The 57,671-nt window shown below is 43.4% G+C and carries 55 protein-coding genes and 1 riboswitch (2 of these 56 cut by a window edge); of the genes, 20 read left to right on the forward strand and 35 right to left on the reverse strand.

What is annotated here, in order from left to right; translation table 11 throughout:
- The 4 genes from QV280_RS06625 to QV280_RS06640 form a co-directional block, all read left to right on the forward strand.
- On the forward strand, nucleotides 1–1,173 hold the 3' portion of the coding sequence (locus QV280_RS06625) for a TolC family outer membrane protein (RefSeq protein ID WP_152819884.1). The gene continues 132 nt to the left of window position 1, outside the view; the window shows 1,173 of its 1,305 coding nt (coding positions 133–1,305); its start codon lies beyond the left edge, outside the window; it ends in the stop codon at nucleotides 1,171–1,173.
- A 1-nt stretch (nucleotide 1,174) separates the two neighbouring features.
- Entirely contained in the window at nucleotides 1,175–1,771 is a 597-nt protein-coding gene (locus tag QV280_RS06630; protein WP_023403098.1) for an OmpA family protein, read from the forward strand.
- A 132-nt stretch (nucleotides 1,772–1,903) separates the two neighbouring features.
- Nucleotides 1,904–2,254, forward strand: a complete 351-nt coding sequence (locus QV280_RS06635; protein WP_023403099.1) for a DUF2750 domain-containing protein — start codon at nucleotides 1,904–1,906, stop codon at nucleotides 2,252–2,254.
- 57 nt (nucleotides 2,255–2,311) lie between these two features.
- Nucleotides 2,312–3,115 carry a Cof-type HAD-IIB family hydrolase gene (locus QV280_RS06640; RefSeq protein ID WP_152819883.1) on the forward strand — a complete coding sequence of 268 codons (804 nt, stop codon included), beginning with the start codon at nucleotides 2,312–2,314 and terminating at the stop codon, nucleotides 3,113–3,115.
- 36 nt (nucleotides 3,116–3,151) lie between these two features.
- Here the strand turns inward: QV280_RS06640 and QV280_RS06645 are convergent, their stop codons facing one another.
- The 5 genes from QV280_RS06645 to QV280_RS06665 form a co-directional block, all read right to left on the reverse strand.
- A complete protein-coding gene (locus QV280_RS06645; protein WP_447026242.1) occupies nucleotides 3,152–3,367 on the reverse strand; it encodes a GNAT family N-acetyltransferase in 216 nt (71 codons plus the stop codon).
- A gap of 8 nt (nucleotides 3,368–3,375) precedes the next feature.
- Nucleotides 3,376–3,630 carry a hypothetical protein gene (locus QV280_RS06650; RefSeq protein ID WP_447026243.1) on the reverse strand — a complete coding sequence of 85 codons (255 nt, stop codon included), beginning with the start codon at nucleotides 3,628–3,630 and terminating at the stop codon, nucleotides 3,376–3,378.
- A complete protein-coding gene (locus tag QV280_RS06655; RefSeq protein WP_023403102.1) occupies nucleotides 3,614–4,240 on the reverse strand; it encodes a LysE family translocator in 627 nt (208 codons plus the stop codon). Before QV280_RS06655 ends, QV280_RS06650 begins: the two co-directional genes overlap by 17 nt.
- Nucleotides 4,241–4,327: 87 nt before the next feature.
- Nucleotides 4,328–5,038 carry a hypothetical protein gene (locus tag QV280_RS06660; protein WP_152819881.1) on the reverse strand — a complete coding sequence of 237 codons (711 nt, stop codon included), beginning with the start codon at nucleotides 5,036–5,038 and terminating at the stop codon, nucleotides 4,328–4,330.
- 11 nt (nucleotides 5,039–5,049) lie between these two features.
- Nucleotides 5,050–5,208, reverse strand: a complete 159-nt coding sequence (locus tag QV280_RS06665; RefSeq protein WP_023403104.1) for a hypothetical protein — start codon at nucleotides 5,206–5,208, stop codon at nucleotides 5,050–5,052.
- Nucleotides 5,209–5,491: 283 nt separating this feature from the next.
- A riboswitch (glycine riboswitch) is annotated at nucleotides 5,492–5,599 on the forward strand.
- Between the two features lie 86 nt (nucleotides 5,600–5,685).
- Between QV280_RS06665 and QV280_RS06670 the strand changes: the two genes are divergently transcribed.
- Nucleotides 5,686–7,071 carry an alanine/glycine:cation symporter family protein gene (locus QV280_RS06670; protein WP_152819880.1) on the forward strand — a complete coding sequence of 462 codons (1,386 nt, stop codon included), beginning with the start codon at nucleotides 5,686–5,688 and terminating at the stop codon, nucleotides 7,069–7,071.
- Between the two features lie 639 nt (nucleotides 7,072–7,710).
- Nucleotides 7,711–8,088 carry a hypothetical protein gene (locus tag QV280_RS06675; protein ID WP_447026244.1) on the forward strand — a complete coding sequence of 126 codons (378 nt, stop codon included), beginning with the start codon at nucleotides 7,711–7,713 and terminating at the stop codon, nucleotides 8,086–8,088.
- A 573-nt stretch (nucleotides 8,089–8,661) separates the two neighbouring features.
- Here the strand turns inward: QV280_RS06675 and QV280_RS06680 are convergent.
- The 3 genes from QV280_RS06680 to QV280_RS06690 are packed head-to-tail and all read right to left on the reverse strand — an operon-like array spanning nucleotide 8,662 to nucleotide 11,398.
- Nucleotides 8,662–9,444 carry an ABC transporter ATP-binding protein gene (locus QV280_RS06680; RefSeq protein ID WP_152819878.1) on the reverse strand — a complete coding sequence of 261 codons (783 nt, stop codon included), beginning with the start codon at nucleotides 9,442–9,444 and terminating at the stop codon, nucleotides 8,662–8,664.
- Complete coding sequence (locus QV280_RS06685) at nucleotides 9,441–10,490, reverse strand: FecCD family ABC transporter permease (protein WP_152819877.1); 1,050 nt, start codon at nucleotides 10,488–10,490, stop codon at nucleotides 9,441–9,443. Before QV280_RS06685 ends, QV280_RS06680 begins: the two co-directional genes overlap by 4 nt.
- Nucleotides 10,487–11,398 carry an ABC transporter substrate-binding protein gene (locus QV280_RS06690; RefSeq protein WP_253912508.1) on the reverse strand — a complete coding sequence of 304 codons (912 nt, stop codon included), beginning with the start codon at nucleotides 11,396–11,398 and terminating at the stop codon, nucleotides 10,487–10,489. The genes QV280_RS06685 and QV280_RS06690 overlap by 4 nt, the downstream gene beginning before the upstream one ends.
- Nucleotides 11,399–11,633: 235 nt before the next feature.
- Between QV280_RS06690 and QV280_RS06695 the strand changes: the two genes are divergently transcribed.
- Nucleotides 11,634–12,161 (forward strand): hypothetical protein, encoded by a 528-nt coding sequence (locus QV280_RS06695; protein ID WP_023403110.1) that lies wholly within the window; start codon nucleotides 11,634–11,636, stop codon nucleotides 12,159–12,161.
- Between the two features lie 28 nt (nucleotides 12,162–12,189).
- On the opposite strand, the gene QV280_RS06700 is transcribed toward QV280_RS06695, so the two are convergent.
- Nucleotides 12,190–12,819, reverse strand: coding sequence for a LysE family translocator (locus tag QV280_RS06700; protein WP_023403111.1), 630 nt, complete (start codon nucleotides 12,817–12,819; stop codon nucleotides 12,190–12,192).
- A gap of 81 nt (nucleotides 12,820–12,900) precedes the next feature.
- Between QV280_RS06700 and QV280_RS06705 the strand changes: the two genes are divergently transcribed.
- Nucleotides 12,901–14,382, forward strand: coding sequence for a carboxypeptidase M32 (locus QV280_RS06705; protein WP_152819876.1), 1,482 nt, complete (start codon nucleotides 12,901–12,903; stop codon nucleotides 14,380–14,382).
- Nucleotides 14,383–14,486: 104 nt separating this feature from the next.
- Here the strand turns inward: QV280_RS06705 and QV280_RS06710 are convergent, their stop codons facing one another.
- The 6 genes from QV280_RS06710 to QV280_RS06735 all read right to left on the reverse strand — a co-directional run bounded on the left by QV280_RS06710 (nucleotide 14,487) and on the right by QV280_RS06735 (nucleotide 23,873).
- Nucleotides 14,487–15,863, reverse strand: coding sequence for a hypothetical protein (locus tag QV280_RS06710; protein ID WP_152819875.1), 1,377 nt, complete (start codon nucleotides 15,861–15,863; stop codon nucleotides 14,487–14,489).
- A 119-nt stretch (nucleotides 15,864–15,982) separates the two neighbouring features.
- Nucleotides 15,983–16,828: a GGDEF domain-containing protein gene (locus tag QV280_RS06715; RefSeq protein WP_023403113.1), complete on the reverse strand. Its 846-nt coding sequence runs from the start codon at nucleotides 16,826–16,828 to the stop codon at nucleotides 15,983–15,985.
- A 297-nt stretch (nucleotides 16,829–17,125) separates the two neighbouring features.
- Entirely contained in the window at nucleotides 17,126–17,614 is a 489-nt protein-coding gene (locus QV280_RS06720) for a porin family protein (protein WP_152819874.1), read from the reverse strand.
- A gap of 74 nt (nucleotides 17,615–17,688) precedes the next feature.
- Nucleotides 17,689–21,594 carry an ATP-dependent RNA helicase HrpA gene (gene hrpA / locus QV280_RS06725; protein ID WP_152819873.1) on the reverse strand — a complete coding sequence of 1,302 codons (3,906 nt, stop codon included), beginning with the start codon at nucleotides 21,592–21,594 and terminating at the stop codon, nucleotides 17,689–17,691.
- Nucleotides 21,595–21,705: 111 nt separating this feature from the next.
- A complete protein-coding gene (locus QV280_RS06730) occupies nucleotides 21,706–23,022 on the reverse strand; it encodes a MipA/OmpV family protein (RefSeq protein ID WP_447026275.1) in 1,317 nt (438 codons plus the stop codon).
- A gap of 161 nt (nucleotides 23,023–23,183) precedes the next feature.
- Nucleotides 23,184–23,873: a sulfite exporter TauE/SafE family protein gene (locus QV280_RS06735; protein ID WP_152819970.1), complete on the reverse strand. Its 690-nt coding sequence runs from the start codon at nucleotides 23,871–23,873 to the stop codon at nucleotides 23,184–23,186.
- A gap of 138 nt (nucleotides 23,874–24,011) precedes the next feature.
- Between QV280_RS06735 and QV280_RS06740 the strand changes: the two genes are divergently transcribed.
- A complete protein-coding gene (locus QV280_RS06740; protein WP_152819871.1) occupies nucleotides 24,012–24,461 on the forward strand; it encodes a tellurite resistance TerB family protein in 450 nt (149 codons plus the stop codon).
- Between the two features lie 51 nt (nucleotides 24,462–24,512).
- Here the strand turns inward: QV280_RS06740 and QV280_RS06745 are convergent, their stop codons facing one another.
- Nucleotides 24,513–25,043: a 3'-5' exonuclease gene (locus QV280_RS06745; protein ID WP_023403119.1), complete on the reverse strand. Its 531-nt coding sequence runs from the start codon at nucleotides 25,041–25,043 to the stop codon at nucleotides 24,513–24,515.
- A gap of 151 nt (nucleotides 25,044–25,194) precedes the next feature.
- Between QV280_RS06745 and QV280_RS06750 the strand changes: the two genes are divergently transcribed.
- The 3 genes from QV280_RS06750 to QV280_RS06760 all read left to right on the forward strand — a co-directional run bounded on the left by QV280_RS06750 (nucleotide 25,195) and on the right by QV280_RS06760 (nucleotide 30,611).
- Entirely contained in the window at nucleotides 25,195–25,827 is a 633-nt protein-coding gene (locus tag QV280_RS06750) for a DUF2760 domain-containing protein (protein ID WP_023403120.1), read from the forward strand.
- On the forward strand, nucleotides 25,827–27,671 hold the full coding sequence (locus tag QV280_RS06755) for an Hsp70 family protein (RefSeq protein ID WP_023403121.1): 1,845 nt from the start codon (nucleotides 25,827–25,829) through the stop codon (nucleotides 27,669–27,671). Before QV280_RS06750 ends, QV280_RS06755 begins: the two co-directional genes overlap by 1 nt.
- A 69-nt stretch (nucleotides 27,672–27,740) precedes the next feature.
- On the forward strand, nucleotides 27,741–30,611 hold the full coding sequence (locus QV280_RS06760; RefSeq protein WP_152819870.1) for an Hsp70 family protein: 2,871 nt from the start codon (nucleotides 27,741–27,743) through the stop codon (nucleotides 30,609–30,611).
- A gap of 103 nt (nucleotides 30,612–30,714) precedes the next feature.
- On the opposite strand, the gene nadS is transcribed toward QV280_RS06760, so the two are convergent.
- Nucleotides 30,715–30,999 carry a NadS family protein gene (gene nadS / locus QV280_RS06765; protein ID WP_021712916.1) on the reverse strand — a complete coding sequence of 95 codons (285 nt, stop codon included), beginning with the start codon at nucleotides 30,997–30,999 and terminating at the stop codon, nucleotides 30,715–30,717.
- Nucleotides 31,000–31,278: 279 nt separating this feature from the next.
- On the opposite strand from nadS, the gene msrB reads away from it, so the two are divergent.
- Nucleotides 31,279–32,430, forward strand: coding sequence for a peptide-methionine (R)-S-oxide reductase MsrB (gene msrB, locus QV280_RS06770; RefSeq protein WP_152819869.1), 1,152 nt, complete (start codon nucleotides 31,279–31,281; stop codon nucleotides 32,428–32,430).
- Between the two features lie 108 nt (nucleotides 32,431–32,538).
- Here msrB and QV280_RS06775 read toward each other — a convergent pair whose 3' ends face one another.
- The 8 genes from QV280_RS06775 to QV280_RS06810 form a co-directional block, all read right to left on the reverse strand.
- Complete coding sequence (locus QV280_RS06775; protein ID WP_152819868.1) at nucleotides 32,539–33,012, reverse strand: DUF2947 domain-containing protein; 474 nt, start codon at nucleotides 33,010–33,012, stop codon at nucleotides 32,539–32,541.
- 1 nt (nucleotide 33,013) lies between these two features.
- Complete coding sequence (locus QV280_RS06780; protein ID WP_152819867.1) at nucleotides 33,014–33,604, reverse strand: HD domain-containing protein; 591 nt, start codon at nucleotides 33,602–33,604, stop codon at nucleotides 33,014–33,016.
- Entirely contained in the window at nucleotides 33,592–34,185 is a 594-nt protein-coding gene (rimJ, locus tag QV280_RS06785) for a ribosomal protein S5-alanine N-acetyltransferase (protein ID WP_023403127.1), read from the reverse strand. Before rimJ ends, QV280_RS06780 begins: the two co-directional genes overlap by 13 nt.
- 48 nt (nucleotides 34,186–34,233) lie before the next feature.
- A complete protein-coding gene (gene tyrR, locus QV280_RS06790) occupies nucleotides 34,234–35,778 on the reverse strand; it encodes a transcriptional regulator TyrR (protein WP_367869535.1) in 1,545 nt (514 codons plus the stop codon).
- Nucleotides 35,779–35,870: 92 nt separating this feature from the next.
- Nucleotides 35,871–37,034 carry a YcjF family protein gene (locus tag QV280_RS06795; protein WP_367869534.1) on the reverse strand — a complete coding sequence of 388 codons (1,164 nt, stop codon included), beginning with the start codon at nucleotides 37,032–37,034 and terminating at the stop codon, nucleotides 35,871–35,873.
- A gap of 4 nt (nucleotides 37,035–37,038) precedes the next feature.
- Nucleotides 37,039–38,439 carry a YcjX family GTP-binding protein gene (locus tag QV280_RS06800; protein WP_152819866.1) on the reverse strand — a complete coding sequence of 467 codons (1,401 nt, stop codon included), beginning with the start codon at nucleotides 38,437–38,439 and terminating at the stop codon, nucleotides 37,039–37,041.
- A 72-nt stretch (nucleotides 38,440–38,511) separates the two neighbouring features.
- Nucleotides 38,512–38,697: a hypothetical protein gene (locus QV280_RS06805; RefSeq protein WP_023403131.1), complete on the reverse strand. Its 186-nt coding sequence runs from the start codon at nucleotides 38,695–38,697 to the stop codon at nucleotides 38,512–38,514.
- A gap of 128 nt (nucleotides 38,698–38,825) precedes the next feature.
- Complete coding sequence (locus QV280_RS06810) at nucleotides 38,826–40,340, reverse strand: fumarate hydratase (RefSeq protein WP_023403132.1); 1,515 nt, start codon at nucleotides 40,338–40,340, stop codon at nucleotides 38,826–38,828.
- A 162-nt stretch (nucleotides 40,341–40,502) separates the two neighbouring features.
- Between QV280_RS06810 and pabB the strand changes: the two genes are divergently transcribed.
- The 4 genes from pabB to QV280_RS06830 all read left to right on the forward strand — a co-directional run bounded on the left by pabB (nucleotide 40,503) and on the right by QV280_RS06830 (nucleotide 45,398).
- A complete protein-coding gene (gene pabB, locus QV280_RS06815; RefSeq protein WP_152819865.1) occupies nucleotides 40,503–41,861 on the forward strand; it encodes an aminodeoxychorismate synthase component I in 1,359 nt (452 codons plus the stop codon).
- Nucleotides 41,862–41,891: 30 nt separating this feature from the next.
- Nucleotides 41,892–42,503: a CoA pyrophosphatase gene (locus QV280_RS06820; protein ID WP_152819864.1), complete on the forward strand. Its 612-nt coding sequence runs from the start codon at nucleotides 41,892–41,894 to the stop codon at nucleotides 42,501–42,503.
- Between the two features lie 116 nt (nucleotides 42,504–42,619).
- Nucleotides 42,620–44,020 (forward strand): asparagine--tRNA ligase, encoded by a 1,401-nt coding sequence (asnS, locus tag QV280_RS06825; protein WP_152819863.1) that lies wholly within the window; start codon nucleotides 42,620–42,622, stop codon nucleotides 44,018–44,020.
- Between the two features lie 187 nt (nucleotides 44,021–44,207).
- Entirely contained in the window at nucleotides 44,208–45,398 is a 1,191-nt protein-coding gene (locus QV280_RS06830) for an amino acid aminotransferase (RefSeq protein ID WP_152819862.1), read from the forward strand.
- A 71-nt stretch (nucleotides 45,399–45,469) separates the two neighbouring features.
- On the opposite strand, the gene QV280_RS06835 is transcribed toward QV280_RS06830, so the two are convergent.
- Nucleotides 45,470–46,009: a GNAT family N-acetyltransferase gene (locus QV280_RS06835; RefSeq protein WP_152819861.1), complete on the reverse strand. Its 540-nt coding sequence runs from the start codon at nucleotides 46,007–46,009 to the stop codon at nucleotides 45,470–45,472.
- Between the two features lie 71 nt (nucleotides 46,010–46,080).
- Entirely contained in the window at nucleotides 46,081–46,506 is a 426-nt protein-coding gene (locus QV280_RS06840) for a GNAT family N-acetyltransferase (RefSeq protein ID WP_367869533.1), read from the reverse strand.
- A 310-nt stretch (nucleotides 46,507–46,816) separates the two neighbouring features.
- Between QV280_RS06840 and QV280_RS06845 the strand changes: the two genes are divergently transcribed.
- Together QV280_RS06845 and QV280_RS06850 are read left to right on the forward strand one after the other, a co-directional pair.
- Entirely contained in the window at nucleotides 46,817–48,688 is a 1,872-nt protein-coding gene (locus tag QV280_RS06845; RefSeq protein ID WP_152819860.1) for a putative nucleotidyltransferase substrate binding domain-containing protein, read from the forward strand.
- 4 nt (nucleotides 48,689–48,692) lie between these two features.
- A complete protein-coding gene (locus tag QV280_RS06850; RefSeq protein WP_023403140.1) occupies nucleotides 48,693–49,427 on the forward strand; it encodes a 3'-5' exonuclease in 735 nt (244 codons plus the stop codon).
- A gap of 37 nt (nucleotides 49,428–49,464) precedes the next feature.
- Here the strand turns inward: QV280_RS06850 and yqfB are convergent, their stop codons facing one another.
- From yqfB to QV280_RS06875, 5 genes are all read right to left on the reverse strand, one after another.
- Nucleotides 49,465–49,764 carry a N(4)-acetylcytidine aminohydrolase gene (yqfB, locus tag QV280_RS06855; RefSeq protein ID WP_172972786.1) on the reverse strand — a complete coding sequence of 100 codons (300 nt, stop codon included), beginning with the start codon at nucleotides 49,762–49,764 and terminating at the stop codon, nucleotides 49,465–49,467.
- Between the two features lie 299 nt (nucleotides 49,765–50,063).
- Entirely contained in the window at nucleotides 50,064–51,635 is a 1,572-nt protein-coding gene (locus QV280_RS06860) for a BCCT family transporter (protein ID WP_152819859.1), read from the reverse strand.
- 109 nt (nucleotides 51,636–51,744) lie between these two features.
- Nucleotides 51,745–53,034 carry a TRAP transporter large permease gene (locus tag QV280_RS06865; RefSeq protein WP_152819858.1) on the reverse strand — a complete coding sequence of 430 codons (1,290 nt, stop codon included), beginning with the start codon at nucleotides 53,032–53,034 and terminating at the stop codon, nucleotides 51,745–51,747.
- Nucleotides 53,031–53,555 carry a TRAP transporter small permease subunit gene (locus tag QV280_RS06870; RefSeq protein ID WP_152819857.1) on the reverse strand — a complete coding sequence of 175 codons (525 nt, stop codon included), beginning with the start codon at nucleotides 53,553–53,555 and terminating at the stop codon, nucleotides 53,031–53,033. The genes QV280_RS06865 and QV280_RS06870 overlap by 4 nt, the downstream gene beginning before the upstream one ends.
- A 97-nt stretch (nucleotides 53,556–53,652) precedes the next feature.
- Nucleotides 53,653–54,741, reverse strand: coding sequence for a TRAP transporter substrate-binding protein (locus QV280_RS06875; RefSeq protein ID WP_172972781.1), 1,089 nt, complete (start codon nucleotides 54,739–54,741; stop codon nucleotides 53,653–53,655).
- Nucleotides 54,742–55,034: 293 nt separating this feature from the next.
- Here QV280_RS06875 and QV280_RS06880 point away from each other — a divergent pair, with 293 nt between their 5' ends.
- A complete protein-coding gene (locus QV280_RS06880; protein WP_152819855.1) occupies nucleotides 55,035–55,706 on the forward strand; it encodes a DUF2982 domain-containing protein in 672 nt (223 codons plus the stop codon).
- Nucleotides 55,707–55,882: 176 nt separating this feature from the next.
- Here QV280_RS06880 and QV280_RS06885 read toward each other — a convergent pair whose 3' ends face one another.
- From QV280_RS06885 to QV280_RS06895, 3 genes are all read right to left on the reverse strand, one after another.
- Nucleotides 55,883–56,533 carry an MBL fold metallo-hydrolase gene (locus tag QV280_RS06885; RefSeq protein WP_152819854.1) on the reverse strand — a complete coding sequence of 217 codons (651 nt, stop codon included), beginning with the start codon at nucleotides 56,531–56,533 and terminating at the stop codon, nucleotides 55,883–55,885.
- Between the two features lie 66 nt (nucleotides 56,534–56,599).
- Entirely contained in the window at nucleotides 56,600–57,082 is a 483-nt protein-coding gene (locus QV280_RS06890; RefSeq protein WP_152819967.1) for a DUF882 domain-containing protein, read from the reverse strand.
- 164 nt (nucleotides 57,083–57,246) lie between these two features.
- Nucleotides 57,247–57,671, reverse strand: partial view of a L,D-transpeptidase family protein gene (locus QV280_RS06895; protein WP_253912507.1) — the final stretch only. It continues 1,078 nt past the right edge of the window; only the last 425 of its 1,503 coding nucleotides appear in the window; its start codon lies off the right edge, out of view; the stop codon is at nucleotides 57,247–57,249.

Consider the following 57,671-nt stretch of genomic DNA (forward strand, 5'->3'; position numbering starts at 1 on the left):
TTCATGTCTTATTTGTATGAAAACAAAGCCGCTGTACGAGAATATTACCCGAAGGTTGATCTCACCGCTGGTATTGGTTGGGAAAACTATCAAAACGATCAAAGTAGAGACGACGATTACACCGCCGTAGATGCGTCTATTCGGTTAACTCAACTGTTGTGGGACGGTTCAAACACCCTACACAACATGGATAGAACCGCAGCAGAAGCTGAATCATTACGCTACAAAGTATTAAGCGATGCGTCGGACACGGCATTAGAGGTATCTAAAGTCTATTTAGATGCACTAAAAGCGTATGAAATTCTTGCACTTTCTGAAAGCAATCTTGCGACCCATAAGAAAATATTTAAAGACATTAAAAAACGTACCGAATCAGGAATCGGCTCCACTGCGGACTTATCGCAAGTCGAAGCCCGTATTGCTAAAGCACATGGCAACCTGCTCGCGGCGCAAAACAATTTATTTGATACGCACACTCAGTTTACTCGCTTAGTTGGACAATCTCCGCAAGGGTTAGTATTCCCTAGAGCGGATATCACACGCATTCCGTTAACCATCACCGATGCCATTGATATTGCATTAGTTAAACACCCTGTCATTAAAACCGCTAAAGTGGATGTAGACGCTGCTAAATTTCAATATAAACAATCAAATAGCCCTAACCTACCTACCTTTACTATAGACGCGGGTTACGATTATTTTGACGATGCAGAAGGTGTTGCCGGTCGCCGTGACGAAATGAATGCAACATTGAGAATGCGTTACAACTTGTTCAATGGTGGTGTTGATAGCGCAAATAAAGACCGAGCCGCTTATCAAATGAATAAGGCCAAAGATTTAAGAGACCGAGCCTATCGAAATGTAGAAGAAAGCCTTCGCCTATCTTGGAGCGCGCTAGATCTCACCCTGCAACAAAAAGAATTTTTAGCCGATCACGTCGATGCGGCATCCGATACGGTGGTTGCCTACGATAAACAATACAAAATTGGTAAGCGAACCCTACTGGATCTATTAAACACCGAAAATGAACTGTTTGAATCTCGTAAAGGCTATGTTGATGCGCTATATGCTGAGCAATATGCTAAATTCCGCGTACTAAACGCTACCGGTACTTTACTTGAATCCCTATTGGTCGACATTCCAGAACAGTGGAATACAGCGGTGGAGTACTAGAATGAAAAAATTAATTTTAGCTTCCGTCATCTCTTTCACTATGCTTGGATGCGCAAATGATACCGATGAATATATCGATACCCCATTGCCAGACCAACAAGCAGATCTACGTGATTTTGACCGTGATGGCGTGATAAATGCTCGAGATAAATGCCCAGGAACACCAGTCTCAGCGAGAGTCAATAACGATGGTTGTGAAGAACTTATCGAAGTATCACAAGAACAAAGCCTTAAAATTTTATTTGAAAACGATTCTGCCGAGATAAACCCTGTGTTTGCCGGGCAAATTGAAGGTATGGCTGAATTTTTAAAACAATATCCGGAAACTTCCATTGAAATTCAAGGGTTTGCCAGTAATCCTGGAGACAGAGAATACAACCTAAACTTGTCTCGCAATCGAGCGCTCTTTGTCCAAGATAAACTGATAGGATTTGGCGTCGAACCCAGTCGCGTAACCATCATCGGCTACGGTGAAGATGACGTCGAGGACAACAGTCCGACCGATGAAGCGCTAGAGCGACGAGTTGAAGCCACGGTTATTGGTTTTAAAGGTGACTTTGTTCGCGAATGGACAATATTTACTAAGCTTCCTAAGTAACCATTATCGAACAGTCGTTGAATATAAAGCTGAGTAAAAACTCAGCTTTTTTGTGTCTATCTTGCTAAAAAATGCCATGCAACCTCTAAGCGTGCTAAAATACCCGACATATCACACTGTTAGGAAAAAACAATGAGCCAATTAAACAACGATATTCAACAGAATCTAGACCTGTTCATCGAGCAGAGTAAAACAGAGAATCTTGTTTGGGGTCTTAAAAATGAAGATGGCTGGTTAGCCTGCGATTCAAGTGAGTTTGAAGAATGTGAAGTAATGCCATTTTGGTCTAATCGTGCTGATGCTGAGTATCATAATGTTGAAGAGTGGGCTGATTTTGAAGTCACTGAAATCCCTCTTGATATTTTTGTAGAAGATTGGCTAATCACCCTATCAGAAGATGGTGTATTAATCGGTACAAACTGGAATGCTGAGCTAGAAGGTAAAGAAGTAGAACCAGAAGCACTGGCTAAACTTTACCTATAATAATTCTATAACCCCTGCGATTGCTGCAGGGGTTTTCTTTTTTTACTGGGTCTAATAATGTACAAGCTAATTGCTATCGATATGGATGGCACCTTACTCAATACCGATAAAGTTATTTCAAACCGAAATAAACAAGCTATCTTGGACGCAAAAGCAAAAGGCGTAACTGTGGTCTTGGCTTCTGGACGCCCATTAGAAGGTATGCTTGATAGCCTACATCAACTGGAAATGGACAGTAATGAAGATTATGTGCTGTGTTATAACTCTGCAATTATTAGAAATGTAGGAACAGGCGAAGTTATTAGCGAACGCTTGATCTCAGGGGCTGATGCAAAACGCATTTACCAACTGGCTAAAGAGCGCAATTGTAACTGTCAGGCATTTAGTAAAGAACACGGATTAATTACCCCAAAAAACAGTTACTACACGCAGCATGAAGCTAATATTAACGGCTTAACGATAACAGAAATGGATTTTGATACCTTAGAAGATTCACACCCAATCATCAAAACCATGTTAATTGACCCCGTTGAAGTACTGCAACCGATAGCGGATACCCTTCCCGAAATCCTAAAACAAGATTATTCTGTGGTACGCAGTGCACCTTTCTTCTTAGAGTTTTGCAATCCATTAAGCAATAAAGGCACCGGCGTACAAACCCTTGCGCAACATTTGGGTATCAAACAAAGTGAAGTGATGTGTATCGGAGATGCGGGTAACGATCACGATATGCTGAAATACGCAGGTCTTGCGGTGGCAATGCAAAATGCCGATGATGAAACCAAATCACTCGCCGACCATATTACCGATAGTAATAACGAATCCGGAGTCGCGACTGCTATTGAGAAATTTGTACTCTAAGTAATTGATTCCGTTTTTAAATAAACAACTAATCAATTACACGATTGTTTTTGTCATACAGTGAATGTGCGTTTGAAAGCCATGCTTGCGGTACACACCAAGCGCACTTTCATTAAATCCCCACACCTCAGCGTTGACTCGCGTCACCCCATAATTCAAAAATTCAGTTTCTAAACGACTAAGAAGCGCGATTCCCCCACCAATCTGTCGATAACTATCATTAACAAACCAGTGGTCTATGCTTCCTACCATTTGTGATTTTAACAGTGGCGATTGCAATTGACACAACTGCCCTGTGATAAACCAACGATATGCTCTTCCACTTCTAACACGAAGATAAAACAGTCTAGTGTCGATAAATAACTGTCAAGCTCTGCGTCAAGCTCTTTGATACATGGCGGTTTTATCATTTCTTCACAGTGCAAATGATGCCACTCATATAATGCGCGCCACACATTTAATAAAGTGTCTTTATCTTCAAGCTGTGCTCGTCTTACTTTAAAAATATCCGACATTTTGCCACACTACTCGACAAGCTAGCGCAATTAACACTATGCCTGAAAGCTGATCAATGAGTTTGCCCTTGGCTTTTAATCTTTCAAATAGCATTGGGCTTGAGAGAATTAAAGCGATAAAGGTATACCACAAACCATCAACTAGCATAGGTGTGACAACCACTACTGCCTTTGAACCTAGGCTATTACCTTCGGCAACAAACTGGCTAAATAGAGCGATAAAAAACAATGCTATTTTAGGATTGAGCAAAGAAATTAATAGCCCTTCTTTGGCGGAATCCTTAATACTCATGGGTTTACCTGCTTCAAGAGTACTGGCAATGCCACCATTAGAGGTTAACGATTTCCATCCTAAATAAGCAAGATAAGCAGCGCCTAACAATGAAATAGAAACAAACAACAGCTCTGATTTATGCAATACAACCGCAAGACCAATTACCGTAATAAAAGCGTAAAATGCGATACCGCACGAGTGTGCCCAAGCAGCTGCTATTCCATTGAGCCTTCCCCCCGCTAACGTATGCTTACTAACAGTGGCAAGACTCGGGCCTGGAGACATAGCGCCAAGTAGGCAAATTAAAAACAAAGATAACCATAAGTGGAGGGACATAACATAGTGCTCGATATAAAACGCAATACACTATGTTAAGCTTTTTTTTAGCTAGGTAAAGTCAGATAAACAGATTTATTAAATCCTTTACTTCACCGCTGAATCTGCGCTATCCAATTGTGCCTGCTTTGCATTGATACTCTTGTCTAATGCTTTTATCCGATCGGAGGCTTTTTGTTTTCTGTCGCAGGAATCTGACTTTGCATCCCAGCTTTTGCCTTCGGTAAATACCTGACACTCTTTAGTCAGATTATTAAAAGTCACAATCAATTTTTCGCGCTGTACATTTAACTCATGCACTTCTTGTTGCAGCTTTAACTGACCTTGAAAATATTCCTTAGACTGTGTGAGGATGGCATTTTTCTTATCAATAGAGGCTTGTAATACTTGATTTTGTTTCTGTAGGTCGAGAGCCTGATTTTGTTGTTCTTTTAGCTGCGTTTTTAAATTTGCTACTTCAACACTTAATGTCTGGTTTTGTTTTTTCAGCTGTGTGTTGGTCTTTTTCGACGCGGCTACCGTTTGCTCAAGGGTACTTTGCTTCTGCTTTTCTATGTTGCTATCTTCTTTGAACGTCTGTAATTGTGATTTGATTTCATCATTTTCAGCAATCAAGGCCGCATGTTCCTCTGTTAATTGCTGCTGAACAACTTGCTTTCCCTTACTCACGTTTTCTGCGTGATGTGAAACAAACGCACCACCACCTAAGGCGCCTAATGCAAGGCAGAAAACCCCGGTAATAAAGTGTGTTTTTGTCAATCCAATCTGACGTACTCGTACAAGTTTACAATTCAACACAAACTACTCCACTAACGGATTAACTCAGATATCATCAAAACACCAGTATAGGTAGCAAACGCTCCCAACAATACAATGACAACCCATTTTTGTATTTTCTCATTCGTGTTATAGCGAACAAACAACAGCGCTAGAACACCCAAAACGACAATAGCAATTAAACGTGTCATGTTACTCTCTCACAACGTGATAAATATTAGAGTTAGGTAAAGTTTAACAGTTAAGTAATTGTTTTAGTTAATCTTGCCTAAAAGAAATTTGAATAAGTTTCTTGAATCTGTAAAAAATTGTGATACTTTACTCGCCTGTAAGTAATTTACTTACATACCTAGCGTTTTTACGCTAGTTCCGATGAAGACTGCAGGAGAGTGACGTTTTATTACGTCTACCGAAGAAGTAAATCTTTCAGGTTCTTGTTTATACGTTCTTGTTTAACAAGTGAGGACTGCAGTTGGAGGAATCTCTGGAGAGAGCCGTACTACTTTGATGTAGCAATCGGCCGCCGAAGGAGCAAGCCCAATTTTGGGTGAAACTCTCAGGCAAAAGGACAGAGGAGTGAAACTGCGTTTAACCATTTTACCGTTAATTTAGTTCTTTTGATCCGCGTTCACTCTTCTCCTTATATGTTGTTTATTAAGGGGAAAACCATGACACCAGCACAATCTTCGCTACAAACTATTTTACACTCCATCGACAGTTTCGTCTGGGGACCACCACTGCTTATCCTATTGGTTGGTACCGGCGTTTACTTCACTTTCAGCTTAGGTCTTATTCAGTTTAGACACCTTCCTACTGCCCTTAAAATGGTCTTTAGTAAGTCATCAAATACCGATTCCAAAGGTGATGTCACCGCATTCGCCGCATTATGTACTGCCCTATCTGCCACTATTGGTACGGGTAATATCGTAGGTGTGGCTACTGCGATTAAACTTGGTGGCCCAGGCGCACTCTTTTGGATGTGGCTGGCAGCACTATTTGGTATGGCAACAAAATATGCCGAATGTCTACTTGCCGTAAAATACCGCACCACAGATGATAAAGGTGGCATGTTGGGTGGTCCAATGTACTACCTGCGTGATGGCGTAAAATCACCGCTTTTAGCAACATTATTTGCCGTTTTCGCTTTAGGTGTTGCCCTGTTCGGTATCGGTACTTTCCCACAAGTTAACGCTATTTTAGATGCATCAGAGATGACGCTCGGCGCTGACCGTACTATGGCTGCAATCGTATTAACTGTCCTAGTGGCTATGGTCACTTTAGGTGGCATCAAGTCTATCTCTCGCGTTGCGGGTAAAGTGGTGCCGACCATGGCCGTTATCTACGTGGTAGCTTGTTTAGGTATTTTGATCAATAACGCTGACCAAGTATTATCGGCCATTGAGCTAGTAATTGTTTCTGCCTTTACACCAACAGCAGCAAGTGGCGGCTTCTTCGGCGCAAGTGTGATGCTTGCCATCCAATCAGGTATCGCGCGCGGCGTATTCTCTAACGAATCTGGTTTAGGTAGTGCTCCTATGGCAGCGGCCGCGGCAAAAACAGATTCATGCGCACGTCAGGGTTTGATTTCGATGACTGGTACCTTCTTTGATACCATCATTATCTGTACCATGACTGGCCTTGCCTTAATTATCACAGGTGCATGGCAAAGCGATCTTGCTGGCGCCATGATGACCACGCATGCTTTCGCGGTTGGTTTAAATGCCGATGTCCTCGGCCCGATTTTAGTATCCGTTGGCTTATTGTTCTTCGCCTTCACCACCATTTTAGGTTGGAACTACTACGGCGAACGTTGCGTGGTTTACCTTTTTGGTACTAAAGCAATCCTGCCTTACAAAGTGGTCTTTATCGCATTAGTCTTCTCTGGCGCCTTTATGAAGCTAGATATGATTTGGTTAATTGCCGATATCGTAAATGGCTTGATGGCAGTACCGAACTTAATTGGTCTTATCGCCCTACGTCAGGTGGTTATTGCAGAAACTAAGCTGTTTTTTGATAAGTCATTGTTGCTAAAACCTGCGACTCAACAATCGTAACGACGGTTATTGGCTTACGCTGATGTGGATCATTACTAATAAAAAAATGATCACTTTAGCGTAAGTCATTACGACTTCTGACAGTTATGATTTAACAAAATGCGTTGCTTTGACCCATGTAGATAGGGGATAAAAACATGATACAAAACTCCTACATTTAGACCATAATACTTTCACTGGATATTGCCCACCAGTGTCGAAGGTTGACTTAAAGCCAGGCCCATAATTAGTTATATTCAAACAGCTAAACCTAAAGACAGATATAGACAACGATATTCAAGTTACCGTCTAGCAAATATTTGGAATGTGAAACCCGATCATCTTGGTAATGTTAGATCCAATAAGTCAGCTGTTATAAAGTTACCTCAGCAACTTCAATCAAAATTTCTCAGTTGGCATCGTTTAATGGGGCGACTGTTACCATTGCGTTCAGAGACTAATTCGGAGTGAGTTACAGATTGAACTATCCTCGTTATAATCGTACTCCGCAGTATTTAAAGAAAACCGCAATGTATCTTCCCTCCCCTTAATATATACCATTCTCCCTAGAGTTAAATTCATAGTCCATCAAATAACGGAGTTTAAGGGGAACAAAGTTCCGCACTCTCGTCATCTTTATCGTTCTGGATACTTGTTAAAATGTTGCCATTCATTAAATCAAATGTTCAATTTCTCGTAGGTGGAATGATGAAACTATTAAAATTAACCCTCATATCGTCTATTTCTGTTGTCTTATTGGGTGGGTGTGGATTGATACCTAAATATAGCACCCCAGACTCTAAAGCAGTTCTAGGTGATTATGCCTTATGTTATAAAGCTCAGACTGTTCCTTGGTCGTGGAATAAAGATGCCTTGAATGAAGAGATTTTACATCGTAGAAGACAAGGTGTTCTGAATGAAGATGACTGTAGAAGTGCACAGAGAGATGTGATTTATAACGCTCATACGGAAAGAGAAGCAAGAAATTCAGCTACTCATATTTCAACTACTAACAAAACGAATGTGGTAGTCAAATAAATATTGGTGGCGCTTATTTTTTAATACAGACTATTAAATTTATTCCAGATAGTGTTGCCAGTGCGGTGCAGTAGTGTTCAAATGAAATAAAGGCTACTCACCGTCAGGTACAAAACTGATGGTGCTGATCAAAGATGAATAATCACTGGCGAAGTTACCTGCTTCACCTATGTATTAATACTATTTCTTAAACACTGTAAATTCCTGTACAGTAGAGGGTCTGAACTCTATACATTTTAATTAATGTACTTTTCAAGGTGTCCTTAAGCTCGACCTAGATAATAAACTGAACCATAGTCTAGCACCAGCGGTTAATGGACATAGTCTACTTCTTGCTTACATCTTTCATCGCTATATAAAGTATTAGAGAATGGTAAGCAAATTTGGGATATTTAAACCAGAATTAAGACTGAACTATTTTTGGAGACAAGAGTACTTTATTCCTACATCGCTTGACTTGATGATGTAGGCGAATATTCGGTTAATCACGACTTCCACAAAGCCCACAGGTTTGAATAAGCACCTTTCGCAGATTACCCCTTCACAATGATAGATTAACGAACACAGCAGATATTAATAAGAATCCCGCTTCACCGCCAAAATATTAGGGTTGCCGGTACTAGAGTTGATAGAAACCTTAACTTCATACGGGTAAATCTGTTGGATTTGCTGTTGGGTCAATATCGAACTTGGTACGCCATCGGCTATTAACTTTCCATGATGCATAAGCAGCAAACGATCGCAAAACTCTGCTGCTGTATTTAGGTTATGTAGTGCCACCAGCACCGTTTTTCCCTCTTGTGCCAAGCTGTATAGAATATTCATCAACTGGCCTTCATGACCAATATCTAAGCTAGCGCTAGGTTCATCTAATAAAATAACAGGCGCATCTTGCAACAAGATCCGCGCAAGGTGCACCAGTTGTTGCTCGCCGCCAGACAGTTCATCTACGCTTCTTTCTTCAAGGCGCTCTATGTTAAGTCGCTTTAGCACCTTTTTTATTTGGCTTTTCTTTTGCGCTTTATCTAACGCATGGTTATTCACTAAGCCTAACGCAATTAACTCACTGACTTTATAAGGAAACTCTACTCGATTGATCTGCGGCAGGTAGCTTAATAGCGCGGCGCGCTGATCGGCGGCCAGTTCCATTACCGGTTCACCAAACAAGCAAACTCGCCCTTCGGTTGGCGCCAGATAACCGCTGATGTGTTTTAGCACGCTAGATTTACCTGCACCATTGGGGCCAATAATGCCCACTAATGAGCCTTTCTCCAACTCAAAGCTAACGTTCTGCAATACTGAAGTTCCATTAAAAGAAACACTTAATTCAGCCACTTTTACCGGACACTTGTTCATAGCAATCGTCCCTGCTTTTGTACTCGAACCACTAGCCAAAGGAAATATACTCCGCCAACTATTGCGGTAATGATGCCCGCTTTGATCTCATACGGCGCAATGATGTAGCGCCCTATAAGATCGCAAATTAAGAGAAAGATTGCGCCAAACAGCGCCGAAAGCGGCAATAGACTAATGTGATTGGCGCCAGTTAACATACGCACCAAATGTGGCACCATTAAACCGATAAAACCAATCGGGCCAGCAATCGCTATCGACATGGCGGTAAGCAGTGATGCACATAGCAACAAGCTAAAACGACATCGCCCGACATTCATTCCTAAACCATGCGCCGCTTCGTCACCAATAGACAAGATGTTTAACCAATGTGCGCGTCGCAGCAACCAAAGTGACGCTAATACAATGACCGGCAGTGGCCAGATAATTTGCTCCCATATTCGACCATCTAAGCCGCCCATGGTCCAAAATACAAATTGGCTTACTTCATATTGACGGGCAAATAATAGTACCCCTAACGTAGCTCCGCCTAACAAAGACGATAAAGCCAGCCCCGCTAAAATTAAATACAGAGTTTGCCCGCTACCGGAATTACGCGCCAAAATAAACACAAACATGGCGCAAATTAATGCTCCAACACAGGCAATGATTGGCGTCCATAGCGGGTGAACAAGAGACAGTCCACTACTGATTGCGATAACCGCACCAAAACTACTTCCGGCACTTACGCCAAGCACATCTGGGCTTGCTAATGGGTTACGAAATAAGCCTTGGGTACACGCACCAGCAATGGCTAACGCACTGCCAGCGGCAATGGCAGCAATGACTCGTGGCAAACGAATATGCACAACGATGGCAGAAATTAGTGGATACTCTGAAGCTGCGCTTTGCGAACCTTGCGTGACTAACAGCTTTAGATAGGAAAACATATCCATCACTGACAGATTAACTGCGCCTAACGCCAGCGCCGCCCACATTGAAATAACAAGCGCAATACTTCCTACCAACGCGTACCAACGAAATTTCACATAGCTTGAATCTGCAATCATGGAGCGGGTGTACCTAAAACAGCCCTATTTACAAACAAAATAGTGTCCACAATATGCTGGCTATACGTACCACGTAAATATTGAGGGATAGGATAAACATTGCCTAACTTAACCGCTTGTACGTTTCTTAGCGCTGGGTCGGTTAAGACTTGGTGCATTAAATCGGTACTGCCCGCTTTATCGGTTTTAACAACACTCGGAACAAACAACACTTCGGGATCAAGAGCAACAATAAGCTCTTTAGACATAGGGGTTTGACCAAATTTATCGGCATCAAGATCGGCAACTACGTTTTCAAAACCTGCCTGATTAACAATCAGTTGCCAAGTAGAATGGCGAGTACTTGACGTGCCCCAATTATTGTAATCAAGCACTTTATATTTATGACTGGTGTAAACAAGACCTTCTTCTAGTTTACGCTCCATATCCACCACTATGGTTTTGGCTTTGTTGTCTTCGCCAACTATTTTGCCGATAAGTTTTATTAAATCTTCAATTTCAGCCAAAGTGCTAGGTACAGGTAAAATGAAGACGTTTATACCCGCAGAGCGCAGTTGATGAATACGTCCAGCATCACTCCACGTAGCGGCAAACACCAAGTCGGGGCGATTTGCTAAGATTTGTTCTACGTTTAAACCCAAACGAGGCACAGATGCAGGTACTTTACCTGCAATAACAGAAAAATGTTCATCATCCACAAGATTAGTGACTGAACTAAAACGTTGCGGAGGGATCATATCTAGCAACACTTCATCACTAAATAGAGATTTGGAAGATATTTTTTGAGGGGCTTTATCAAGAGTCAGGCTTTTACCGCTTGCATCTGTCACTGTGATTGGATATTGAGCCCATACAACAGCAGAATAAAGATACACAAGCACAGCGAAACCGCGCATAAAACTTCCCATTTAATTTTCCCTTTTATACTTTTTAATGCTCAAACTCATCAAAATGAAGGATGCAGACAATGAGTTTGACGATTCAATGATACTGAACGGCACAAATTTAACTAAAGAATATCGTGATTTTATCAAGTAACAATGATTAGATAATACATAAGCACATAGAGTAGCAATGTTTACCTTGTAACGCATTGAAACCTAGCTTGTTTTTATGAATAAATGCATTTTAGAAGGAAACATCATGAAATTCAGCGGTAATATTGACGAACTGGCCTACCCATTTATTTTTGAAGACAGCCCATTATGCGACTTTGAAATCCTTACCGATGAACTGTGTACCATTACAGGCCTAGCACTAACCAATATCGATAACCCAAAAGTGCGCCAATCTTTAGAAGAATTGCAGCCAAAAATCTTCCATCTTAATGGTTCAATTCGTGGCAAAAATGGCATATTTGAAAGTGATATTGAATCATTGGCCGCCGAATACCACGCGTTTAAAGACAGTGTCAGTGATGACAACAAGCGATTTGTATTGCCACGAGGTACAGGTCCGGTGATTCAACTACACCAATGTCGTAGCCTGTCTAAAAAAGTGGTTCGACAGTTGGTGTTGGTAGAGAAAGCAGGCAAAAAAGTACCTGAAACGCTACCAAGATTTGCCAACCTGTTGGTCAATTACTACTTTGCTCTTACTCGCGTACTCAACCAAGAAATGGGCATTGAAGAGCCGGAATACACCAGTATCAACTACAAAGCCAAAGCCTAGTTAGCTCGAGATAAGCTAACGCTTTAAATCACAAACACTCAAAAACCAATAATGCGCCAAGCGCAATTAAGACTAAGCTGCTACACATCTGTAAGCGGTAATTCACTTTACCGCTCGATAACCACAGCTTAGCTTTATCTAGCATACTCGCCAAACCGCACTGCCAAACCATTGCCAATACGAAGTGAATTGATGCGAGAAAAATCGACTGTAGCCATAGGTTACCCGAGGCATCGATGAACTGTGGCAAAAACGCCAGATAAAATACGGCGGTTTTCGGGTTCAGTACGTTCGATAAAAAACCCTGACGAATGGAAGTGAACACCGAAACTTGAGAGCCATCCGCCTGAACGTCAATAAGCCCTACTCCGCCTTTTAACGAGCGAACGCCCGAAACACCTAACCAAATAAGATAGGCCGCGCCGATGAGTTTAATGCCATTAAATAACTCAGGGCTTTGGCTAATGATAGCCGCCACGCCAATGGCTGACCAAGTGGCATGCACGTAGAGCCCAAGACAGATACCCAAACTGGTTGCATAACCATCTCCTTTTCCTCCACGGCTGGTATTACGAATAACCAGAACAGTGTCCAGACCGGGAGTGATGGTCAAAAGAGTCATGGCGGCGATGAAGGTGTATAAGTCGTTAATCTGCATTGAATTTTCTAATGTTGCTTACTAGGTGTAACGCGGGAAGTTTGATAGTCTAAACCAATTCAATACGGTTAAGGAAGAGATATGTCTGCATTTAAATCACTCAAGGACCATTTTCAAACAATAGATAACTTTGCTCACCTACACGCGATCTGCGGTTGGGATGCTGCGGCTATGATGCCTAGTGGCGGAAACGAGGCACGCTCTCGCGCTATGGCTGAACTTTCAGTGCACGTACACAGCTTAAAAACCCAGCCACAACTGGCAGAATGGTTTGATAAAGCCAGCGATGAAAGCTTATCTGTAGATGAAGTTGCACAGCTTCGCGAAATGAAACGTAATTGGCAGATGTCAAACATCATTCCAAAAGAGCTAGTCGAAGCCAGCTCTTTAGCCGGTTCAAAATGTGAACACGCTTGGCGCACCCAAAGAACCAACAATGATTGGCAAGGTTTTGCTAAAAACTGGCAACCCGTCGTTGCCCTGTCTCAAGAAGAAGCGCAGATACGCGCTCAAGCCACAGGTCTTAGCCCATACGATGCCATGCTAGGTATCTATGAACCGGGTACAAGCAGTGAAGCTCTTACGCACACCTTTGATAACGTAAAACAGTGGCTGCCAAATCTAATCGACCAAGTTATTGAAAAGCAAAGTAAAGAAAGCATCATTCTTCCTAGTGGTACTTTTGATACTAACAAACAAAAAACGCTTGGCCTTGAAATCATGAAGCTACTGCAATTTGATTTCACCCACGGACGACTTGATGAAAGCGTGCACCCGTTTTGTGGTGGCGTGCCAACAGATGTAAGGCTGACCACTCGTTACGACGAAAACGAATTTATGCAATCACTGATGGGTATCGTCCATGAAACAGGGCACGCTCGTTATGAGCAAGGATTGCCAAAAGCCCTAGCAGGAAACCCAAGTGGCACAGCTCGCTCTATGGGCATCCACGAATCTCAATCACTCTTTTTTGAAATGCAAATGGGACGAAGTGCACCGTTTATTCACCATCTAAGTCAATCAGCGGCAAAACACTTCCCAGAACATGACGCTCAATTGTTTGAATCATCGAACCTAAATAAACTGTACACCCGCGTGAAGAAAGACTTCATCCGTGTCGACGCCGATGAACTCACCTACCCCGCGCACGTTATCCTACGCTTTGAAATCGAACGCGATCTCATCAACGGCAACATTTCATACCAAGACGTGCCAGAGCTTTGGGACAGCAAAATGCAGTCTTACCTTGGTCTATCGACCGCAGGTAATTTCAAAAATGGCTGTATGCAAGATATTCACTGGACAGATGGCAGTTTCGGTTATTTCCCTAGCTACACATTAGGTGCAATGTACGCAGCACAATTCATGGCAGCAATGAAGAAAACCGTCGATGTAGATGCGGTGCTACGTTCAGGCGAATTGACACCTATCTTTGATTGGCTATCAAGTAATATCTGGAGTAAAGGTAGCTTGTTGACCACTGATGAACTGGTAAAACAAGCCACAGGCGAGACGTTAAATGCTGAACACTTTAAACAGCACTTAATGAACCGCTACTTATAACATAAACAAAAGGCCTGATTTCGATAACATATCGTAATCAGGCCTTAATACTTATCAACAACTTTAACCCCAACTCTTTTTATCCTGATTGAGGTTAGTTTCTATTAATCCATTAAACTCAGAGTATGTTGAGTGGTTGTTCCGTTTGGTGAGGTTAGATCGAACGTAGAACCATGCAAGTCAGCAGTCCAAGTTTTCCCTCCGGTACTGACTAAGATTTTACCGCTTTTTGGATAATCTAAACCAAAGCTTTGATCATCGAAATAGATATGAGAGCTTTTAAGTACGACATATTGATTGTTGCTTTGTGCATCAGAGTACTGTCCAACAAATTTAATCTCATCGACATTGTTATAGTGTGAATCATATGTTGATGTATTCAGAGACATATTACTTGCTGTAAGATGAGCACTTTCATCTGTATTGACGTAATGGATATCTAAATCAATGTTCGAAAACTTATTGTCATACTCTTCTTTGAAATCTCCTTTTAGAACAATCCCATTCTCATCGCAGTTTTTAACATTAAATAAAAAGTTAGAACCTTCAGCGTAAGAACCGCCATCACTACAGAAACCATCATTCAGATCATATGAATTGTGTTTAAAGGTTTTAACAAACGATGTTATTGCTGTAAAACCATTATCAACAAGACGAGCCACTGTGGCAGAATCATCATCATTAATAAAAGAACTCATGCTTCCTTGACCAATTCCAGAGAACACTTGATTTTGAACTATTGCCCCACTGTCCTTATTTACGTTGTAGCTATTACCATTAGGCTCTGTGACTACGTAAACGTTTGAGTAAAACTCTACCACCCATTTATTATTGTCTTTACCAATAATTTCGACATGTGCTCCTCCGTCATTGAGTTTGTCAAAATCAGTAGCGTTGATGCGGTAGGTACCTAAGGTAGACGACGTATTAGTCATACTAAAGTCAGAACTGTTTGAACTGTTATAATCTGATTCAACTGTGTGACCACTAGAAATTTGTTTAACCTTGAGATGAGCAGACAAAATATAGTTGTCCCCTGAAGTATCATGAATAGAACCATTGAGTTCAATATCTTTAAATACAGCATTTTTGTAGTTAAGACTGATTACAGATGTTTGGTCATTAACATTCCAACTTGCGATGCCAGAATCAGTCACAAAACTACCTGAAATGTAGTCATCATTTGACCACCAATTTAATACACTAGCGTAATCTGAATCAATATTACTATATACATCATAAGCTTCATCTATAACCTTTAATAATTGGTCTTGATTATCAATATTAAGAGTTAGTTCCTTAGATGTTGGAGTTGAATCACTACCACCTCCACCTCCACATCCACATCCAGCCAACATAATCGTAGCTAAGAACAAGCTACCTAATAGGAGGAGATGTTTTTTCAAAATTTTCATTGCTATTCTTTCCAAACTCTTTGGGGTACAACCTAAATCTTCATATTTTATTTCTTTACCCTTCATGTTAATAGCACACACAAGGGAATATAAGATTGCGAAAACGATCAATTGAAAAACTATGGATTACGGATAGATCAGATCAAAACAACTAGCTCATTAGTGAGTGTTAGAAATTGCTATCACTACGAAGAACACAACGAATCAAAATGACACAGATTGTTCCTGCCATTTTTCTTGACTGCGTATAACGCTTTATCTGCTTGGGCAAACAGCGCATGAAAGTTTATGTTGCTTCTTGGAGAAACGGTAGTGCTTCCGATGCTGAGAGTGATTTCAATAGTGGATTGCGCCGTGGCGATGGATAGGGGTTTGTGTAGTCTGGTCATGACTTCATTGGCTTCTACTTTATTGGTGTTTGGGCACAAAATAATAAACTCGTCCCCTCCCCAACGGCCTAATAAATCATAACGGCGTATTAAATGGCCTAAATGCTGCGCAACGCCAATAAGAACTTCGTCACCCACTTGGTGGCCATAGGTATCATTAACCAATTTGAAGTGGTCGATATCAATTAAAATTAAGGATGTGTTGTTTTTTGAGCGTTTAGCTCTATCTAATTCTTTTTTGGATAGCCCTTCCATAGCGCGTTTATTGAAAATATTAGTCAAAGGTTCAATCTCTGCGACTCGACGTTGGTATCGAAACATTTTATGGATACCAAATGCGATAAGCATCAGGCCAACAATGGATAAAAGGTCAAACACAAAAATATCAAAAATAACATTGTTTTGAAAAAACCATTGGAACTCGCCGATAACTTCAAGACATTCAAAAAACTCACAAATGATAAGTGCGATTAAGCCAATATTAACTGTAATATCTAACGTACGATGGCCATAGACGAAAATGCCACAGAGCAAAATAAACGCTATCGACTCTAAGACGAAATCGGTGATATTCATGACATCAAAACTGGCGAATAAAATGCTAGGAAGCAGTACGCTAAGTCCAATAAAAAGGCTGTTCATCCCAGATATCTTCTCCTAATGGTCGAGAAAGGCGCAAGATAGTTGCGGAAAATAGATAATTATAGTGATTGCATGTTTAACATTAGCGTATACAAAAGCGAATACCAGATGAGTACGCTAAAAATAGAAGGATAATGTGACAACTTGACGCAAACATCGTTGATAATGGATATATCCTTGTTAAAAACAAGGGATTGTAATCGAGTAAATCCTACGATCTATTGCTAGATGACGGGCAATAAAAATGCTCCGTTCAGTTCAATAGGAGCATTTTTCATTCAAACCAAACTTATGTGTTTATAAGAAATGGAATGTTGCGTTGAGCGTGTAAGAATCCACGTTGCCGCCGCTGACTTCAAAGTTTTGGTAACCCGCACCTACTGAAATCATGTCGATAACAAAGTATTCAACGCCCACACCGTACATCAAATCGTAACCATCATCGTCTTGTGCGCCTGCTTTGCCGCTCAAGTCGTAACGGTGAGCACCTAAACGTCCATATAGGTGTACTGGGCCTAAATCGATGCTTGGTTTAATGCCTGCGTAAAACGATTGGAAATCGTATGTTTCAGGGCCTACATCAAATGAACCCAGTTTCCAGTAACCTGCTTCTACGCCGATAATAGGTAAAATACCTGTACCTACATGGAAACCAAAGGTAGAGGTTTTATCGCTTTTAAAAGAAGACTGACCTACAGAGCCACCTGCATAAAACCAAGAATCTGCTGCTGCCATTGAAGAAACGCCCATTAAGGCTATCGCAAGAGCATATTTACCGTACTTCATTCTAACTTCCTGTTTTGTTAGTGCTTTTGAATCATATTATTATGTATCACAAATTGGATATTCGCAGTAAAGATTTACACATTTTCAATCGCATTACGAATACGTTTATCCGAAATTGGATAAGGTGTACCCAATTGCTGCGCGAAAAAGCTCACTCTAAGCTCCTGCAACATCCAGTGAATTTCTTTAACCGAATCTGGCACTGCCGTACCTTTCGGGATTTTGTTTTTCAATTCTTGATATTCGCGCGCCACTGTTTCAATTTTTAACAGTTGCAATCGGTCGCGATTAGGATCAATCGGCAGTTTTTCCATGCGTCTTTCGATTGCTTTCATATAGCGTAGGATATCCGGCAGTTTCTTCCAACCGCAATCGGTGGCAAAGCCTTTATATATCAAGCCCTCAACTTGCGCTTTAATATCAGAAAGAGCAAACGCCATGCTTAAATCAACGCGGCCTTTGAGCTTCTTATTGATATTAAAGGCTGTGGTCAGAATCGTCTCCACTTGCTGCGCAATATGCACTACAGTATCACCCAACTCGGCGCGTACATGCTCTTTCAACGCTTCAAATTGCTCAGGTTGCCATACTAGACCGCCCTGCTCTTCGATGAGTTTGTCGACACCACAAGCAATACAATCATCAATCAGATCAAGTACTTTTCCATAAGGGTTAAAGTACAAGCCAAGTTTAGATTTATTCGGCAAGTTCTGATGCAGATACTTGATCGGTGATGGCACATTCAGCAAAACCAAACGGCGCTGACCGGCGCGCATCGCTTGTTGCTGTTCAAACTCAGTTTCAAACAGTTTTATCTCAACACTTTGCTTGGCATCCACAATCGCAGGATAAGCTTTGACTTGATAGCCACCGCGTTTTTGCTCGTACACTTTCGGGATTTCGCCAAAGCTCCACGTATGCAGATCTTTTTGTTCAATATCGTCATCCGCAACTTTAGATAAGGTTTGTTGGACTTTCTCTTTTAGGCTGTCTTTAAGCTCATACAGATCGGCGTGTTCTTTGAGTTTTCGATTGCGATGATCCACCGCGCGGAACGTCACTTTTAAATGATCAGGAATTTGTTCTAGCTTCCAATCATCACGCACCACTTCCACACCCGTCATGCGGCGAAGCTCTTTTTCTAAACTGTCCAGTAGCGGCGCTTCTAACGGCGTCACTCTAGACAAGAAAGCATCAGCGTAGTTTGGCGCGGGCACAAAGTTTCGACGCAATGTTTTAGGCAGTGATTTAATTAACGCCACCACCAATTCATGACGCAAACCCGGTATTTGCCAATCAAAACCTTGTGGCTGGATTTGGTTTAACACGGGCAATGGAATGTGCACTGTGACACCGTCACTATCATCACCGGGTTCAAATTGGTAACTGAGCTTAAGTTTGACGCCGTTTTGGTGCCAAAAGTTAGGATAATCCAACTCTGTGACATGCGAAGCATCGCCTCTAAACAGCATCTCTTTTTCAAAGTTGAGTAACTCAGGAGAGGTTTTGCGCTGTTTGTTCCACCACGAATCAAAGTGACGACCTGAAATCGCTTCGGTAGAGACTCGTTGATCGTAAAAATCGAACAATTCGTCGTCATCCACCAAAATGTCACGGCGACGAGACTTGTGCTCAAGCTCTTCCACTTCTAGTAATAATTTACGGTTTTGCTTAAAGAAAGTGTGTTTTGTTTCCCAATCACCCTCTACCATCGCCGAGCGAATAAAGATTTCGCGACACAGCACAGGCTCTATGAGCCCATAGTTAACGGTACGTTTGGGAATGATTGGGATGCCGTATAACGTCACTTTCTCATGCGCTTGTACAGCCGCTTGTTTCTTCGACCAATGTGGTTCGCTGTACGAGCGTTTAATCAGGTGCTTAGCCAGAGGCTCAATCCATTCTGGTTGGATTTTTGCCACGATGCGCCCCCAAAGACGTGACGTTTCCACCAGCTCGGCGGTCATCACCCATTTAGGTTGCTTCTTAAATAAGCCAGATGCAGGGAAGATATGAAAACGTGCGTTTCGCGCACCTTGATATTCATTCTTCTCTTGGTCTTTCATACCAATGTGCGACAGCATGCCACTAAGCAGTGCGCAATGCACCGCTTCGTAATCGGCTGGGTTTTGGTTGACTTGGATATTCAACTCACGCAAAGACTGACTGAGTTGGAAATACAAATCTTGCCACTCACGGACTCGTAAGTAGTTTAGGTAATCTTGCTTACATTGGCGTCGAAACTGATTACTTGAGAGCTCACTTTGCTGAGTTTTAATGTAATCCCATAAATTCACAAAGCTGATAAAATCTGAGTCTTTATCAAAGAATCGACGATGTTTTTCATCCGATGCTTGCTGTTTATCACTTGGGCGCTCTCTTGGGTCTTGAATAGACAATGCCGAGGCAATAATCATCACCTCTTTAGCGCAGCCCAAACGAGGCGCTTCAATCACCATTCGACCTAAGCGTGGATCGATCGGCAGTCTTGATAGTTTGCGACCAATATCGGTAAGGCGTTTACGGGCATCTTTGGCGTTGGCATTAATTGCGCCAAGCTCTTCTAACAGGCGCACACCATCTTGAATGTTGCGACGATCGGGCTTTTCTACAAATGGGAATGCTTCGATATCCCCCAGCCCCAAGGCGGTCATTTGCAAAATAACTGACGCTAAGTTGGTTCTTAAAATCTCAGGGTCAGTAAATTCAGGACGAGATAAGAAATCTTCTTCTGAATACAATCGAATACAGATACCTTCTGCCACACGACCACAACGACCTTTACGCTGATTGGCGCTGGCTTGTGAAACAGGCTCAATAGGCAGGCGTTGCACCTTAGTGCGGTACGAATAGCGGCTAATACGCGCCGTACCCGGGTCGATAACATAACGAATCCCCGGCACAGTCAGTGACGTTTCAGCTACGTTGGTGGCCAGTACTATGCGACGTCCAGTGTGCGACTGAAAGATGCGGTTTTGTTCTGATGATGACAATCGCGCGTACAAAGGAACAATCTCAGTGCCTCTTAAATTACGCTTAGAAAGTGCATCAGCGGTATCACGAATTTCGCGCTCACCATTCATGAAGATAAGGATATCCCCTAATCCTTCGTCACATAGCTCGTCTACCGCTTGGAAAATACCTTCCATTTGGTCGTGATCGTCATCATCGTCACCTGAAAGTGGACGATAGCGCGTATCTACCGGATAAGTACGTCCCGACACTTCGATGATCGGTGCGTTATTAAAGTGTTTAGAAAAGCGTTCTGGATCGATCGTGGCCGAAGTAATAATGACTTTTAAATCAGGACGTTTTGGCAAAATATTGCGCAAGTAACCCAAGATAAAGTCGATATTGAGACTGCGTTCGTGCGCTTCATCGATAATGATAGTGTCGTATTGATTTAGATAACGATCATGCTGGATCTCAGCCAACAAGATACCGTCAGTCATCAGTTTAATTTGCGTGTTTTCAGAGATTTTGTCGTTAAAACGAACCTTATACCCCACAAACTCACCCAATTGGGTTTCCATCTCTTCAGCGATACGTGACGCAACAGAGCGCGCAGCTAATCGTCTTGGCTGCGTGTGACCAATCAAGCCTGTTTTACCACGGCCTAATTCAGCACAAATTTTCGGGATCTGCGTTGTTTTACCTGAACCTGTTTCACCGGCAATAATCACCACTTGGTTGTCGGTTATCGCGTCGGCGATATCATCACGCATTTGACTGACAGGTAAAATTTCTGGGTATTCGATGGTTGGCGTATTCGTTTGACGCGCCTGCACTGTCATCATTGATTTGGCAATGTCTAAGGCTATTTCATCGAATACGGCGTTTTTCGCGCTCTCTTTTTTGATGCGACTGGCACCTTGGATGCGTTTAGAGAGGCGGAAGCGATCCTTAATCATGCACTCTTTTAGCGCTGATTTTAAAGAAGATGCTGTGTTTGTCTGTTTTTGAGGATGAGATTGAGTCAAAACAATTCCGAACTGATAACTGTGAAAGGTAGAACTGAGTAAATTGTATCACAACAAGCATAAAAAAAGCGTAGGCCATTTAACCTACGCTTGATTCACGCTCTAGAACGATTAAAAATCGAACTGCACATAGACAGAGTTGTAATTACTGCCGCCTTTTATACGCCCATACTGGGAAGATTTTTCAAAAATCGCGGAACGGTGATGTATGGAGTACCCAAGCCAGACGTTATCCATAGAGCGTGCGTTAAAGAGCGATCCTAAATTCGCATCCAAGGAAAAGTCTAAATAATTGAGGAAATTATTTGGCTCATACCCTTTATCATCAAATTCGTTTTGTTCTAAAGAATTGATTTTAGAGGTATACGACATACCCTCGGCGATACCAATACGCCAGTCAAATGGCCAAGTAACCGTATAATACGCCTTAATGGCTAAAACATATTCTTGGCTAGAAGCTTGGTCAGCATGACTCCAATGCCAAGCAAAACCTGGGGTTAGATAAATATCTAAAGGTAAGCCAAATAAATTATCGGTTAAGGGATAACCATAAAATAGACTGGTTAACTGACTGTTGTAAGGATCATCTTCGATATCGCCACTGATAATATCCCCTAGGTTAGAGGGCGTCCCCCAACCATGGGCAATTCGTAAATACGGTTTATTGGATAGGTGAGACTTACGCTCTTTGTCTGGATCATTGAAAAAGCCGACACCCAAGTAATATTCCGTCTGTATCTGTTCATCAATGAGTGAGGTACTGCGTGCATTGCTATCTAAAATCTGTACATTGACTGCGCCTAATAAATAAAGATTCGACACCACATGATAATAACCTCTTATCCCAACAAAGGTATCGACACCAGCATCAATATCTTGGGTATTTAACGCATAATAATAGGTGTTGAAATCGCTGCTTTTAAAACGTAATGAAGCGTGAGGTTCAAGGGTTAGACCGCCAAATTTGTAGTTTGCCTCCGCGCCGAGCGTGGTATACCAGTAGCCGTCGGTATCAGACATAGCTTCGGTATAAGCAAGCCACTGCTCGTTAAACTGATACTCGGCTCGCAAACCCAAATCTAGGGTATCTGCGCCGTATTTATTTTGAATTTCTGCTGGAATATCGACAAAGCGAATACGCCCTAGCACCGATACATTCCAAGGGCTTTGTTCTGGGTTATATAAATACGCCCCCATGGTCAATCCCTTCACATAGACATACTCATTTTCAAAATAAAGCATTGGGATAAAAGTGCTAACTCGCTCGGAATCTTCAAGGTCGAGATCGTTCACATAAGGAATAGACGCTGAGCGCACCACGCCCGCCAACCCCCAAGTTTGCTCTGGATGACGCTCGGAGTCGCTTAATTCAGTGATAGAAGATTGAGACGCTTCTAAAGGTTGTGTCGTTGTATTCTCTTCTGCCATCACATTTGGCGATAACCCAACGAACATAGATGCACTAATCAGCGCCAGTTTGACTGTATTCATAGAGTCCTTTCTATACAAATAACAATAATTTAAAAAATCACTATTAATTATAGAGTTACATCTACAAAACGCGTAAAAATTACCATGATTTTTTGCCGCTAACTCAAACCCTGCCAAATAGCATAGCTACCACTCACTAAACACAATACTAATGATATTCTTCGCATCCACTCTTTTGATACATAATCAACCGTGCGCATCGCCAGCCAATACCCAAGAAAAGCCGCTGGGATCAGGGGTAAAGTTAGCCAAACATGCATTAGGGTAAAACGTCCCACAACAGCTAATACCGTTAACGATATCACCGCACTAAATACGAAAAATGCCGACAGATTACCGCGCAGATTATTCGCCTCTTGGTGTTGTAGTAGCAAAGCCATTGGCGGTCCACCGATACCTGAGCTCGTACCCATAAAGCCAGATAAGAAACCGGCAACTAACATTCGCTTTGGCGTAGGCGCAATGCGAAACGGTAATGCACTGACTAATACCGCAAGCAACACAAATGCACCTAAGCCAATTGAGAGCATACTGGCTGAAACATATAGCAAGATTCCCCCGCCGACAATTGAGCCCGGAACGCGGCCATAGAGCGCCAGTTTTAAACCGCCAATACCGATATTTTTTCGATATTTAAAGGCGGTAATTAGGGAGATAAACAGCCCCACCAAAGAGATAGGCCCTGGGATATAGTCGTGCGATATATGAAACAACAGGGGCGCAGAGACAATTGCCAAACCGAAACCTATGGTTGTTTGCACAAAAGAGCCCATAAAGATCAAGAGCATGGCTAATAGGGTCGAACTTTCAAAGACACCTAGTTCAGGCATTTTTACTCCAAAGTAGTTTTGCAAAATTGATTATTGACTTCATCGACCTTAATACTGCATATAATGAACATAGATCACAGAATTAAGGACACATGCATGTTTAATAAAATTCAATCACTGTTTAAAGAATTATTAGACGGTAATGACCTAGCCCATCACGCAAAACACCAACCTAAACTGGCTATCGCAGCGCTACTTTGTGAAGTCACCGCAGCCGATCACGAACAAACGCCAGAAGAGTTATTAGCAGAGCAAACCATGCTACACAAATTGCTAGAAATTACCGAAGAAGAAGCGACCGAACTGCTTGCTAACGCTCGTCAACAAGCAGAACAATCCGTCTCTCTTTACGATTTCACATCGCAATTAAGAGACTTACCAAGAGAGAAGCGCAATCTACTGATCAAAGCCATGTGGACTGTCGCTTATGCTGATGGTGAGCTTGACCCAATAGAAGAGTCAGTTATACGTAAAGCCGCTGAGCTTATCTATGTTGATCACAAAGACTTTGTGAAAGCCAAACTGGACGTTCAGCAGTCGATGTAGAGATAACAGTCATTACTCTCAAGTCTCTAGTCGTAACTCACAACTCAAAATTCACAACATAGTCAGAGCAAGTTTTGCCAAATTGTAAGCGTCGGTATACCCAGAGTGTTGCCGACCTTCCCATTCGATATTCACCGCATCTTGCGCCGCTCTATGACCAATGCGTTTATCTTTCAAACGATGCTGTATTCGATAAAGCGTCGCCAAATTTACAAATTCGACGAATGGAAAATCAATGCCTTTTTCTCGGCATTCATTGCGAAAGATGGTGTCATCCCTACCCCAGCTTGCGTAAATTTTATTCGCACCGCCGAAGTTTTTTATCATTGATTTCATTACCGCTTCTAGCGGTCTGCCTTGCTTTTCTATTTTTCTTGCAGAAATGCCCGTTAATTCGGTGCAGAATGGCGAAATTTCATCATGTTCAGGCTTTACATAGTATTGGGCGCGTTTGACGATTTCTTGCTTACACAGATCGATTTCAGCTAAGCCAATCTCTATGATTTCACCCGTTGTTCCCTTTCCGTTTTCATTCCAGCAACACATTTCTAAATCAAAGCAAACAACTCGATTATAGTTCATTCAATCCTGTTCATTAATGGTCAACATTGCCGGTAAGTCTACCTTAAATAGACGCATGCAAACTATAAGTAAATTCATTTAAGTACTTGAATTTCTGCTCAAGAACCCACACATTTAGAGCAATTATAAAATATCCAATGAGACTCTAATCATGATCATCGACCTATCCGTGTTACCGACCACGTTTGATATGCTGCACGCAGGTTTGGCTGCCTCTAGTGTCGTCCTGCTGGCCGTTGCTATTGCCCGTAAGCCAAAAACCATTGAAAAGATTATAGAAAAACCCGTTGAGAAACGTGTTGAAGTTGAAGTACCCGTCGAGAAAATCGTTGAAGTTGAGAAGATTGTTGAAGTTGAAAAAGTGGTAGAACGCGTTGTTGAAGTGCAGTCTAAACTAAAGACAGCCTCGACAGATTCTGCATTACAACTGCTTTCACTTTTACAACAAGAAGCACGTTTAATTGATTTTCTTAAAGAAGACATCTCATCTTTTGCCGATGATGAAGTGGGCGCGGCGGCTCGCGTTATCCATAGCGGCGGTCAAAAAGTATTAAAAGACTACGTTACACTCTCTCCAGTGCGTAGCGAAACCGAAGAAACCACAGTCTCTGTCGCTGAAGGTTTTGATGCTCAAGAAATTCGTTTGATTGGCAATGTCACAGGAAAAGCGCCATTTACTGGCACGCTTATCCATAAAGGTTGGAAAGCCGACAACATTGAACTGCCAAAACTGTCTGAAAACTACAACGCCGCAATCATTGCGCCAGCCGAGGTTGAGCTTTAATGAACGAATCAGCAAAATATATCGTCGGTATCGACCTTGGTACCACGCACAGCGTACTCTCTTTTGTTGATAAGCATGACCAAGATGCAAAAGTTGCGGTCATGCCGATTGCGCAGCTAAGCGCACCCGGTCAAGTAGAAAGCCAAAACCAACTTGGCTCATTTATCTATCAGCCAAGTGAACACGAAATGGGCGCGGGCTCTCGCACTCTGCCTTGGACGGATTCACCGGAAGCGCTAGTGGGTTCTGTTGCTAGAAAACTGGGTAGCAAAACCCCTATTCGTTTGGTGGCAAGTGCTAAGTCGTGGCTGTGCCATGCCGGCGTTAACCGCCGTGAAGCTTTCTTGCCAGCCGGTAGCCCTGAAGAGATCACAAAAATCTCTCCGCTTCGTGCAACTGAGCTTTATCTAGAACATTTAATGCAAGCGTGGAATCACGCGCATCCTGAGCATCCATTGCAAGAGCAAGACGTCACTATCACAGTGCCTGCATCGTTTGATCCTGCGGCGCGCGATCTTACCGCAGAAGCGGCGCGCAATATCAATTTACACCACTTAACTCTTTTAGAAGAGCCACAAGCGGCGCTGTACAACTGGGTTGAGAAAACCGGTGATGATTGGCGTAACCAACTCAGTGTCGGTGATGTGGTACTGGTGGTCGATGTGGGCGGCGGCACAACCGATTTATCGTTGGTTTCTGTTACCGAAGAAGACGGCAATCTGACTCTAGAGCGTGTTGCTGTAGGTGAACATATCCTACTTGGCGGTGACAACATGGATCTTGCCTTGGCCTATCGCATCAAAATGAAGATGGCGCAAGACGGAAAAGATCTGCAGCCATGGCAAATTCAGTCCATCGTACACGCTTGTCGCGATGCCAAAGAAGCGCTGCTTAACGACAAAGAACTGCAATCAGTACCGATTGTGATTCCGAGTCGCGGCTCTAAGCTAATGGGAAGCACGCTAAAAACTGAGTTAACTTCTGAAGAAGTACAGCAAACCTTAGTCGATGGCTTCTTTCCTATCGTTGATATCGACGAGCATCCAAAACAAGCTCGTCGCGGCGCACTTACCCAAATGGGCTTACCTTATGCCCAAGATGCCGGCATTACGCGCCATATCGCAGCATTTTTAAGTAAACAAGCGCAATCTACTGCTGATATGTTTGGCGGTATGTTCGATAACAGCAAACCCGATTTTGTAAAACCGACCGCTATCTTATTTAACGGTGGTGTATTAAAAGCCAATACTCTTTCTGAGCGTTTGTTTGAAGTCATCAACCTATGGCTTAGCGATAGTGATGCGCCAGAAGCTAAACAACTGCTGGGTTCCGATCTTGATTTAGCGGTCTCTTCAGGCGCAGCTTATTATGGTCAAGTGCGTCAAGGTAAAGGCGTACGTATTCGTGGTGGTATCGCTTCTAGCTACTATGTGGGCATTGAAAGTGCGATGCCTGCCATCCCTGGTATGGCGCCGCCAATGGAAGCACTCTGTGTCGCTCCATTTGGCATGGAAGAAGGCTCAGCGGTTGACGTACCAAGCCAAGAGTTTGGTTTGGTGATTGGTCAGCCGGTACACTTCCAATTTTATGGTTCAACCACGCGACGTGAAGACGGCGCTGGTACGCATTTAGATTACTGGCAAGACGGTGAGCTAGAAGAGTTACCAGAAATTCAAGTCACGTTAGATGCCCAAGAAGGCCGTCAAGTGGGTGAAGTAGTAGCAGTCAAACTGGCGGCTAGAGTCACTGAACTTGGCACCTTATATCTTGAAGCCATCGCGCAAGATAACGGTCAAAAGTGGCACGTTGAATTTAATGTAAGGGACGACAATCACTCACATTAATCTATAATGTTCAATCACAGCACTGAGGTCTCAGTGCTGTTTTTTTCTATTCTGCTCAGAGTTAACACTATGGCATCGTCAAAAAAATCTCGCTTTCTAGTTGGCATCGATTTAGGCACAACCAATACCGTTGTCGCCTTTTGTGAAAACAATGAACCTCTTAAAGAGTCGCCGTTACAACTGTTTGAAATACCGCAGTTAGTTGGACAAGGTGAAGTGGCAAAAAGGCCACAGCTGCCCTCTTTTCGTTTTCACGCCACCAAGCAACAGTTTTCCAGTGAGTCACTGCAACTGCCTTGGGAGCAACACAGCGTAGACGGTGACATTGAGCAAGTGATTATTGGTGAGTGGGCACGTGAGCTTGGCTCGCAAGTTGAAGGCCGCCAAGTATCCAGTGCCAAAAGTTGGCTGTCACACAGCAATGTGGATAGAGAATCCGATATCCTGCCTTGGGCAGGCGCCGACGATGTTGATAAAGTCTCACCGGTTATTGCCAGTGCCAGTTACTTAAATCATATTCGTCTGGCTTGGAATCATCAAAACCCAATCAACCGACTGGAAGAGCAAGAAGTGGTGATTACCGTTCCTGCCTCTTTTGACGAAACCGCGCGCAACCTCACTTTAAAAGCGGCGCGCCTTGCTGGATTAGATTCAGTATTACTGCTCGAAGAGCCACAAGCGGCCTGTTATGACTGGTACGCGCGCTTTGAGCAGCAACAAAACCCAGATTTATCCGATATTCCGCTTATCTTAATTTGTGATGTGGGCGGCGGTACGACCGACCTCAGTTTAATCAAGGCCAATTACAGCGATAATCAGCTAAGCCTTAGCCGCATTGGTGTGGGCGAGCACTTAATGCTCGGTGGTGACAATATTGACTTAGCCCTTGCGCATATTAGTGAGCAAAAGCTAAACAATAAAACCCCAATGAAAGCGCAAGCTTTGGGGAAACTGATTTCGCAAACACGCCGCGTGAAAGAAACTTTGCTTGGGGTAAATGCGCCTGAAGAAGGTAAAGTGACCTTACTTGGCGGCGGTTCACGTCTGATTGGCGGCGCGCGAAGTGTGGCTCTGAGCAAACAAGAAGTTCAAGAGTTGGGCTTAGAAGGCTTTTTCCCTGACGTTGAATTTGACCAGTTACCGAATCATAAACGTAGCGCTGTGGTGGAATTTGGTCTGCCTTATGTTTCAGACCCTGCTATCACCAAACATGTGGCACAGTTTTTAAATCAGCACCAAGCGGCTTGTCATGACGCTTTAAATGCTGCCAACAACTCTGCTCAAAGTTCATTTCAAAGTAACGAAAAAGCCATTCCAGTGGCGTTATTGGTCAATGGCGGCGCATTTAACAGCCCACTGATTAAAGCGCGCATGCAAACCGTGCTAGAACATTGGCGAGGCGATGCCATTACCCTATTGGACAACCCGCATCCAGATTATGCGGTTGCCTACGGCGCAGTGGCGTACAGCAAAGCCAGACGAGGCGCACAGCTAAAAATTGGAGGTGGCAGTCCGCGCTCTTACTTTTTGCATCTGCCAAGTAAAAACAAAAGCCAAGCCTTATGTTTATTGGGCAAAGGCGCAGAAGAAGGCACCGAAGTTCGCCTAACCGGACGACGCTTCGCCCTGACCTTAGATCAACCGGTGCGATTTAACCTATTAACCACCACCATTGATACGCTCAACGATGGCTCTATTCCCAACAACGGCACCTTGCATGCCGTTGACAGTGATGTGATGCAAGCCTTGCCGCCGTATGTGGCATCGCTCGACAGCGGCAAAGTTGAGGATAGTGAAACGCTATCAGCCAATCAGAAACGCCGCGTGGAAGTGCAACTTAGTAGTAAACTGACCGAGGTCGGCACACTGCAATTAGAATGTGTGGACATCAACGATGACACGGCTCGCTGGCAAGTTGAGTTTGAAGTGCGCAATCAAAAAGCGGTGCAAGAGCAAGAAATTCCCGCTAACTTACAGCAATCAAAAGAGCTAATTTCCAAGCTCTACAGTGGTAGTAAGAAGCAAACCGACGTTAAAGAAATCAAGATGCTCGCCAAGCAATTAGAGCGCAACTTAGGAAAACGAGATAACTGGGACGTGACCACGTCACGCCATATTTTCGATGCATTTGCCTTGGGTAAAAAACGCCGTCGCCGCTCTGAGCCGCATGAGAAAAACTGGCTACGCCTTGCAGGCTATAGCCTAAGACCGGGCTTTGGCGATCCCGTGGATTCATGGCGCATGGAACAAGTGTGGCCTTTGTATCAACAAAGCATTCAGTTTAAAAATCAACAAGGATGGAGTGATTGGTGGATATTCTGGCGTCGTGTCAGTGGCGGTTTAAATCAAGAACAGCAAGAAACCATCCTTGCCGATATTGCAAAATACTTACACCCCGGCGCATTAAAAAACCCGCAATCTGCTAAGTTAGCCCATGAGCAAGGTTATGAAGCTATGGTGCGTTTGTCTGCGTCCCTTGAGCGACTGCACTTTGATGATAAAACCTTGTTAGCAAACTGGTTTATCAGCAAGGCCTGCAATATGGATAGCTATCGTGATGCGCACTGGTGGGCGCTGGCAAGACTGGCTAACCGCAGACCACTGTATGGCAGTCAGCACAACGTTATTCCTGTGGCAGACGTTCAAGGTTGGCTAAAAACCTTATTAGATCTGGATTGGAACAAGCAAAAAATGGCCGCTTTCGCAGCGGTGATGATGTCTTGTAAAACCGGTGATAGAACATTAGATATTTCCGAAGAGTATCGCGCGCAAGTCATCGACAAAATCACAATTAGCAAAGTGCCGCAAACTTGGCTACATCTGCTCAATAGTGAAGAATCGTTTGATCAAGAAGAAGCACAAAAAGCCTTCGGTGACACCCTACCCGCTGGATTGCAGTTGCTTAAAGAAGATCTTAAAGAAGAGCAGAAAGACGAATAGCCAAATCTGTTAAAGTGCTCCCTTCTATTTTGCATTTGATTTCGTTTTCGGTATCAAATGCGATAGATAGTTGGGAGTAATAACAAGTCATAAATCAAAACTGTTACGCCAAAGCACGAATCACCGCTTGTGGATCTTTGGCAAGTACATTCAATAGCACCAACGCCGGACCTCTTGGCGTTCTATCACCGCGCTCCCAATGGCGTAATGTGCCCAAACTAATACCAAACGTAGATGCAAATTCTGCTTGTGTCATTGCCACATTATGACGAAGCGCTTTCACATCCACTGCATCAAATTGATGAACGGTTGCCCCTTTTGTCTTGCCTTCAGCAAATTCAACCGCCTCCAGCAGACCTTGTTGAATACTTTCAAATGCGCTAGTCATACTTCTCTCCAGCGGGTGTTTGATAAATTCACCAAAACGTTGCATTTTTGTTCTGACAACTCTACAACCTCATAATTAACAAACTATAATCCATTGGATTACCTGTGACAAATTTTGCACCCTACATTTACCGTTAGAATGATGCTCTCGTGATCTTATAAATATCTGCAAATACATGGTAAACCATCAAAATTGCACAATAATTATCCTTAAACTTGAAAGTTTTTCTCAGTTGCCTCTGTCCTATTAGAAACTGTCAATGAAACAACGAGGTCTCATATGAAACGGCTCTCTACTGCTCTTCTTGGGGTGGCACTGGCGCTACCTTTGGTTTGGATGATTTCGGCGCCGTCAGTGGCTGATGATCAAAAAATGACTAATGCTAGCAACGTTAAAACCGCAACCTTAGCTGGTGGTTGTTTTTGGTGTACTGAAGCTGATTTAGAAAAACTGCCGGGCGTTATCGATGTGGTGTCGGGCTATGCCGGTGGCACAGAGAAAAACCCGACTTACAAGCAAGTAGCGGCAGGTAAAACTGGGCATATTGAAGCCATACAAGTGAAGTACGATGCGGATAAAGTCAGCTACGTACAGGTACTCGACCAGTTGTTTCGCCATATGGACCCTACCGATGATAAAGGCTCATTTGTAGACCGAGGTGCTCATTATCGCCCAGCTATTTTTTATCACAACAAGCAGCAATTCGATATCGCAACTCAGTTTATCCAAGATGTGGACGCTTTAGGCATCTATAAAAAGCCAATCAAGACCGAGCTTATTCAATACACCACGTTTTGGAAAGCAGAAGAGTATCACCAAGATTATTACAAAAAGAATCCGATTCGCTATAAATACTACCGTCACGGCTCTGGGCGTGATCGCTATTTAGATTCTATTTTCGGTAAAGATCGACAAAAGAAAAACATGACCCTCATCGCTATGATTGAAGCCAATAGCCATGCAGGGAAAATGTCGAGCAGTATGTCGAACACTAAGACTTACAGCAAACCCAGCGACGCTAAAATTAAGCAGATGCTTACGGAGATGCAATATTATGTCACTCAGCAAGAAGGGACTGAGCGCCCTTTCAAAAACGAGTATTGGGATAATAAACGAGCCGGCATTTACGTAGATATTGTCTCTGGTGAACCTTTGTTTAGTTCAACGGATAAATACAAATCTGGTACCGGTTGGCCAAGCTTTACCAAGCCAATCGACAAGCAGTTTATTACTGAGCACAAAGACAATAAGCTTTTTTATACGCGAGTTGAGCTAAGAAGTCGTTTTGCAGACTCTCATTTGGGGCATGTATTTGAAGATGGACCCGAGCCAACGGGGCTAAGATACTGCATTAATTCAGCGTCGCTGAAGTTCATCCCTAAAGAGCAGTTGGCGGCTATGGGATATGAGCAATATCTATCGCTGTTTTAATCGGATTTAAGTGATTTAAGTTAAACCAGCAACAGGGTTTCTTGTAACCGAATACTCATTGTGGTGTTTTATACAATGAGTATTCGCTTTTCTAACAAGGAATATGGCTTAAGGACGATTACCTAGCTTCACTTGGCCATCCGAGGTAAACCATAAGGCTTGCTTGCGACGACGAGCCACTAAAATTGGGCCGTCATCAAAGAATAAGAAGTTTTTCCAGTGCGCTTTAAAGATTGCCCAAGTGGTTTGAATCACGTTGTACTTTTCATAACAAAAATACACTGTCACATCATCTTGCCAATCAATATGCTCAAAGATTTCATCAGGCAATCCCTGATCGTCTGACTCCCAATTACTCATCCAATTCACTGAATCAAGCCAGTTTTGATTGGATGTAGCCCAATCTTGGCTGCTCATACGCTCAGCATCTGGGCTTTGTTTGCTGATATTGTCTTTCCAAAACACCGAGCTCTTAGCTTGCGTCATTGGCATAATCGCGGCTAAGTCCTGTTCAGGAATCGGCATTGATTGATGGGTAAAGATCCACTTACGTGAATAGTCATCTAAAGATATATAATCCATATTACTCGTCTTTTAGCCAGCCATTAGCGACTGCTTCATCTATGATTTGTAACGCTTTCTGCCACAAGGTTTCTGAGCCTTGTTGAATGCGACTGTTTATTGCAATAACTTGACTGCGCTTAACTTGATGCTCAACCCAGCTCTGACCTTGATTATGATAGTTCAAAAACATAGGAATAAAGCGGTCTAGCGCTTTGGCAAATTTAGCATCATCACTGCTTGCCGCTTCAAATTCATCCCAAATGGCGCGCAGTTCTATGCGTTGATCATCAGGCAAAAAGCTAAATAAGCGATCCGCCGCTTGCAGTTCTTTTTGCTGCTGTTCTTGTGAGGCTGCCGCATCGTACACAAAGGTATCACCGGCATCAATTTCCACAATATCGTGCAGTAACAGCATTTTTAATACGCGACTAACGTCTACCTTATTGTTAGCGTGCTCTTGGGTTAACAAGGCCATTGTCGCCACATGCCAGCTGTGTTCGGCGCTGTTTTCAAGGCGACCTTGCGCGCTCTTTACTCGAGTACGTCGTAATACATTTTTCAGTTGATCAATTTCGATCAACATATCAAGTTGCTGATTTAATCTTTGCATGCTGCTGTCCAATGTTGATTGGTTAATGAGGTGAGCACATGGTCCTGCCAACGCCCATCAATCAAAAGGTAATCTTTTGCTACGCCTTCTTTGGCAAATCCCATACGTTGCAACACTCGTGCACTGCGCTGGTTTCTAGGCAAATAAGAAGCCTGAATGCGATGCATATTATACTTTGAGAACATAAATTCACAGGCTTGGGTTAAACTGCTGTGCATCAGGCCATTGCCCTGCTCTTCTTCATCTAACGAATAGCCTAAATTACAGGAATGAAATGGGTAACCCACAATATTGCTAAAGGTAATCACGCCGAGCACACGCGTCTCTTTAGCATTTAGAATCAACAAGTATAAACCTTGTCGCAACTTTTCTAATTCGGCTAAGCGAGTGATCTTATATTTCCATCCGGACACGGTATAAAACGCATTATCTCGAATGGGATCCCAAGGTTTTAAAAATGCCTTGTTACGCACAAAATACTCACACACGATTCTTGCATCCGTTGCCCCAACCGAACGTATGGTGACTCGTTGCGATGAATGATCTTTGGCTATTAGCGTCGGTTTATACGTAAAAAACATCGTGTCACCTATTTATCTAGCACATGTCTAGCAAACTTATCCATACACTCATTTTTTACCAATATCGTAATCACGTAATTTATTGGCAATTGACGTATGAGAGACATTTAAGCGTTTCGCCAGCTTTCTGCTAGATGGGAAGGCTTGATAAAGTTTATCTAATACCTGCGACTCGTGACGTTTCATTATTTGATCCAATGAGCCGTCCATGTCCAGTTTCGCTTCAGTCGTGTTTAAGTTATCCAAGGTTGGTAGGTGAAAATGCTTGGTCGACAGTTGCACCCCGTCTAGCTCAGTTAACGCGCGCAAAACCGTGTTATCGAGCTCACGGAAGTTACCCGGCCAACGATAACTAACCAGCGCATCCATTAAGCTTGCTGAGCAGCTTGGTTTATCAATACCCAATTGCGAGCAGTGCTTAACCAATAACATATCCAGTAACGGCGCAATATCTGAAGGTCTTTCATGCAGTGGCGGGATCTTCAAATTAAGCACGTTCAATCTAAAGTACAGATCTTGGCGGAATGTACCCGACTCAATTAACTGCTCTAAAGTGTGGCGAGTTGAGGCGATAACGCGCACATTTACGCTCACTTCTTTATCTTCACCGACACGTCTAAAAGTGCCATCTTGCAAAAATCGCAACAGTTTACTTTGTAAATGCGCAGACATTTCGCCAATTTCATCTAAAAAGACCGTACCACCATCGGCATTTTCAAAAATACCTTTGTGTAGTTTGCCTTGATTTATCGCGCCGTCTGCATGACCAAATAACTCTGTCTCTGCCACATCGTCGGGCATAGAGGCGCAACTTAATACAATAAATGGGTTGTTTGAGCGGTGAGAGCGAGCATGACAGGCTCGCGCAAGCATCTCTTTGCCTGTGCCCGTATCGCCTTCTATCAATAACGGCTGATCCAACATAGAAAGCTTTTTAGCTTGAGTAATTAGCGCTTTATGACGACTGGATGTGCCAACAAAGTGCTCAAAGCCTAACGGATCGTGATCGGCAACAGAGTCCGAATTATTTGCTTCGTAACGCGATTGTCTTAACTGTAATACCGTACTGGCGTGGACTAGAGTGTCACTATTTTGTTGCAATCGAACCGGAATGATCTCCATTTGGTAATCAATCCCAGCAATAACGATATTTTGTTTTTGTCTTTCACTGCTGTCATCAAGCCAGCCTTGATAAGAAAACTGCGGCAGGATTTGACTGATAGAAGTGCCCAGTATTGGAAGCTCACTGTTATGAAATAACTGCTGCGCTTTTTGGTTAGCCATATCGATTTGTCCATTAAGACTGACCGATAATAACGCTTCTGTGAGATTATCTAGTACCGCAGTGAGTTCCGTGTTCTTTCTTTCACTTGGCATAAACCCGATGCGACGAACATCAGACACCCCATCGATGCGTCTGATTTGCGCCATCAAATTTCTGAAAGATTCAAAATCTAGCTCTGGGCAGTTGAGATAAATAATGCCGATAGGATCAATTTCGATACCTCGTAAATCTAAGTTTTGCGAGGTAAGAATATCTAATAATTCGCGGGTTAACCCTAAGCGATCTTCACACAATACTTCTAGGCGCACGTCTGACTCTCAAGTGTTCATTAATCTTTACATGAGTGTCTAGCAGAAGCGTACTACAGTCAAGCAATATCAGGCTTTATAAGGGCTTAACTCTAATCTTCATCACGAGAATTTTGTAAACGATGCTTAACAGATAACATGACCTGATGGCGAACGTGGCGTAATTTTAATTGATTGGTTTTTGAAAATGGAATAGGACGCATCAATTGCGCCGCTTTTATGCCAAGGCGCGCGGTTAATAAGCCCACACCGACTCCTTGCGCTACTCGGCTAGAGAGTTTGGCGGTTAAATCCATGGACAACAGATCCATCCCTGCATCAATAGCAAGCTCACTACCACCAGCGGCAGCCATATTGATTAAGGTTAACCGTAATAGCTGTATACGTGACCAGTAACCAAGCTCAACCCCATACTCTTTAGCAATGCGGTTAATTAACGAGATATTGCGCCAAGCGACTAACAACATATCGGCGGCGGCCAAGGGGCTTGCCGCAACCATCACTGCCGCCTCAGATGAGTATTTAGCAATGGCTTTATTTACTTTATCGTCCACTGGAGACAGCACATAGCCTTGGTATAAATCCAACATATCACGATCTGAATGGTTTTCACTGCGATGCTGTGACCATTTCGCCAGCCCAACGTTTTCGACTCCTTTAGCAGCCAAAGAGCTTGATAGAGAATCGCAAAATGCGGCGGCTTTGCCATAGTCGTTGTCATCATACAGCTGCTGCGCTTTCATCTGCGCGTCACCTTGACGACGCAAGCGACGCATTTTTATCAGCTCGCGCAATAGTACGCCTGCGCCAATAATGCAGCCTCCGGTCAATAACGCAGTCCAAGCCAGCGCCAGAAAATCATTGGATTGAAAGGCACTAATAAACGATTCGCACAGTTGCCAAAAGCTTAGCCCGCCTAAGGTAGCAAACAATAGCTTCCATTTTAGTGGCACTTTACGGCGACGAAATAACGTCACGACCTTCTCTTCAATGGCTTCATTTTGCTCAGCGACCATAGGTTCGCTTTGAATAAACTCATGACTGGCAAAAGTTTGCTTCGCGTTTAATGGCTCATCATCCGCTTCTTTAAACGCATTTGTTGTTTGCTGTGACTCATAATACTTTGAGTGATGAGGTTCTGATTTAGAAGCTTGGTCTTGTGCGCCCTCAGATGGGTTCTGCTCTGATGGATTTTGCTTGGCTGCGTGTTGCTTAGCTTGGCTAGCAAAGACCTGCTTGGGTTTATATTCACTCACACTATCACCTTAATTTATCGCCAAGCAAAAACTGAATCACCTTACCCATACCTATGTGTGGCAACGGCTGAGACTCAACGTAGTTTTGCGGTCTAAAACTTACAAAATCAAACCCCTGTTTATCCCAAAACTCAGCTTTTGGCAGTGTAGCAGGCACTTCTCCGGGATAAACAGTAAGCTCTTCACCCTGCATACTCGTGCCGTGAATCACTGGCGTAGTGTGCGATTTATGCTCAACAAACCCCGTTTGTGTCGATTGTATAGAGGCAAAAGGAATGCACTCCATCGCCACACTTTCAAAAGACACGTGTTGCCAAATGGGCTGAACTAAATGGCGCAGCAACAAGCTCAAGTTAGCATGTTGATCAGGAGTGATATGATCGGCTTTGGTCGCCGCAAACAGCAATTTATCGGTACGCGGCGAAAACAAACGGCGCATCAGGCTATTTTTACCATAGCTAAAGCTTTTCATGATTTCGGTCAGTGCTACCTGCATGTCACTAAAAGCATGTTCACCTTGATTTAGCGGTGATAACACATCCACCAGCAAAATTTGCCTATCAAAGGAGGCAAAATACTGTTTATAGAAAGGGCGAATCACCTGTTGCTGATATTCTTTATAGCGATTGATGAGTAAATCTAACGCGCCGCCTTTTATAGGCTTTTCTTTTGCTGTCTTTGCTTTTTCTGAATGCACTTTACTTAAATACGGGAAAAACAATAACACGGGCGCATCCGCAAGCTCGCCGGGCAACACGAATCGCCCCGGTTGAATCAACTGATAACCTTGCGCTTTTAAGCTCAGCAATAATTGCGTGAATTCGATAGATACCGCATTGATCATTTTGTCGTCCGTCAAATGCTCGATATCAAGGTGCTGAGTACGCGCTAGCCACGATTGCACTTCAGGAAGGTCAATCTGTTGCAAACGTTTTAATTGCTGCTCTGACCAAGTGGCAAAATCCATCTCAAGCATAGGTAAATCGAGCAACCACTCCCCTGGATAATCCACTAAATCAAGGTATAAAGTGGCAGTACGGCTCACCAACTTACGCGCTTTATTTTGCGGTTTGTACTTAATGGCAATGCGTATTTCGCTGACATCTCGGGTCGGCGTTGGCCAAGTGGGCGGATCAAGTTTAAGCGACTCGTAAGAGCCATCAAGGTTAAATCTAGGAGTGAGCAAATTCTTTTGCGGGACACGTCTTGCGCCTAACAAGCGGCCATCACGCTGGGCGGCAAGTAACGGTAAGTTATCATGAGTCGAGGTATGCAGAAGTTGATCGACAAAGGATGTGATAAATGCAGTCTTTCCTGCACGAGAAAGGCCGGTGACACCAATTCTTAGGTGTGCATCCAGCCCTCTATTAAGTAGTTGTTTTGCTTCGTTTGTTAATCTGTTCATATCACGCTCCTTGCCTCAAGATATTGAATTGTTCTCAAAATATCCAGCATTAGAACGCAACATTAACAAGATTTAATCATCGGCAATGAGCTTATAGATAACAAACAAGGCCAATTCAAGTAGCAAAGTCATCACGATCGTAATCGTAATGTATTTCTCATGAAAGATGGCGATTCCGTTAAGGATAAGGTCATAACAAAGAAAGCCACCGATCACGACGGCAACAATCATTTGTAAAATTTGGACAAAACGTGGCATAACATCCCCTGTAATTAAAAGCACACATGTAAGTGTATCAGCTATCTAGCTGAAATTTCGAAAAAAAGCGCAATCTTTGATTGCGCCCTCTCGCGCCCGTCATCAGGGCGTTTCTATCATAAATAGCGCTATTCCATTTCCGCTATTTTTACTTTCCAAGTATCTGGCCCAGTTTGGTGCGCATTTTCGCCTGTTGAATCCACCGCCACTGTAACGGGCATATCTTCAACATCAAACTCGTAAATGGCTTCCATACCCAGTTCTTCAAAAGCAATGACTTTAGCGCTCTTAATTGCTTTAGATACCAGATACGCCGCGCCGCCCACTGCCATCAAATATACGGCTTTATTCTGTTTGATAAGCTCAACGGTTTGCGCGCCGCGCTCAGCTTTACCAATCATGCCTGCAATGCCGGTTTTAGAGAGCATCATATCGGTAAATTTATCCATGCGGGTTGAAGTTGTCGGTCCAGCAGGCCCTACCGCTTCATCACCAACTGCGTCCACAGGGCCAACGTAATAGATAAACTTACCCTTAAAATCAACACCTTCAGGAAGCCCTTCACCGCTTTCCAATAATTGCTGAATACGCTTGTGCGCTGCATCACGCCCTGTAAGCATTTTGCCAGACAGCAGTAAAGTTTCGCCTGTCTTCCACGACTCAATCTCTTGCTGAGTGACGCTATCAAGGTTCACGCGGCGTGCTTTATCACCTGCATCCCAAGAAATATCAGGCCAATCTTCAAGTTTTGGTGGCGTCAATGTAGCCGGGCCTGTGCCATCAAGCGTGAAATGCACATGACGAGTGGCGGCGCAGTTTGGGATCATACATACCGGCTTAGAAGCGGCATGCGTCGGCGCGGTTTTGATCTTAACGTCTACTACTGTGGTTAATCCGCCCAGACCTTGCGCGCCAATGCCCGTTTTATTAGCACGTTCGAAGATATCAAGGCGCATTTTCTCTTCGGTTGTGGTGGCGCCGCGCTCCATTAGTTCATGAATGTCGACCGGATCCATTAGCGATTCTTTCGCCAGCACTGCTGCTTTTTCTGCGGTGCCGCCAATGCCTATACCGAGCATGCCCGGTGGACACCAACCTGCGCCCATCAAAGGTAAGGTTTTTTCCACCCATTCTGCGACATCATCGGATGGATTTAACATCACCATTTTGGTTTTGTTTTCAGAGCCGCCGCCTTTAGCCGCAATTTGCACTTCGACTTTATCACCAGCCACCATGTTGATGTGCACAACTGCAGGGGTGTTGTCTTTACTGTTGATGCGCTTACCGGCAGGATCGAGCAAAATAGATGCGCGTAAAGGGTTATCAGGATTGGTGTATGCCTGCCTTACGCCCTCATCAACCATCTCTTGCACCGTCACGCTCGTGTCTTCCCACTGCACTTGCATACCAATATTGACAAAACAGGTCACAATGCCCGTGTCTTGGCAGATAGGTCGATGACCTTCAGCGGATAGTCTTGAGTTTATCAAAATTTGCGCAATGGCATCTTTAGCCGCCGTGCTTTGCTCAGCGTGATAGGCTTTTTCTAGCGCTTGCACAAAATCAAGCGGGTGATAATAAGATATGTATTGAAGTGCATCAGCCACGCTGCTGATAAGATCTTGCTTACGAATTATCGTCATTCGTCGAGCCCCTTTTTAGGTCAGTCGGATTCCATTTCATGCACATACAAAGCATAGACTTTATGTACATTCTGAACTTGAGATAAATCTATGATACTCTTGAGCGGATTATCAAACCACATTCACCTTTACGGTGTCATCACATTTCAAGCAATTTGATAGATGTCTGATTTAAAAATAGAAACTCAAGCACTCGTTTACCATAAAAATCTTGCTGTCACCCTCTTTGAGGATGTTGAGCAGCAACCTTATGCGATGTTACTGCGCTCCGCTTCTGACAATCACCCCAACAGTCGTTACGACATATTGGTGCACTCACCTATTTTAACGGTAGAGACTTTCAATAAAGATAACATTGTCACTCATCAAGGCACAGTTTCTCATATCGCAGGCGATCCCTTCGAGCTATTACGTACATTAGCTAAGCAACATCTTGGGTATATGGACAACCCCACACAACTGCCATTTATTGGAGGGTGGCTGGGCTATTTTAGTTATGACCTTGGACGTCAGGTTGAAGAGATTGCGAGCATTGCACAGCATGACTTAAACGCCCCCGACATGGCTGTAGGTCTGTATGACCAAGCTTGGATTGTCGATCACAAGCTTAAACGTGCGGTTTGGGTAGGCACCTCACAAGCGCAAATGAATCACCCACAATGCCAAAGCAACCCAAATGCGGGGATTGCTCATTTTCAATTGTGCAGTCCTTGGCAAGCCAACATGACACCAGCAGAGTATCAAACCCGTTTTGAGACGGTTCAAGACTACCTACTCTCTGGTGACTGCTATCAAATTAACTTGGCTCAGCGTTTTTGTGCATCGTATGTGGGCAGTGAATGGCAGGCATACAAAACCCTAGAAAATGAAAATCAAGCTCCTTTTTCGGCCTTCATCCGCTTGCCTCACAATGCCATATTGAGCATTTCTCCTGAGCGCTTTATTTTATGTCACGACCAGCAAGTAGAAACTAAGCCAATAAAAGGCACTCGCCCACGATTTAACGATCCTATCGAAGATCAACGGCAAATTGATGAGTTAAGAAATGCACAAAAAGATCAGGCCGAAAACTTAATGATTGTTGACCTGCTGCGTAACGATATCGGCAAAGTCTCCGCGCCAGGCAGTGTGCAAGTGCCTCATTTGTTTGAAATAGAGAGCTTTCCTGCGGTGCATCACTTGGTCAGCACTGTCACAGGTGAGCTTGATCGCCAATACGATGAATACGATCTGCTTCGCGCTTGTTTCCCCGGCGGCTCTATCACTGGCGCGCCTAAAGTGCGCGCGATGCAAATCATCGAAGAGCTAGAGCCTCATCGTCGCAGTGTGTATTGCGGCAGCATAGGTTACATCAGTCGCTGTGGCAAAATGGACACCAGCATTACTATCCGAACCTTGATCACCGAAGCGCAGAATATCTACGCTTGGGCAGGTGGCGGATTGGTCGCGGACAGTGAATGCACCTTAGAATATGAAGAAACTTTACATAAGCTCAGTAAAATTCTGCCAATATTAGAATAACCTTAGCCCAATAAAGCCACAGAGCCTGCAATGACTAAAGCCGAGTTTTTACAACAATTTAATTTTACAACGCCCAGTGATTACGACGCTTTTAGTTTGCAACGTCTTGCGCATTTTAGCCAAGACGTGCTGCGCCCTGCAGCGGTGTTAATTGGCTTAGTTGAACGAAAAAACGGCCTGCACGTTGTGTTTACCAAGCGTGCTGCGCATCTTAAACATCATCCGGGACAAGTTAGTTTTCCCGGCGGTAAATATGAGAGCAGCGATAAATTGCTACTCAATACCGCAGTGCGAGAAACCACTGAAGAAGTGGGCATTCCCAGTCATATGATTGAGATCATCGGCACGCTTCCCTCACTGCCCACCATTAGCCAATTTTCCGTCACTCCTTATCTTGCGTGGATAGACGCAAGCTATCAGCCTAAAATTGATGCCAATGAAGTGGCTGAGGTGTTTGAAGTCCCTGCTGATTTTCTTTTTTCGCCCATTAACTTGGTTAATTTTCATTTCCAATTAAAAACCGTCACCCACAAAGTGTTTGCCATGCCCTATCAAAAACATTTTATTTGGGGCGTTACCGCACAAATAATTGATGCAATGCAAAGACAACTGGCTCCGTTTGGTGGAATAAACAGCGCTTAAAAAAAAATCCGTTATAAATTGTCACTCTTTACTTGATGCAAATTTATTGGAATGTAAACTGAGAGGTTCTATTTCTTATCTTTTTCTCAATAGCATCTATTGGAGAGTAATACCAAATGACTTACGCGCCTGTAACAGACGTTCTTAACGGCAAGCTAGCAGTAAACAGTGAAGTCACTGTTCGAGGCTGGATCCGTTCACGTCGCGATTCCAAAGCTGGGATCTCTTTTCTCGCCATCTATGACGGCTCTTGTTTCGACCCGATTCAGGCCGTGGTCCCAAATAGTCTTAATAATTACAATGATGAAGTCCTTAAGCTGACTACAGGTTGTTCTGTTGAAGTGACGGGTACCATCGTTGAATCTCCGGCAAAAGGTCAAGACTTTGAACTTGCTGCCACTGCTGTACAAGTTGTTGGCTGGGTTGAAGACGCAGACACTTATCCTATGGCTAAGACTCGTCACTCAATTGAGTACCTTCGTGAAGTGGCACACCTTCGCCCTCGCACTAACGTAATTGGTGCAGTAGCGCGCGTTCGTAACTGCTTGTCTCAAGCTATTCATCGCTTCTACCACGAGCAAGGTTTCTTCTGGACTTCAGCACCGTTAATTACGGCATCTGATGCAGAAGGTGCAGGTGAAATGTTCCGCGTTTCAACGCTGGATCTTGAAAACCTACCTCGCACTGAGCAAGGCAATGTGGACTACAACGAAGATTTCTTCGGTAAAGAAACCTTCCTGACGGTATCTGGTCAGCTAAACGCAGAAGCGTACGCTTGTGCACTAAGCAAAGTGTACACTTTCGGCCCGACGTTCCGCGCTGAAAACTCTAACACCAGTCGTCACCTAGCTGAATTCTGGATGGTTGAGCCTGAGATTGCTTTTGCGGATCTAGATGACGCGGCAAAACTGGCCGAAGACATGCTGAAATACGTATTTAAAGCTGTTCTTGAAGAGCGTCGTGACGATCTTGAGTTCTTTGCACAACGTATCGACAAACAAGCGATTACTCGTTTAGAGCAATTTGTTGACGCTGATTTTGCCCAAGTAGATTACACAGACGCGATTCAAATCCTTAAAGATTCTGGTCGTGAGTTTGAGTTCGCTGTTGAATGGGGCATCGATATGTCTTCTGAGCACGAACGCTACCTCGCAGAAGAGCACTTCAAAGCACCTGTTATCGTGAAAAACTACCCTAAAGACATTAAAGCTTTCTACATGCGCTTAAATGACGACGGTAAAACAGTCGCGGCAATGGACGTTCTTGCTCCGGGTATCGGTGAAATCATCGGTGGTGCACAACGTGAAGAACGTTTAGACGTATTGGACGAGCGCATGATTGCGATGGGTATCGACCCAGAACACATGAGCTGGTACCGCGATTTACGTCGCTACGGCACAGTGCCTCACGCAGGTTTCGGTCTAGGTTTCGAACGCCTAGTCTCTTACGTAACTGGCATGGGCAACGTACGTGACGTGATTCCATTCCCACGTACACCACGTAGCGCAAACTTCTAATAAGAAGCTTTTATATTAAACCGCCCTTTCGGCGGTTTTTTTGAGCCTATTGAAAAATAATTGAAGTTGAACAGAGCAAACGCTGTCGATTTCAAAATTAATTACAAATCTATTGTTTTGGCGATTTTCTAAAGGTATAAATAAAGTCTATCGCTTTTCATTAATTCACTAAACACGGACGATTCTCATGTTTGAAAAAGTAGTTGCTGCTCCTGCCGACCCTATTCTTGGCTTAACTGAAGAATTTAAAAAAGACACACGCAAAACCAAAATTAACCTTGGTGCTGGCATTTACAAAAATGAACAAGGTTCAACCCCTGTTCTGGCGACTGTAAAGAAAGCAGAACAAGCTATTTTAGACACTGAGAAAACGAAGTCATACCTAACTATTGAAGGTACTGCTGAATACGGTTTAGCAGTACAAAAACTTCTATTCGGTGAAAACAGCACTATCGTTTCAGACAAGCGCGCTAAAACAGCGCAAGCTCCTGGCGGTACAGGTGCGCTACGTGTAGCCGGTGAATTCATTAAACGTCATTTAGGCGGCGCAAAAATTTGGATCAGCAACCCAACATGGGCAAACCACAAAGGTGTGTTTACCGCGGCTGGTCTAGAAATTGCAGAATACCGTTACTACAACGCAGAAACAAAAGCGAAAGACTTTGACGCTATGCTTGCTGATCTTAACCAAGCAAATGAAGGCGACATCGTATTGCTTCATGGCTGTTGTCACAACCCAACGGGTATCGACCCAACATTTGAAGAGTGGCAAACACTGGCGCAACTTGCAGCAGACAAAAAACTGATCCCACTGTTTGACTTTGCATACCAAGGTTTTGCAAAAGGCGTGGAAGAAGATGCAGCAGGTCTACGTGCATTTGCTGAGCGTAACAGCGAAATCCTAGTAGCAAGCTCGTTCTCTAAAAACTTCGGTTTGTACAACGAACGTGTCGGTGCATTTACGCTGGTTGCGGACAACGCAGAAGTGGCGCAGACTGCATTTTCTCAAGTGAAAGGCATTATTCGTTCTATCTACTCTAACCCACCGGCACACGGCGCGGCAGTAGTGACTCACATTCTTAACAACGCTGAGCTTCGTCAAGAATGGGAACAAGAAGTCAAAGAGATGCGCGATCGCATCCATGAAATGCGCACTTTGTTTGTAGAAACTCTTAAAGCGCAAGGCGTAACTGCTGACTTTAGCTTCATTGAGCGCCAAAACGGCATGTTCTCTTTCTCTGGTCTAAACAAAGAGCAAGTGACTCGCCTTAAAGAAGAATTTAGCATCTACATTGTTGGCTCTGGCCGTATTAGCGTAGCTGGCATGACCAAAAACAACATGTTGCCTTTGTGCAAAGGTATTGCAGCGGTACTGTAAGCCTATTGCTTAAAAGCATCAGTTAAAATTTAAGAAAACCACAATATTATCAATGTATTGTGGTTTTCTTTTTATATACAGTATCGTTCTTGAAAGTTACAGTTAATCCAATACCTTGCTAAAAGATTGGGAAAAACCTTACCCATAACAACGTTCTCGAATTTACCACCGTTAGCTTCGATAACAGCTCTTGATGCTAAGTTATCTTCGTCTGCGGTGACCAAAACTCTGTCGATGCCTAACTCAGCCACTTTTGTTAAAGCCAGTTTAAGCATCAGCTTGCCTTTACCTTTTGCACGATGAGAAGGCGCGATGTCATAACCAATATGACCCGCTTCAAGGGAAAGAAACTCATTGTTGATATTATGGCGTACGCGAATAGCGCCAAGGATAGACTTCTCTGTATTGACCAACCAAAAGTGGCTACAAGGCACATAGCCATCACGCAGATTTAAACCAGCCGCTTCATCCCTGATTCGCTTAACGTATCTTGGAAAATCGACTTTCCCTTCAAGATAATATTCAGCATTTTCAACGTCATGTTTAGCAAAATCAGCGTAGAACTGCGCAAAAGCGGACTGATATTCCAGTGATGGTACAACTAACTCCATGGTATTTTCTCCTGTAGTGTTAAGCACAGTTAACTACTGATGAGCACACTCCCTACTTGAAGCTAACTTGCTTAAATACGATACACATCAGGGTACCAAATTTGCATTAGCATTTCTGGATTTTCGATCTCTTCAAATCCGCATTGGGAATACAAGCTATGAGCATCTTTTGTCGCAAGCATGATACGTCTTAGCCCTTGTAAATCAGGATGTTCTAAGATGGTTTGCAGCAACCATTTACTCAAGCCTTGCCCTCGGTGAGACTCCAAGACAAATACATCAGCAAGGTAGGCAAACGTTGCTTTATCTGTGATTAAGCGAGCAAAGCCAACTTGAGCACCACTATTATCAAATAAGCCAAAGCAAAATGAATTAGAGAGTGCTTTTAAAAGCGTATGTTTAGGCATATCTTTCGCCCAATAACTCTCTGAAATAAAATGATAAATAACATCGAAGTCTAGCTCATCGTTATCTGTGCTAATCCTAAATCCTTGCACTAAAACTTCCTCCCTGAAAGGTGACTATGCCACACCGTATTCACCTTTTCCGATGAAGCATTGCCTGATTTTCATCCATATTTACAGAATTGATAAATGTAAGTCAAACCATACTCACTCCGGTATCTGGCACTCTTTATTAAGCAATGTGCACCCACAAACTGCGCTACACTGTAAATGTGCGCAAAATAACACCAATACAGCTGATTATTCCCTTTTCGATGCGAACTATCATCAAACTAAACTATGGATATTCAGGTTTTCGTTCTATGATGAACTCAGCATAGAATCACGATATTTAAGGCATATCATGGAAGTTGAACTATTTGAAATTAAACAGTTTCTAGCGCAATACCCTCCGTTTAATGATTTACCCGATGACACGTTAAATCAAATCGCACTCGCCACTGAAATCTCCTACATTCGCAAAGGCGAACTGGTGGTTTCTCTGGGTGAGGCTATTTCTGATTTTTTTGTTGTGCGTAGCGGCGTTGTAGAGATTTCCAAACGTAATGGTTCGCTGTACAACCGACTTGATGAAGGTGCCATCTTCGGGCAAATGGCGTTATTGAGTAACGGTAAGGTGTTGTTTCCCGCCACTGCAATTGAAGACTGCTTATTGTACTGCATCCCTTCAGATACATTTCAGAGCCTGTACGACAACTTTGACTCCTTTGCCGACTTTGTTGCGCTAGATGACGGAAAGCGTCTGCGCCGCGCCATTGCCAACAATGATGATAACGATCTGACTACCGCAAAAGTCACCTCATTGATCAATCACCCCGCTTCTACTATCAAGGAAGGGGCATCTATTAGAGATGCGGCTATCTTGATGGACGATGAAAATACTTCGTGTTTATTGGTGGTGGACGATGAACAAACTGACAGTCGCGACCGTTTGCGTGGCATTTTGACTGATCGTGATTTGTGTACTCGCGTGATCGCACAGGGCGTATCACCCGATGACACCATCAAGTCGGTGATGACTCAAGACGTGATCTCTTTAGACAGCAACGCTTATATTTATGAAGCCATGCTGACCATGCAAAGATTCAATGTTCACCATTTACCTATCGTTAAAAAGAACACCCCTATTGCGGTCATTGAAGCCAGTGATATTGTGCGTTACGAATCACAAAACTCATTACTGCTGGTCAGTTCTATTTTCCAACAAAACACGGTAGCCGACTTGGTCACTTTATCTGAGCAAGTGAGTGACAGTTTTGTAAGATTGGTCAACGAAGACGCCAACTCACATATGGTCGGTAGCGCAATGGCGATTATCGCCATGAGTTTCAAACAACGCATCATCGAGCTGGCGGAAGAAGAGTTAGGCCCCTCGCCTGTGCCATATTGTTTCTTAGCCTTAGGCTCAATGGCACGTGATGAGCAATTGATTGTTACCGACCAAGACAACGCCATCATTTTGTCTAACAGTTTTGATAAAGAAAAACATGATGAGTACTTTGCCAAATTGGCAAGCATAGTCAGCGATGGTCTAGATCAATGTGGTTATCCATATTGTACTGGAGACATCATGGCGACCAACCCTATTTGGCGCATGACCCAAACCGAATGGGAGGAATGTTTTGCCGATTGGATAGATAATCCAAACGCAAAAGCGCTACTTAACGCCTCCATATTTTTTGATCTTGTGGGTGTGCATGGTCAACTCAAATGGGCCGATAAACTCAATCGCTTTATTACTGAACGTGCAAAAAATAACTCTAAGTTTTTGTATTGCTTGGCGCGTAATGCGCTAAATCGCACACCGCCATTAGGCTTCTTTAAAAGCTTTGTAATGGAAAAAGACGGCAACCATAAAAACTCGATTAACTTAAAACGACGTGGCACAGCGCCACTAGCCGATCTAATTCGAGTGCATGCACTGGCGGTGGGTTCGACTCAAAAAAACTCTTTTGAACGTTTGGATGATATTCTCGATTCCGGCATTTTGCCACGAGGCCGCGCGCAAGATCTTAAAGATGCATTAGAGTTTATCTCTTTGGTGCGCATCCGCCACCAAGCGATTGATATTAATGAAGAACGTGAGCCGGACAATAATATTGAACCTGAAAACTTATCCGATTTTGAACGACGCAACCTAAAAAATGCTTTTCAAATTCTCAGCAATGCGCAGAACTTTTTGAAATTCCGCTATCAAGGTACTTCAATAAAATAAGCCTATGTTCAAAAAAAACAAACCTATTAAAAAGATATTCCAACCCGTCGATGACTGGCAATCTCACTTTGAAAGCTTGCTTGCGCAAAGCAATCATGGTCATCTGAAAAGCTTTTATTCTGTGGGGACTATCGCTAAAGAAACCCCACTTAAAGAGGTGCCGTTTCTTGCTCTTGATTTTGAAACTACCGGTCTAGATTCCTCAAAAGACGAGATCATCTCGGTCGGTCTCGTACCCTTTGATTTAAATCGTATTTACTTAAAGCAAAGTCAGCAATGGTTGATTAAACCGCAGAAAGCGCTCAATGCCGACTCTGTGGTCATTCATGGTATCACCCACTCAGAACTGCAATATGCACCTGACTTTATGGCCGTGCTACCTGAAATACTCGAAGCTATTGCGGGCAAAATTTGTGTGGTTCACTATCGCCAAATTGAGCGTGATTTCTTAGACAGCATTTTACGACGCCGTCTTAATGAAGGTATTGAATTTCCGGTGGTGGATACCTTACAAATTGAATGGAACATTCAGCAGCAACTCTCAGCAGGGTTTATCAACCGCCTTAAAGGAAACCGCCCCGGTTCAGTGAGGTTAGGTGCGAGTCGTAAGCGTTACAACTTACCTACCTACACACCACACGATGCGTTAGTTGATGCCATCGCCACCGCAGAATTATTGCAGGCTCAAGTCGCACATCACTTCAACTCTGATGATCCCATCGAAAGTTTATGGCTGTAATTAATACGTCTATTTAGCAGAGTTGACACTACTAAACCTACCCTACTTTTTGATAAGTGATAACAAACAACTTATTAATATTAGGGTAGATATCCGCAATCACCGATTTTAATTCAGGCAACGTCATATTCTCTTGGCTGGCATGAAAATCGGTCAGTTCATCAAATAACACGGGCGTTACTGAGATAATACGCAACTGGCAAAACCAGCGGTTATCTTCATAAGTGGCAACCTCAACGATAGAGTTTGGCGCAAAGTCGCACTCATTCTCATCGCGGATAGTAATGGTTTTCTTGCCGGCAAGAATGTCTGATTCAAAACGTTCAAAAAACGTCATACTGGTCAAGCTCATAATGGCTCCTTTGTAAAGTCAATCGTAGCCAGTCACCGCTGACAATTTACTACGATGGAGTTATACCAATCGTACTAAATAACTGATCATTCTAGCTTGTTAAAATGCACGATAACGGCGTTAGAATTTTTGATTGTAGAATAACTACTTATCGAAAAATTCTGCCTTGTTCTCGAGCATTTTTCCTGCACTAGTTCTGAGCACTTACTTAGTGTGATTGGTATTAAAACGAAAAAGGACCTGAAAATTCAGGTCCTTTGTAATTATTCTATTTGTATTTCGGCTTAACGCTCTTCTGTTGCCATACCCATCAACAAACTCACACACATGGCAAGTAAGATGAAAGTAAACGGCAACGCGGTCGAAATCGCACCTGCTTGCAACGCTTGAACGGCTTGTGAACCACCAACCCAAAGCATAGCAACCGCGATAGCACCTTCCATAAACGCCCAGAACACACGTTGTGGCACAGGAGCATCCACTTTACCACCAGCGGTAATGCTGTCGATAACCAATGAACCTGAATCTGAAGACGTTACGAAGAACACCATAACCAATATAATACCAATAACAGACAGTACATTCGCCATTGGCATTGCATCAAACATTTCGAACATGGCTAAAGAAACGTCGGTTAGACCTTTGCTACCTAAGATACCAACATTGTTGATCACTTGATCAATTGCCAAGCCACCAAATGTAGACATCCAAATAAGCGTTACGGTTGTCGGTACAATCAATACTGCTGTCATAAATTCACGAACAGTACGACCTTTAGATACGCGAGCGATAAACATACCTACGAATGGGGACCATGAAATCCACCATGCCCAGTAGAATACAGTCCAACCTTGGAACCACGCTTCATCTGAACGACCGTGCGGGTTACTCAATGGAATAATATGTTCTACATAAGAAAGGAAAGTAGTCGAAATACTGCTAAAGGTTACGTGATAGCCAATCAACATTACAAATGCTAATAGGATAAAGGCGATGATCATATTGATGTTAGAGATGACTTTAACACCACCATCGATACCACGTATCACCGAAATTATCGCCAACAAGGTAACAAAACTGATTACCGCAATTTGCAATCCTAGCCCTGAATCAAGCCCAAATACATGGTGAATACCACTAGCGGCTTGTTGCGCACCTAGACCAAGCGAAGTCGCAAGGCCAAACAACGTAGCCAATACCGCTAGAATATCAACAATGTGACCCGGCCAACCCCATGCTCTATCCCCTAAAATAGGGTAAAAGATAGAACGAATCGACAGCGGTAAACCTTTGTTATAGGTGAAGAAAGCTAATGATAGTGCAACTACAGCATAGATTGCCCACGGGTGTAATCCCCAGTGGTACATAGTTGCGCCTAATGCAAGCTTAGCGGCTTCTGGTGTATTCGCGACAACATTCAATGGCGTTTCATACCAGCCAGTGTAGTAAGCGACAGGCTCAGCCACACTCCAGAACATTAGACCAATACCCATGCCTGCAGCAAATAGCATTGCTATCCACGACATCATTGAGTATTCAGCTTTAGCTTCTTTACCACCTAAACGGATTTTACCGTACGGCGAAACAATAAGAGCTAAGCAAAAGATAACAAAAATGTTACCGGCCCAAATGAATAACGCATCAAAAGAATGAATTATCTGCCATTTTAATCCGTCGAGCGCCGACTTTGCAGTCTCTGGGTCGAGGAATACCATAGCAAGAAGAAAAAGAATAGTTAGTCCTGCACTAATGGAAAATACCGCATTATGTACATCAAACCCCCACTTTTGGACATTATCTTGTCCAATTTGATAATCAGTACTATCTATACTGTATTTATCAATACCCTTGGTCATTTGACCTCCTTTTAGGTACAAAAAGCGTACCAAACACAATTACTTCATGTAATTAACTTTCAATTATAACGTATCTAAATAATTAATTCAGGCATATCAAGAAATTAAGTTACATGGACAATCCGTACAACCCTGGGAATAGCAATAGCGTGGCAAGCACCACTATTTGTATCCCAATAAAGGGCATCACACCTGAATAAATATCTCTGGTGGTCACCTCTTTTGGCGCGACCCCTTTGAGATAAAACAGACTGAAGCCAAAAGGCGGTGTCAAAAAGGAGGTTTGTAGATTCATTGCCACTAAAATGGCAAACCACACCATATTAATGCCAAGCAGTTCCGCTACCGGAGCAATCATAGGCACGATGATAAAACAGATCTCAACAAAATCGATAAAGAAGCCAAGAATCAAAATCACCAACATCACTAGGAACAAGAAGCCCCACTTTTCACCCGGAAGTGCCAGTAGCCACTCTTCCACTAGATAGTCGCCGCCTGTGTAGGTAAATGCCATCGAAAAGGCAGTAGCGCCAAGTAAAATAGCGAACACCATCGCCGTAACTTTTATGGTCTCTTTTGACGACTCGTACAAAAGCTTCCAACTAAATTGGCGATAAAGCATCGCCAGAACAATCGCGCCCGCACCACCTAAGGCTGCGGACTCGGTAGGCGTAGCAATACCTGCAAAAATAGAGCCTAACACCACAATAATTAACGCCAATGGCGGGATGATAGCCTTGAATGCGGTGATAATCTCTTGTTTACGGCTTTGATCATCAAGTTTAGGGATAGGCTGTGCCGATTCAGGCTTTAAGTGCGCATAGATAGCGATATACAAAACATAGGCAATAACCAACACTAAACCCGGCCAAACGGCGGCCTGAAAAAGATCGCCAACCGGTACACCGAGTACGTCACCTAATAAGATCAATACAATAGAAGGCGGGATAATTTGTCCCAAAGTACCAGAGGCACAAATGGTGCCACAGGCTAATTTTTTGTCGTAGTTATACTTTAGCATTACCGGTAATGAGATAAGGCCCATTGCCACCACCGATGCACCCACAACTCCGGTCGATGCCGCAAGTAGCGCTCCCACCAGTACCGTGGATATGGCAATGCCGCCACGCATACTGCCAAATAAACGCCCCATGGCTTCTAATAATTGCTCCGCCAAACGCGTTTTTTGTAAAACCAGCCCCATGAATATAAACAGTGGCACTGCCATTAATACGGTGTTTTGCATGATAGATTCAATGCGATACGGCATAAAGGCAAACATATCCCAACCTTCGGACCACACGCCAAATATCAGCGCGATCCCGCCAAAGGTAAAGGCCACCGGAAAGCCGAGCAACAGCGCAAATAAAGCGACCGCAAACATAATAATCCCTATCATGCTTCTTCCTTACTGATTGAATCTGAATTGAAAAATTGATTGAGTGATTTGCACAGCAAACCTAAGCCACTAATGGCGATAAATGAGAATGAAATGGGTATTACGGCTTTGATCACCCAACGATACGGCAGACCGCCGGGATCGCCCGAGGTTTCTCCAATATCGTAAGCTTGGTAGGCAAAGTCGATGCCATACCATGCCACTAACAGGCTAAATGGAAACAACCAGACTAAGATGCCAAAGATATCTATGATGGCTTGCGTTTTCGGTGGAAAACGCTCGTAGAAAATGTCGACACGAACGTGCCCACCCGTTTTAATTGCGTAGGGTACGCCAAGTAAGAATACTGCTGAGAACAGGTGCCATTCCAGTTCTTGAAAGGCAATGGAAACGTCATTAAACACGTAACGCATTACCACATCATAAACGACGTTTGCCACCAAAAGCAGAAACAACACACTAGTGATATGCCCTAGTGCGTTGCTTATTCTGTTACAAATCCCTTCTATTACAGTCAGCAATTGACCTCCCTGTCAGCTGAAACTTTCACATTAAATGTCGCGCTATAGCACACATGACTAAAGCCATGGGTGCTATAGCGCGAACAATTTACTCACTTTATTGTGCGGTTGCGCTATTTAGGTACGCACGTTTAGAAATGTCTGTCCAAGAGCGAGTTTGCTCTAAGTATTGCGCCTGTGACATTTGGATTTTCTTCGCCATTTCGTTTTCAGCGGCATGTTCTGCAAGCAAGCGGTCGTTCACTTTGCGAAGCTCTGTCATGACTTCTGGTGGGAAGTTTTTAACTTGAACATCTGGGTACTCAGTTCGAATACTTGCCCAGTTTTTACCACTTTCATGAGTTGATTGGATGTACATATCGTAAGCGGCCGTTCGCATCGCTACGCGTAGGATTTCTTGAAGATCAGCAGGCAATTTGTCCCAAACGCGTTTATTGACCATAAACTGAAGCTCAGTTGCTGGCTCATGCCAACCGGTATAGTAGTAAGGGGCAATTTTGTGAAAGCCCATACGCAGATCTAACGATGGCCCTACCCACTCCAATGCATCAATGGTTTTTCTTTCCAATGCAGTATAAAGCTCACCCGGTGCAATATTGGTCGGTTTTGCACCTAACTCAGCTAACACTTCACCCGCAAAACCTGGGATACGCATTTTCAGACCTTTAAGATCATCAACGCTATTGATTTCTTTTTGGAACCAACCACCCATTTGTACATCAGTGTTACCACCTGGGAAGGACAACATATTGTGCGGCGCGTAAACTTGTTCCATCAACTCCATGCCACCGCCGTGATAGAACCAAGCGTATTGCTCTTCCGCCGTCATGCCAAATGGCATAGTGGTGAAATACAAGGTGTTTGGCACTTTGCCTTTCCAGTAATACGACGCAGAATGCCCCATATCATACTGACCAGACTTAACCATATCGAACACACCAAATGGCGCTTTGTGCTTGTTTGACGAATCAACGCGAATCACTAAGCGTCCGTTCGACATTTTTTCTGCCATTGCCGCCATATTTTTTGTAGCATCACCAAAAATTGGGAAGTTTGGACCCCAAGTTTCAGCAAGTTTCAATCGATAGACTTTATCAGCGGCTGAAGCGGTAGCAATACTTGCCACCCCAATTAGTACCGCTAAACTGCGTACGCACGCCTTTCCCCATGTTGACTTAATTACCATCTTCTTTGCTCCTTGCGTGGTCATAATTGACTATAAAATCAATTAAATATGGAACAAACGCAATATAATTGCTAAATATTTGTTAAATCTGTGTGCTATTCGATCTTATTTATTTAACAATTACAGGGGTTTCATACGATGTTATATAAGGTAGAGATATCGATAAACACTGCATAGAGTCTAATTCTGGTTACTACCTTCCTTATAAGTCATTGTTTTAATTACTTTAACGATCTTATGCTTTACAGCGCCTTTGCTTGCGCTACCTAACACCATTATTTAAGCAGGTACGCATGTCCTCATTACAACTGACAAACCAAAAAATCATTCTTGGTAAAACGGGACAGCGTTTACTTGCGCTGTGCGCCATAGGCATAACGGTCAGCATCAGTTACTACGCGCATAGCATGCAAGGTAAACTCGGCATTATGTTCATAGGGTTAGTGCTCTATGTGAGTATTTTGCAAATCTACTTACGCGGGATCATTCGTTACACCCTAACCGACAGTCATTTTCAGCAGCACACTTATAAAGGCGGTTGGGTGGTGCAATGGCACAATGTTACCGCCCTTGGGCTCTGTCAAAGCCATAACCCTGCTGCGCCCGCCAATCTGCCATGGATAGGCATTCGCCTAAATGATCCTGTACCTTTTGTAGAAAGCACCTGCCCTAGGCTTATTTCACATCTGTTATTGGAGCAAAGAAGTTTGTTGTATTTAGGCGCGATGGAAACCAAGCAAGAAACTTTGTTTCAAGATCAGGTATTAGATTCTCGCTCTGTTACCATCAAAGACAAGCTGGTATTTAGCGGTCTTCAAGCCAGTATGTTGCGCCGAATGCAGTATCAAAGAGAGTATTGGGGATACGATATTTTTATTGCTACCGCCGATTTAGACCGTGATGCAGAAGAGTTTGTGGGATTATTGAGGCGCTATTGGGCAGCGTCTTGTCGCGATAGTGATTAGCTAAGCCATATCTGTGAATAATAGCTGTTGAATAGTGCCTGCCGAATAATGGCAACTGAATACACGTCTATTAAGATTTAAAGAGGCCTAGCAAAAGAAACACGGTAAAATAAACACGGCTAAAGAAACACAGTAAAAGAAATTGGGGGTATCGGTATAGCTACCCCCAACATTATTTAGATTGGCATTTCATCCGCGACGAATGGATTACTTACTCGCTCTGAGCCAAAAGTAGACTCTGGGCCGTGACCTGGAACAAATCGGGTTTCGTTACCCAATGGCCACAGTTTGGTTTTGATTGAGTTAATCAAAGTCGCATAATCGCCTTTCGGGAAATCTGTACGACCAATTCCACCTTTAAACAGCACATCACCCACGAAGGCAACTTTTGCCGATTCACTGTGTAGCACTACATGCCCCGGAGTATGGCCTGGAGTGTGCAAAACAGACATTGATTGATTACCAAAAGTGACAACGTCACCATCATTTAGCCACTGACTTGGCTCAAATGCCTCAGTTAAAGGGAAGCCAAACATTTGGCTTTGCCCTTCAAGACCTTGCAACCAGAAGTTGTCGTCTTTATGTGGTCCCCAGATAGGCTGATTCAGCTCTCTGGCAAGATCTTCACTGCCACCAACGTGATCTAAATGTCCGTGAGTCAACACCAGTTTTTCCACTTCTACATTCAGCTCTTCAATCATCATAAGAAGCTGTTTTACATCACCGCCCGGATCGATAACGATGCCCTTTTGGGTCTCATCACACCACACGATTGAACAATTTTGTTGAAAAGGGGTTACTGGAACAACTTGATACTGCAACGCCATGAAAAACCTTTTATTTATCAGATAAGCCTATCAAGAATATGACAGCTTATGCTTGCAAACTCAAGCCTAGCCATGCCAAGAGCGCACCGCTCCGGTGTCAATATGTACAAATCGGCTTCCTGGGTAATACCCAACACCACCCGCTTTCATTTGTAATGCCGCTTTGTGCACGTCCGCTATGTCAATTCCTGAGATTCGGATATCAATGGCGCGCCCTTGCATATGCAAACTTTTACGTGCCACGCCTTTATGACCATGAGCTCGCAACGATTCATTCGTTGCAGGAGAGCGATATCCTGAAATGATTTGAACTTCGTTATCAGTAGCTAAAATGCGCTGTATTTCGCTGATTTGCACTAATAATCGACGATCCATTGGATGGACTTCGTTACGACGGAAGTCACGGCAGATGTGATTAATTTTATCTAACTCGTTATCGACGAAGTTTTTACCGTCAAAATAACAAGTTTGCAGGTGTTCTCCGGTGTGCAGATTATTGAAGTTAATTACTTTTGGTGACTGCGTTGCAGCCAATGCAAACTTGGGCATGCTTAATAATGCTGCTGCCCCCGCCGAATACTGCAAAAAGCGACGACGGTTCAAATTTAACTCTACCACTACTCATCCCATACAAATAAAAACAGTCGCACACTGTACAGATTGATCAAAATTTAATCAACTTTGTGCCTCATTTTATTGTAAGGAATAAGATTTCAGTGCTGTTTTAATGCTAAATCTGCTTGGTTTGTCTTCACGTCGTAGCCGTACACGTCTTCTCTAAAAAACACTCGGCCAGACTCAACCCATGAGGTTTTATAAATAAGATGCACGGGTAATCGGCGCTTTAGAGGAATTCGAGCATTAGACTGTTGCCCTTGTGGGGAGATGTTACTTTTCCTAAAACCTTGAGTTTTGGAAATAGAGTGAGCAAACCTATCTGCATGTTGCACTCGAATACAGCCAGAGCTAAAGGCGCGTGAGGGTTTATCAAATAAATATTTGGCTGGCGTGTCATGTAAGTAAATTGCTCTGCGATTTGGCGTATTAAATTTATACACACCTAATGCATTGCTGTTACCCGCTAACTGGCGCATACGAAACGGAAACTTTTTAGGATTGACTTTGCGCCATTGGATTG

This window comes from Vibrio sp. B1Z05 (genome assembly GCF_052955985.1).

What these genes read in the sequence shown, in the direction of transcription:
- QV280_RS06740 (WP_152819871.1), top strand. Translation starts at nt 24,012, where the DNA reads ATGTTTAATAAAATTCAATCACTGTTTAAAGAATTATTAGACGGTAAT.
- QV280_RS06830 (WP_152819862.1), top strand. Translation starts at nt 44,208, where the DNA reads ATGTTTGAAAAAGTAGTTGCTGCTCCTGCCGACCCTATTCTTGGCTTA.
- QV280_RS06645 (WP_447026242.1), bottom strand. Translation starts at nt 3,367, where the DNA reads ATGGTAGGAAGCATAGACCACTGGTTTGTTAATGATAGTTATCGACAG.
- QV280_RS06665 (WP_023403104.1), bottom strand. Translation starts at nt 5,208, where the DNA reads ATGACACGTTTAATTGCTATTGTCGTTTTGGGTGTTCTAGCGCTGTTG.
- msrB (WP_152819869.1), top strand. Translation starts at nt 31,279, where the DNA reads ATGAAACGGCTCTCTACTGCTCTTCTTGGGGTGGCACTGGCGCTACCT.
- QV280_RS06650 (WP_447026243.1), bottom strand. Translation starts at nt 3,630, where the DNA reads ATGTCGGATATTTTTAAAGTAAGACGAGCACAGCTTGAAGATAAAGAC.
- yqfB (WP_172972786.1), bottom strand. Translation starts at nt 49,764, where the DNA reads ATGACGTTTTTTGAACGTTTTGAATCAGACATTCTTGCCGGCAAGAAA.
- asnS (WP_152819863.1), top strand. Translation starts at nt 42,620, where the DNA reads ATGACTTACGCGCCTGTAACAGACGTTCTTAACGGCAAGCTAGCAGTA.
- QV280_RS06880 (WP_152819855.1), top strand. Translation starts at nt 55,035, where the DNA reads ATGTCCTCATTACAACTGACAAACCAAAAAATCATTCTTGGTAAAACG.
- QV280_RS06640 (WP_152819883.1), top strand. Translation starts at nt 2,312, where the DNA reads ATGTACAAGCTAATTGCTATCGATATGGATGGCACCTTACTCAATACC.
- QV280_RS06810 (WP_023403132.1), bottom strand. Translation starts at nt 40,340, where the DNA reads ATGACGATAATTCGTAAGCAAGATCTTATCAGCAGCGTGGCTGATGCA.
- QV280_RS06835 (WP_152819861.1), bottom strand. Translation starts at nt 46,009, where the DNA reads ATGGAGTTAGTTGTACCATCACTGGAATATCAGTCCGCTTTTGCGCAG.
- QV280_RS06860 (WP_152819859.1), bottom strand. Translation starts at nt 51,635, where the DNA reads ATGACCAAGGGTATTGATAAATACAGTATAGATAGTACTGATTATCAA.
- QV280_RS06755 (WP_023403121.1), top strand. Translation starts at nt 25,827, where the DNA reads ATGAACGAATCAGCAAAATATATCGTCGGTATCGACCTTGGTACCACG.
- QV280_RS06735 (WP_152819970.1), bottom strand. Translation starts at nt 23,873, where the DNA reads ATGCTCTTGATCTTTATGGGCTCTTTTGTGCAAACAACCATAGGTTTC.
- QV280_RS06760 (WP_152819870.1), top strand. Translation starts at nt 27,741, where the DNA reads ATGGCATCGTCAAAAAAATCTCGCTTTCTAGTTGGCATCGATTTAGGC.
- QV280_RS06845 (WP_152819860.1), top strand. Translation starts at nt 46,817, where the DNA reads ATGGAAGTTGAACTATTTGAAATTAAACAGTTTCTAGCGCAATACCCT.
- QV280_RS06745 (WP_023403119.1), bottom strand. Translation starts at nt 25,043, where the DNA reads ATGAACTATAATCGAGTTGTTTGCTTTGATTTAGAAATGTGTTGCTGG.
- QV280_RS06675 (WP_447026244.1), top strand. Translation starts at nt 7,711, where the DNA reads ATGTTGCCATTCATTAAATCAAATGTTCAATTTCTCGTAGGTGGAATG.
- QV280_RS06655 (WP_023403102.1), bottom strand. Translation starts at nt 4,240, where the DNA reads ATGTCCCTCCACTTATGGTTATCTTTGTTTTTAATTTGCCTACTTGGC.
- QV280_RS06820 (WP_152819864.1), top strand. Translation starts at nt 41,892, where the DNA reads ATGACTAAAGCCGAGTTTTTACAACAATTTAATTTTACAACGCCCAGT.
- nadS (WP_021712916.1), bottom strand. Translation starts at nt 30,999, where the DNA reads ATGACTAGCGCATTTGAAAGTATTCAACAAGGTCTGCTGGAGGCGGTT.
- QV280_RS06780 (WP_152819867.1), bottom strand. Translation starts at nt 33,604, where the DNA reads ATGCAAAGATTAAATCAGCAACTTGATATGTTGATCGAAATTGATCAA.
- QV280_RS06630 (WP_023403098.1), top strand. Translation starts at nt 1,175, where the DNA reads ATGAAAAAATTAATTTTAGCTTCCGTCATCTCTTTCACTATGCTTGGA.
- QV280_RS06850 (WP_023403140.1), top strand. Translation starts at nt 48,693, where the DNA reads ATGTTCAAAAAAAACAAACCTATTAAAAAGATATTCCAACCCGTCGAT.
- QV280_RS06685 (WP_152819877.1), bottom strand. Translation starts at nt 10,490, where the DNA reads ATGATTGCAGATTCAAGCTATGTGAAATTTCGTTGGTACGCGTTGGTA.
- QV280_RS06700 (WP_023403111.1), bottom strand. Translation starts at nt 12,819, where the DNA reads ATGCAGATTAACGACTTATACACCTTCATCGCCGCCATGACTCTTTTG.
- QV280_RS06710 (WP_152819875.1), bottom strand. Translation starts at nt 15,863, where the DNA reads ATGAAGGGTAAAGAAATAAAATATGAAGATTTAGGTTGTACCCCAAAG.
- QV280_RS06715 (WP_023403113.1), bottom strand. Translation starts at nt 16,828, where the DNA reads ATGAACAGCCTTTTTATTGGACTTAGCGTACTGCTTCCTAGCATTTTA.
- QV280_RS06670 (WP_152819880.1), top strand. Translation starts at nt 5,686, where the DNA reads ATGACACCAGCACAATCTTCGCTACAAACTATTTTACACTCCATCGAC.
- rimJ (WP_023403127.1), bottom strand. Translation starts at nt 34,185, where the DNA reads ATGTTTTTTACGTATAAACCGACGCTAATAGCCAAAGATCATTCATCG.
- QV280_RS06805 (WP_023403131.1), bottom strand. Translation starts at nt 38,697, where the DNA reads ATGCCACGTTTTGTCCAAATTTTACAAATGATTGTTGCCGTCGTGATC.
- QV280_RS06775 (WP_152819868.1), bottom strand. Translation starts at nt 33,012, where the DNA reads ATGGATTATATATCTTTAGATGACTATTCACGTAAGTGGATCTTTACC.
- QV280_RS06875 (WP_172972781.1), bottom strand. Translation starts at nt 54,741, where the DNA reads ATGGTAATTAAGTCAACATGGGGAAAGGCGTGCGTACGCAGTTTAGCG.
- QV280_RS06865 (WP_152819858.1), bottom strand. Translation starts at nt 53,034, where the DNA reads ATGATAGGGATTATTATGTTTGCGGTCGCTTTATTTGCGCTGTTGCTC.
- QV280_RS06695 (WP_023403110.1), top strand. Translation starts at nt 11,634, where the DNA reads ATGAAATTCAGCGGTAATATTGACGAACTGGCCTACCCATTTATTTTT.
- QV280_RS06635 (WP_023403099.1), top strand. Translation starts at nt 1,904, where the DNA reads ATGAGCCAATTAAACAACGATATTCAACAGAATCTAGACCTGTTCATC.
- QV280_RS06690 (WP_253912508.1), bottom strand. Translation starts at nt 11,398, where the DNA reads ATGGGAAGTTTTATGCGCGGTTTCGCTGTGCTTGTGTATCTTTATTCT.
- QV280_RS06730 (WP_447026275.1), bottom strand. Translation starts at nt 23,022, where the DNA reads ATGGCAGAAGAGAATACAACGACACAACCTTTAGAAGCGTCTCAATCT.
- pabB (WP_152819865.1), top strand. Translation starts at nt 40,503, where the DNA reads ATGTCTGATTTAAAAATAGAAACTCAAGCACTCGTTTACCATAAAAAT.
- QV280_RS06750 (WP_023403120.1), top strand. Translation starts at nt 25,195, where the DNA reads ATGATCATCGACCTATCCGTGTTACCGACCACGTTTGATATGCTGCAC.
- QV280_RS06890 (WP_152819967.1), bottom strand. Translation starts at nt 57,082, where the DNA reads ATGCCCAAGTTTGCATTGGCTGCAACGCAGTCACCAAAAGTAATTAAC.
- QV280_RS06800 (WP_152819866.1), bottom strand. Translation starts at nt 38,439, where the DNA reads ATGAACAGATTAACAAACGAAGCAAAACAACTACTTAATAGAGGGCTG.
- QV280_RS06705 (WP_152819876.1), top strand. Translation starts at nt 12,901, where the DNA reads ATGTCTGCATTTAAATCACTCAAGGACCATTTTCAAACAATAGATAAC.
- QV280_RS06720 (WP_152819874.1), bottom strand. Translation starts at nt 17,614, where the DNA reads ATGAAGTACGGTAAATATGCTCTTGCGATAGCCTTAATGGGCGTTTCT.
- QV280_RS06885 (WP_152819854.1), bottom strand. Translation starts at nt 56,533, where the DNA reads ATGGCGTTGCAGTATCAAGTTGTTCCAGTAACCCCTTTTCAACAAAAT.
- QV280_RS06680 (WP_152819878.1), bottom strand. Translation starts at nt 9,444, where the DNA reads ATGAACAAGTGTCCGGTAAAAGTGGCTGAATTAAGTGTTTCTTTTAAT.